This window comes from Pseudomonas sp. MDT2-39-1, from assembly GCF_054898085.1.
Genome location: NZ_CM142716.1, coordinates 2610090 through 2667445, shown reverse-complemented (window position 1 = coordinate 2667445; position 57356 = coordinate 2610090). Strand labels below are relative to the sequence as shown.

Annotated in this window: 51 protein-coding genes (2 of these 51 cut by a window edge); 28 read left to right on the top strand and 23 right to left on the bottom strand. The window is 59.7% G+C overall.

What is annotated here, in order from left to right; genetic code table 11:
* A protein-coding gene (gene gbcA, locus ACYZTM_RS12830; protein WP_461988881.1) for a glycine-betaine demethylase subunit GbcA crosses the window boundary here: on the bottom strand, positions 1-96 show its 5' portion. It extends 1200 nt beyond the left edge of the window; the window shows 96 of its 1296 coding nt (coding positions 1-96); it begins with the start codon at positions 94-96; its stop codon lies beyond the left edge, outside the window.
* A gap of 287 nt (positions 97-383) precedes the next feature.
* Here gbcA and gbcB point away from each other — a divergent pair, with 287 nt between their 5' ends.
* Positions 384-1484 (top strand): glycine-betaine demethylase subunit GbcB, encoded by a 1101-nt coding sequence (gene gbcB, locus ACYZTM_RS12825; protein WP_461988880.1) that lies wholly within the window; start codon positions 384-386, stop codon positions 1482-1484.
* A 44-nt stretch (positions 1485-1528) separates the two neighbouring features.
* On the opposite strand, the gene ACYZTM_RS12820 is transcribed toward gbcB, so the two are convergent.
* The 3 genes from ACYZTM_RS12820 to ACYZTM_RS12810 form a co-directional block, all read right to left on the bottom strand.
* Positions 1529-2353, bottom strand: coding sequence for an SDR family oxidoreductase (locus ACYZTM_RS12820; protein ID WP_461988879.1), 825 nt, complete (start codon positions 2351-2353; stop codon positions 1529-1531).
* A 259-nt stretch (positions 2354-2612) separates the two neighbouring features.
* Positions 2613-3146, bottom strand: a complete 534-nt coding sequence (locus ACYZTM_RS12815) for an REP-associated tyrosine transposase (RefSeq protein ID WP_131060655.1) — start codon at positions 3144-3146, stop codon at positions 2613-2615.
* A 314-nt stretch (positions 3147-3460) separates the two neighbouring features.
* Positions 3461-4501, bottom strand: a complete 1041-nt coding sequence (locus tag ACYZTM_RS12810) for a threonine aldolase family protein (protein ID WP_282380542.1) — start codon at positions 4499-4501, stop codon at positions 3461-3463.
* 132 nt (positions 4502-4633) lie between these two features.
* On the opposite strand from ACYZTM_RS12810, the gene ACYZTM_RS12805 reads away from it, so the two are divergent.
* From ACYZTM_RS12805 to fdhA, 8 genes are all read left to right on the top strand, one after another.
* Positions 4634-5353, top strand: a complete 720-nt coding sequence (locus ACYZTM_RS12805; protein WP_461988878.1) for a TraX family protein — start codon at positions 4634-4636, stop codon at positions 5351-5353.
* Between the two features lie 283 nt (positions 5354-5636).
* On the top strand, positions 5637-6890 hold the full coding sequence (glyA, locus tag ACYZTM_RS12800; protein ID WP_131060658.1) for a serine hydroxymethyltransferase: 1254 nt from the start codon (positions 5637-5639) through the stop codon (positions 6888-6890).
* A gap of 23 nt (positions 6891-6913) precedes the next feature.
* Positions 6914-8164 carry a sarcosine oxidase subunit beta gene (locus ACYZTM_RS12795; protein WP_038981138.1) on the top strand — a complete coding sequence of 417 codons (1251 nt, stop codon included), beginning with the start codon at positions 6914-6916 and terminating at the stop codon, positions 8162-8164.
* A gap of 14 nt (positions 8165-8178) precedes the next feature.
* Positions 8179-8508, top strand: a complete 330-nt coding sequence (locus ACYZTM_RS12790; RefSeq protein ID WP_109635425.1) for a sarcosine oxidase subunit delta — start codon at positions 8179-8181, stop codon at positions 8506-8508.
* A complete protein-coding gene (locus tag ACYZTM_RS12785) occupies positions 8505-11522 on the top strand; it encodes a sarcosine oxidase subunit alpha (RefSeq protein ID WP_461988877.1) in 3018 nt (1005 codons plus the stop codon). The genes ACYZTM_RS12790 and ACYZTM_RS12785 overlap by 4 nt, the downstream gene beginning before the upstream one ends.
* A 169-nt stretch (positions 11523-11691) precedes the next feature.
* Positions 11692-12324, top strand: a complete 633-nt coding sequence (locus tag ACYZTM_RS12780; RefSeq protein WP_461988876.1) for a sarcosine oxidase subunit gamma — start codon at positions 11692-11694, stop codon at positions 12322-12324.
* Positions 12325-12451: 127 nt separating this feature from the next.
* Positions 12452-13309, top strand: coding sequence for a formyltetrahydrofolate deformylase (purU, locus tag ACYZTM_RS12775; RefSeq protein ID WP_461988875.1), 858 nt, complete (start codon positions 12452-12454; stop codon positions 13307-13309).
* A gap of 210 nt (positions 13310-13519) precedes the next feature.
* Entirely contained in the window at positions 13520-14719 is a 1200-nt protein-coding gene (gene fdhA, locus ACYZTM_RS12770; RefSeq protein ID WP_461988874.1) for a formaldehyde dehydrogenase, glutathione-independent, read from the top strand.
* 44 nt (positions 14720-14763) lie between these two features.
* On the opposite strand, the gene ACYZTM_RS12765 is transcribed toward fdhA, so the two are convergent.
* Both ACYZTM_RS12765 and ACYZTM_RS12760 read right to left on the bottom strand, forming a co-directional pair.
* Complete coding sequence (locus ACYZTM_RS12765) at positions 14764-15177, bottom strand: hypothetical protein (RefSeq protein ID WP_461988873.1); 414 nt, start codon at positions 15175-15177, stop codon at positions 14764-14766.
* 239 nt (positions 15178-15416) lie between these two features.
* On the bottom strand, positions 15417-15629 hold the full coding sequence (locus ACYZTM_RS12760) for a cold-shock protein (RefSeq protein ID WP_131060672.1): 213 nt from the start codon (positions 15627-15629) through the stop codon (positions 15417-15419).
* A 299-nt stretch (positions 15630-15928) separates the two neighbouring features.
* On the opposite strand from ACYZTM_RS12760, the gene ACYZTM_RS12755 reads away from it, so the two are divergent.
* Positions 15929-16486, top strand: coding sequence for a DUF2780 domain-containing protein (locus tag ACYZTM_RS12755; protein WP_131060664.1), 558 nt, complete (start codon positions 15929-15931; stop codon positions 16484-16486).
* 1 nt (position 16487) lies between these two features.
* Here the strand turns inward: ACYZTM_RS12755 and ACYZTM_RS12750 are convergent, their stop codons facing one another.
* Entirely contained in the window at positions 16488-17375 is an 888-nt protein-coding gene (locus tag ACYZTM_RS12750) for an acyltransferase (protein ID WP_131060665.1), read from the bottom strand.
* Between the two features lie 291 nt (positions 17376-17666).
* Between ACYZTM_RS12750 and rloA2 the strand changes: the two genes are divergently transcribed.
* From rloA2 to creD, 4 genes are all read left to right on the top strand, one after another.
* Positions 17667-18173, top strand: coding sequence for a retropepsin-like aspartic peptidase RloA2 (gene rloA2, locus ACYZTM_RS12745; protein WP_165557454.1), 507 nt, complete (start codon positions 17667-17669; stop codon positions 18171-18173).
* Between the two features lie 59 nt (positions 18174-18232).
* Positions 18233-18913 (top strand): two-component system response regulator CreB, encoded by a 681-nt coding sequence (creB, locus tag ACYZTM_RS12740; protein ID WP_131060667.1) that lies wholly within the window; start codon positions 18233-18235, stop codon positions 18911-18913.
* Complete coding sequence (gene creC / locus ACYZTM_RS12735) at positions 18913-20331, top strand: two-component system sensor histidine kinase CreC (protein WP_461988872.1); 1419 nt, start codon at positions 18913-18915, stop codon at positions 20329-20331. The genes creB and creC overlap by 1 nt, the downstream gene beginning before the upstream one ends.
* Positions 20332-20533: 202 nt before the next feature.
* Positions 20534-21904 (top strand): cell envelope integrity protein CreD, encoded by a 1371-nt coding sequence (gene creD / locus ACYZTM_RS12730; RefSeq protein WP_131060944.1) that lies wholly within the window; start codon positions 20534-20536, stop codon positions 21902-21904.
* A gap of 210 nt (positions 21905-22114) precedes the next feature.
* Here creD and ACYZTM_RS12725 read toward each other — a convergent pair whose 3' ends face one another.
* The 8 genes from ACYZTM_RS12725 to ACYZTM_RS12690 all read right to left on the bottom strand — a co-directional run bounded on the left by ACYZTM_RS12725 (position 22115) and on the right by ACYZTM_RS12690 (position 31431).
* On the bottom strand, positions 22115-22744 hold the full coding sequence (locus ACYZTM_RS12725) for a glutathione S-transferase (protein ID WP_131060945.1): 630 nt from the start codon (positions 22742-22744) through the stop codon (positions 22115-22117).
* Positions 22745-22992: 248 nt separating this feature from the next.
* The gene (locus ACYZTM_RS12720; protein WP_010467072.1) at positions 22993-23172 is read right to left on the bottom strand and encodes a hypothetical protein; all 180 of its coding nucleotides are present in this window, start codon (positions 23170-23172) and stop codon (positions 22993-22995) included.
* On the bottom strand, positions 23169-24299 hold the full coding sequence (locus tag ACYZTM_RS12715) for a PepSY-associated TM helix domain-containing protein (RefSeq protein ID WP_131060946.1): 1131 nt from the start codon (positions 24297-24299) through the stop codon (positions 23169-23171). The genes ACYZTM_RS12720 and ACYZTM_RS12715 overlap by 4 nt, the downstream gene beginning before the upstream one ends.
* Before the next feature lie 73 nt (positions 24300-24372).
* The gene (locus tag ACYZTM_RS12710; RefSeq protein ID WP_131060947.1) at positions 24373-26799 is read right to left on the bottom strand and encodes a TonB-dependent siderophore receptor; all 2427 of its coding nucleotides are present in this window, start codon (positions 26797-26799) and stop codon (positions 24373-24375) included.
* A 262-nt stretch (positions 26800-27061) separates the two neighbouring features.
* Positions 27062-28033, bottom strand: coding sequence for a FecR domain-containing protein (locus tag ACYZTM_RS12705; RefSeq protein WP_461988871.1), 972 nt, complete (start codon positions 28031-28033; stop codon positions 27062-27064).
* Positions 28030-28548 carry an RNA polymerase sigma factor gene (locus ACYZTM_RS12700; protein WP_131060949.1) on the bottom strand — a complete coding sequence of 173 codons (519 nt, stop codon included), beginning with the start codon at positions 28546-28548 and terminating at the stop codon, positions 28030-28032. The genes ACYZTM_RS12705 and ACYZTM_RS12700 overlap by 4 nt, the downstream gene beginning before the upstream one ends.
* A 238-nt stretch (positions 28549-28786) precedes the next feature.
* Complete coding sequence (locus tag ACYZTM_RS12695; RefSeq protein WP_131060950.1) at positions 28787-29494, bottom strand: 3'-5' exonuclease; 708 nt, start codon at positions 29492-29494, stop codon at positions 28787-28789.
* The gene (locus tag ACYZTM_RS12690; protein ID WP_461989134.1) at positions 29491-31431 is read right to left on the bottom strand and encodes a putative nucleotidyltransferase substrate binding domain-containing protein; all 1941 of its coding nucleotides are present in this window, start codon (positions 31429-31431) and stop codon (positions 29491-29493) included. Before ACYZTM_RS12690 ends, ACYZTM_RS12695 begins: the two co-directional genes overlap by 4 nt.
* A gap of 254 nt (positions 31432-31685) precedes the next feature.
* Here ACYZTM_RS12690 and ACYZTM_RS12685 point away from each other — a divergent pair, with 254 nt between their 5' ends.
* Positions 31686-32135: a response regulator gene (locus ACYZTM_RS12685; RefSeq protein ID WP_131060951.1), complete on the top strand. Its 450-nt coding sequence runs from the start codon at positions 31686-31688 to the stop codon at positions 32133-32135.
* Positions 32136-32202: 67 nt separating this feature from the next.
* Here the strand turns inward: ACYZTM_RS12685 and ACYZTM_RS12680 are convergent, their stop codons facing one another.
* Positions 32203-34380, bottom strand: coding sequence for a malate synthase G (locus ACYZTM_RS12680; RefSeq protein WP_461988870.1), 2178 nt, complete (start codon positions 34378-34380; stop codon positions 32203-32205).
* 537 nt (positions 34381-34917) lie between these two features.
* On the opposite strand from ACYZTM_RS12680, the gene ACYZTM_RS12675 reads away from it, so the two are divergent.
* Positions 34918-35436 (top strand): glycine cleavage system transcriptional repressor, encoded by a 519-nt coding sequence (locus ACYZTM_RS12675; RefSeq protein WP_094470306.1) that lies wholly within the window; start codon positions 34918-34920, stop codon positions 35434-35436.
* Between the two features lie 215 nt (positions 35437-35651).
* On the opposite strand, the gene rarD is transcribed toward ACYZTM_RS12675, so the two are convergent.
* The 5 genes from rarD to ACYZTM_RS12650 all read right to left on the bottom strand — a co-directional run bounded on the left by rarD (position 35652) and on the right by ACYZTM_RS12650 (position 41528).
* On the bottom strand, positions 35652-36539 hold the full coding sequence (rarD, locus tag ACYZTM_RS12670) for an EamA family transporter RarD (RefSeq protein WP_131060953.1): 888 nt from the start codon (positions 36537-36539) through the stop codon (positions 35652-35654).
* A 187-nt stretch (positions 36540-36726) separates the two neighbouring features.
* Positions 36727-37701, bottom strand: a complete 975-nt coding sequence (locus ACYZTM_RS12665; protein WP_109635384.1) for a serine/threonine protein kinase — start codon at positions 37699-37701, stop codon at positions 36727-36729.
* A 182-nt stretch (positions 37702-37883) separates the two neighbouring features.
* Entirely contained in the window at positions 37884-39785 is a 1902-nt protein-coding gene (locus ACYZTM_RS12660; protein WP_461988869.1) for a PhoX family protein, read from the bottom strand.
* A 57-nt stretch (positions 39786-39842) separates the two neighbouring features.
* A complete protein-coding gene (locus ACYZTM_RS12655) occupies positions 39843-40607 on the bottom strand; it encodes a TOBE domain-containing protein (protein ID WP_131060955.1) in 765 nt (254 codons plus the stop codon).
* Positions 40608-40787: 180 nt separating this feature from the next.
* Positions 40788-41528, bottom strand: coding sequence for a ComF family protein (locus ACYZTM_RS12650; protein ID WP_131060956.1), 741 nt, complete (start codon positions 41526-41528; stop codon positions 40788-40790).
* Positions 41529-41620: 92 nt separating this feature from the next.
* Between ACYZTM_RS12650 and bioB the strand changes: the two genes are divergently transcribed.
* From bioB to ACYZTM_RS12600, 10 genes are all read left to right on the top strand, one after another.
* The gene (bioB, locus tag ACYZTM_RS12645) at positions 41621-42676 is read left to right on the top strand and encodes a biotin synthase BioB (protein WP_131060957.1); all 1056 of its coding nucleotides are present in this window, start codon (positions 41621-41623) and stop codon (positions 42674-42676) included.
* 166 nt (positions 42677-42842) lie between these two features.
* Complete coding sequence (gene bioF / locus ACYZTM_RS12640) at positions 42843-44021, top strand: 8-amino-7-oxononanoate synthase (RefSeq protein WP_131060958.1); 1179 nt, start codon at positions 42843-42845, stop codon at positions 44019-44021.
* Positions 44014-44745: an alpha/beta fold hydrolase gene (locus ACYZTM_RS12635; RefSeq protein WP_131060959.1), complete on the top strand. Its 732-nt coding sequence runs from the start codon at positions 44014-44016 to the stop codon at positions 44743-44745. Before bioF ends, ACYZTM_RS12635 begins: the two co-directional genes overlap by 8 nt.
* The gene (gene bioC, locus ACYZTM_RS12630; RefSeq protein WP_131060960.1) at positions 44738-45550 is read left to right on the top strand and encodes a malonyl-ACP O-methyltransferase BioC; all 813 of its coding nucleotides are present in this window, start codon (positions 44738-44740) and stop codon (positions 45548-45550) included. The genes ACYZTM_RS12635 and bioC overlap by 8 nt, the downstream gene beginning before the upstream one ends.
* Positions 45547-46227, top strand: coding sequence for a dethiobiotin synthase (bioD, locus tag ACYZTM_RS12625; RefSeq protein ID WP_131060961.1), 681 nt, complete (start codon positions 45547-45549; stop codon positions 46225-46227). The genes bioC and bioD overlap by 4 nt, the downstream gene beginning before the upstream one ends.
* 108 nt (positions 46228-46335) lie before the next feature.
* Positions 46336-46632 carry a pyrroloquinoline quinone biosynthesis protein PqqE gene (locus tag ACYZTM_RS12620; protein ID WP_131060962.1) on the top strand — a complete coding sequence of 99 codons (297 nt, stop codon included), beginning with the start codon at positions 46336-46338 and terminating at the stop codon, positions 46630-46632.
* Positions 46633-46910: 278 nt separating this feature from the next.
* On the top strand, positions 46911-48716 hold the full coding sequence (locus ACYZTM_RS12615) for a phenylacyl-CoA dehydrogenase (RefSeq protein WP_131060963.1): 1806 nt from the start codon (positions 46911-46913) through the stop codon (positions 48714-48716).
* A 374-nt stretch (positions 48717-49090) separates the two neighbouring features.
* Positions 49091-50380, top strand: coding sequence for a GGDEF domain-containing protein (locus ACYZTM_RS12610; protein WP_131060964.1), 1290 nt, complete (start codon positions 49091-49093; stop codon positions 50378-50380).
* Between the two features lie 90 nt (positions 50381-50470).
* The gene (locus ACYZTM_RS12605; protein ID WP_461988868.1) at positions 50471-52267 is read left to right on the top strand and encodes an acyl-CoA dehydrogenase C-terminal domain-containing protein; all 1797 of its coding nucleotides are present in this window, start codon (positions 50471-50473) and stop codon (positions 52265-52267) included.
* A 261-nt stretch (positions 52268-52528) separates the two neighbouring features.
* A complete protein-coding gene (locus ACYZTM_RS12600; protein ID WP_461988867.1) occupies positions 52529-54307 on the top strand; it encodes an acyl-CoA dehydrogenase C-terminal domain-containing protein in 1779 nt (592 codons plus the stop codon).
* A 227-nt stretch (positions 54308-54534) separates the two neighbouring features.
* Here ACYZTM_RS12600 and ACYZTM_RS12595 read toward each other — a convergent pair whose 3' ends face one another.
* The gene (locus ACYZTM_RS12595) at positions 54535-55464 is read right to left on the bottom strand and encodes a LysR family transcriptional regulator (protein WP_461988866.1); all 930 of its coding nucleotides are present in this window, start codon (positions 55462-55464) and stop codon (positions 54535-54537) included.
* A gap of 169 nt (positions 55465-55633) precedes the next feature.
* Here ACYZTM_RS12595 and ACYZTM_RS12590 point away from each other — a divergent pair, with 169 nt between their 5' ends.
* Both ACYZTM_RS12590 and ACYZTM_RS12585 read left to right on the top strand, forming a co-directional pair.
* Positions 55634-56875 (top strand): aspartate aminotransferase family protein, encoded by a 1242-nt coding sequence (locus ACYZTM_RS12590; protein WP_131060968.1) that lies wholly within the window; start codon positions 55634-55636, stop codon positions 56873-56875.
* A 207-nt stretch (positions 56876-57082) separates the two neighbouring features.
* The gene (locus ACYZTM_RS12585) at positions 57083-57241 is read left to right on the top strand and encodes a YqaE/Pmp3 family membrane protein (protein ID WP_131060969.1); all 159 of its coding nucleotides are present in this window, start codon (positions 57083-57085) and stop codon (positions 57239-57241) included.
* 106 nt (positions 57242-57347) lie between these two features.
* Here the strand turns inward: ACYZTM_RS12585 and ACYZTM_RS12580 are convergent, their stop codons facing one another.
* Positions 57348-57356: the end of a S9 family peptidase gene (locus ACYZTM_RS12580; protein ID WP_461988865.1), read on the bottom strand. Its footprint extends 1818 nt past the window's final position; the window shows 9 of its 1827 coding nt (coding positions 1819-1827); its start codon lies beyond the right edge, outside the window; the stop codon is at positions 57348-57350.

Below are 57356 nucleotides of genomic sequence, written 5' to 3'. Positions count from 1 at the left end.
CGAGAAAGTGCGTTCGCGCTCTTGAAGCATTTGCGCGGTGGCCTTGCGTGCGGGTTCCAGCGGATCGCCCAGACTGATTTTTGCGGTGACGTCCATCGATTTGATCCTCAAGGCCATTCTGTGTGGCCGGCGAAATAGTGGCTGATACGGTTTGCTACGCAAGGGTGTAAAGAAAACGTCTTTGTGTGGGGCCGAGTGTGGGGCCGGCGCACGCCAGAACCTTATCCATGAGCGACATGGCCCAATCTGTTCCCGACGCGCAACCCCCGGTAGTTATGGGCTGGTCGCGATAAGTATGTGAATGTCGCAGATAGGTAAATGGGTGGTTCGCGCGTTACGCAGAATTGCCAACATAAGGCCGAGCATCGGCGGTGGAGAACAGCATGTCCAACAGCTTCCTGAATCCGGTAACCACCCAGACCTGGGCCAATGGTCGGCACATCGTCCGTTGCGTCAAAGTCATCCAGGAAACCTGGGATGTGCGCACCTTCTGCTTTATGGCTGACCAGCCGATTTTGTTCTTCTTTAAACCGGGGCAGTTTGTCACCCTGGAGCTGGAGATCGAAGGCGTGCCGATCATGCGCTCCTACACCATTTCCAGCTCGCCATCGGTGCCGTATAGCTTTTCGGTGACGATCAAGCGCGTACCGGGCGGCAAGGTCTCCAATTGGCTGCACGACACCCTGCATGAAGGCCAGGAGCTGGCCGTGCACGGGCCGGTCGGGCTGTTCAACGCCATGGACTTCACTGCGCCGAAGGTTCTGTACCTCAGCGGTGGCGTCGGTATCACGCCCGTCATGTCGATGGCTCGCTGGTTTTATGACACCAACGGCAACGTCGACATGGTGTTTATCCACAGCGCCCGTTCGCCGAAAGACATCATTTACCACCGCGAACTGGAACACATGGCGTCGCGGATCGATAACTTCAGCCTGCACCTGATCTGCGAGAAGCATGGTTTGGGCGAGCCGTGGGCCGGGTATCGCGGTTACCTGAACCACAAGATGCTCGAATTGATGGCGCCGGACTTCCTTGAGCGCGAAGTTTTCTGCTGCGGCCCGACGCCGTACATGACCGCGGTCAAGCGCATGCTGGAATCGGTCGGCTTTGACATGTCGCGTTATCACGAGGAATCCTTCGGTGCTACACCACCGGAAGCCCGTGCCGATGCGGTGGAGCAAGCCGAAATAGCAGCAGACGCACCGGACATCGACGCGGCGGACCTGCATCAAGTGGAATTCACCGCGTCCGGCAAGAGCATTCGCGTTGCACCGGGTGAAACCGTGCATGCGGCGGCGGCCAAGTTGGGTCTGTTGATTCCGAAGGCTTGCGGGATGGGGATCTGCGGGACGTGCAAGGTGATGAAGCTGGGTGGCGAGGTCGAAATGGATCACAACGGCGGGATCACCGAGGAAGATGAAGCTGAAGGGTTCATTCTTTCGTGCTGCAGCGTGCCGAAGGGTGATGTGCGGATCGAGTTTTAAGCCTTTGTTGTCCCATCCCGATATCGGGATGGGATCGCTTTCGTTTAGTCGACAAACAGATCCGGCATCAGTGTGTCGGTTGTATCCGGTGCAAATCGATACTGTTCAAAATCCGTCTCTCCGTGTTCACCCAAAATCTCCTCATCAATCAGCAACCGCCCGGTAATGCTGCGACCACCACTGTCCAGAATGACATGGGCCGCATCCGCCATGATCGCAGGCGTGCGCGCGTGCTTGAAGGACTCGCGTGACCCGAGTTGAAACTCGATGGCGGCGGTCGCAATCATCGTCTGCGGCCACAATGAATTGACGCTGATGCCGTAGTTCTTGAATTCCTCGCTCATGCCCAAGGTCAGCATGCTCATGCCGTACTTGGTCACGGTGTACGGGCTGTACTGGGCGAACCACTTGGTGGCCAGGTTCAGCGGCGGAGACAGGTTGAGGATGTGGCCGCTGGTTTTTTTCAGGTAGGGCAGGGCGGCCTGACTGCATAGCAGCACGGCGCGGGTGTTGATCTGGTGCATCAGGTCGAAGCGCTTGAGTTCGATGTGCTGGACTCCGGTCAACTTGATTGCCCCGGCGTTGTTGATCAGTGCATCAATGGCGCCGAAATGTTCATGGGCCTGGGCCAGCGCCTCACGCACCGCGACTTCATCACGCACATCTACCTGCAAGGCCAACGCCTTGCCGCCCGCGTCTTCGACTTCCTTAGCCACGCTGAAAATCGTACCCGGCAGTTTGGGATGAGGCTCGGCGCTTTTGGCAGCAATCACAATGTTGGCCCCATCCCGCGCGGCCCGCAGTGCGATCTCACGACCAATTCCGCGACTGGCGCCGGTGATGAACAGGGTTTTGCCTTGTAAGGACATGCGTGCGCTCCTGATTATTATTGTCTGAGCGAATGGAACAGCTCGCCAGACAATGTAGACCAAGAGTTCACTGATCGTTCCCACTCCGCGTGGGAATGCAGCCCGACTGATCGTTCCCACGCTCTGCGTGGGAATGCCTCTCGGGACGCTCCGCGTTCCTGCTTCACCGCCTGCGTGGAGCCGAGCACCGTTGTGACGCAGAGCGTCACGGGCTGCATTCCCAGGCGGAGCGTGGGAACGATCAGTTGGGAGGGGCGCCTCAATACCAGCGCTGAATCTCGATCAGTCCTTCCATGCCCGCGTAATTTCGGGCGCTTGAATACCTCCAGTGCTCCGGCAAATCCACATAACCGCGTTTTACGGGGTTGTAGTGGATGTAATCCAGCTTCTGGCGCATCACCGCTTCGCTGTACACCATTTCCGCATGCGAACCTTCCTGCCATAGCTGATACACCCGGTCCTGCTTGTGCGCGCGTTTGCTGAAACGCAGACGCTGCAACGCGCGTTCGGCGCCTTTGCTTTGCAGGTCGTCGAGGATTTGTCGGGCGGTGAAGGATTTGAATTGGCTGAGGCATTTGCTTAGGTCTGGAGCCTCGGCAACGAAGTGGAGATGGTTCTCCAGGACGACATAGCCATACAGCTTTAGATCTTGATGGATTTGCTGATAGCGCCAGCAATTTAGCAGGTGATCGACGATGTAAGGGCGGATGAACAGCGGGAGCCATTCCATGAGGGTGCAGGTGAGGAAGTGGGGTTTGTCGGGTTCGGTGATGGTGTAGCGGCTTCGACCCATGGGATTCGTCCTTGAATCTTGTAGTGCGGCGGGATGGAACGCGGAGCGTCCCGGGCTGCATTCCCAAGCGGAGCGTGGGAACGATCAGGTTGCGGGGTTTGTTGCAGGGTGGCTAGACGGTAGCTTCCGAGTGAAGCGTAGGAATGATCAGCACCAAGGGCAGGATAAAGATCGTTCCCACGCTCTGCGTGGGAATGCAGCCCGTGACGCTCTGCGTCACAACGGCGCTCGGCATTGCGCCGGTGGTGAAGCTGGAACGCGGAGCGTCCCTGGAGGCATTCCCACGCGGAGCATGGGAACGATCATGTCGGAGGTCAGCGGGACATGACTTCGCGAATATCCGCCGCCAGTTCCCGTACGCGTTCTTCTTCGGTGTCCCACGAGCACATGAAGCGTGCGCCGCCGTTGCCGATGAAGGTGTAGAAGCGCCAGCCCTTGGCCGTCAGTGCGGCGATCGCCGGTTCCGAGAGTTGTAGGAACACGCCGTTGGCCTGCACTGGGAACATCAGTTCCACGCCTGGAATATCGCTCACCAGTTCCGCCAGCAACTGCGCGCAGTGGTTGGCGTGTTTGGCGTATTTGAGCCAGGCGTCGTTTTCCAGAATCCCGACCCAGGGTGCCGAGAGGAAACGCATCTTCGAGGCCAGTTGCCCGGCCTGTTTGCAGCGGTAGTCGAAGTCTTCGGCGAGTGCGTGGTTGAAGAACAGAATCGCTTCCCCGACGGCCATGCCGTTTTTGGTGCCGCCGAAGCACAACACGTCGACACCGGCCTTCCAGGTCAGGTCCGCTGGCGAGCAGCCGAGGAATGCACAAGCATTGGAAAACCGCGCGCCGTCCATGTGCAGGTTCAGGCCCAGCTCTTTGCACGTGGCGCTGATGGCGCGGATTTCTTCCGGGGTGTAGACGCTGCCGACTTCGGTGGCCTGGGTCAGGGTGACTACGCGCGGTTTCGGGTAGTGGATGTCCTGGCGCTTGAGCGCGATTTCGCGGATCGATTCCGGGGTCAGCTTGCCGTTTTCAGTGCGGGCGACGAGCAGCTTGGAACCGTTGGAAAAGAATTCCGGTGCGCCGCATTCGTCGGTTTCGACGTGAGCGGTTTCCGAGCAGATCACGCTGTGGTAACTCTGGCACAGCGACGACAGGGCCAAGGAGTTGGCCGCGGTGCCGTTGAAGGCGAAGAATACTTCGCAGTCGGTTTCGAACAGTTTGCGGAAATCGTCGGACGCGCGTGCGGTCCACTCGTCGTCGCCATAGGCGCGTTGGTGGCCGTGGTTGGCCTGTTCCATGGCAGCCCAGGCTTCAGGGCAGATACCGGAATAGTTGTCGCTGGCGAATTGTTGGCTCTTATCGGTCATGGCCGGCTTCCGTGGTCGAAACTCTTATGGTGAAGAGCATTCGTGGTCAATGATGGTGCGCACTTTACCCAAGATCGTCAGGAGAGCACACGCGATGATGCTGTCAGAAAAATACAAAGACGCCGGGCAATTATGCACATGACGCAAAGGGATGGGGCACTGGACCTGCTCAAGTGGCTGGCGCTGTTGAGTATGGTGCTCGATCACCTGCGATATGTCGGTTATTCCGTCGATATTCTGTATGTTCCGGGCAGGCTGGCCTTTCCGTGGTTCTGTCTGGCGATGGCCGCAAACCTGGCGCGGCCCCGCGCGGTGACGACCGACGGCCAGGGGCGTTATCTGGGCTGGTTGCTGCTGTTTAGCACCATCAGCGAAATTCCCTACCGGATGTACATTCCTGATCCCAACACCTTGAACGTGCTGCCCTCGTTGGCGCTGGGGCTATTGGTAGCGCGTGGCTGGCAGCAGGAAACGCTGCAATCGCGACTACTCGCGGTCGGCGCCCTAACGCTGGCGGCGCTGTTCCCGGAGCGACTGATGTTCGGTTTCTTCGGCGTATTGTTACCGCTGGTGATGTTGCTGGTGATCAAGCGGCCCTGGTACTTCAGTCTGCTGCCCGGACTGGTCTGTCTGGCCGCCAACCAATGGGAGGTGCTGTATTACTCCGCCCGGTTTGGCAACAGTGCAGCCATCTTCGGCATCGCCACTTGTCTGATGGCGCCAATGGTTGGCTTGCTGCTGTTGCGACATGCCGGCCGACTGAAACCGCCACCACCGATGCGTCGCTGGGCGTACGCGCTCTATCCCGCGCATTTCCTGCTGCTGCTGGTCTTGCGCGAAGTTCTCGCATAACCCTGTGGGAGCGGGCTTGCTCGCGAATGCAGTGTGTCATTCAGCATTGTTGTCGACTGGCACACTGCATTCGCGAGCAAGCCCGCTCCCACAGGGTTCTTCGCTGATTAGAGGGCTGTGTCTGAACAGCCATTTCAGCCCATGTCGTAAACGCACCTTTGCGTGGCGTCCATAGGCATTTGACCTGTCTGCGCCGGTCATACCATCGCATCCAAAGGGCACTGCCGAAAGGTACGTGCCTCACCGAGACGAATGGCGCACCGCCGCCGCTGGGAGAGACGCGATGTTCAGCAAGCAAGACCAGATCCAGGGTTACGACGATGCACTGCTGGCGGCGATGAATGCCGAGGAGCAACGCCAGGAAGATCACATCGAGCTGATCGCGTCCGAAAACTACACCAGCAAACGCGTCATGGAAGCGCAAGGCAGCGGCCTGACCAACAAATACGCCGAAGGCTATCCGGGCAAGCGCTACTACGGCGGCTGCGAGCACGTCGACAAGGTTGAAGCGCTGGCCATCGAACGCGCCAAGCAGCTGTTCGGCGCCGATTACGCCAACGTGCAGCCGCACTCCGGCAGCCAGGCCAACGCCGCGGTATTCCTTGCGCTGCTGCAGGCGGGCGACACCGTGTTGGGCATGAGCCTGGCCCACGGCGGTCACTTGACCCACGGCGCCAAGGTCAGCTTCTCCGGCAAGCTCTATAACGCTGTGCAGTACGGCATCGACACCGTCACCGGCCTGATCGATTACGACGAAGTCGAGCGCATGGCGGTCGAGCACAAGCCGAAAATGATCATCGCCGGGTTCTCCGCTTACTCCAAGACCCTGGACTTCCCGCGCTTCCGTCAGATCGCTGACAAAGTCGGCGCTTATCTCTTTGTCGACATGGCTCACGTGGCCGGTCTGGTCGCTGCCGGGCTGTACCCGAACCCGCTGCCGTACGCTGATGTGGTCACTACCACTACTCACAAAACCCTGCGCGGTCCTCGTGGCGGTCTGATCCTGGCCAAGGCCAATGAAGAGCTGGAAAAGAAATTCAACGCTGCCGTATTCCCCGGTGGTCAGGGCGGCCCGCTGATGCACGTGATCGCCGGTAAGGCGGTGTGCTTCAAGGAAGCGTTGGAGCCTGGTTTCAAGGCCTATCAGCAACAAGTGATCGACAACGCCCAGGCCATGGCCAGCATCTTTATAAAACGCGGCTACGATGTAGTGTCCGGCGGCACCGATAACCACCTGTTCCTGGTCAGCCTGATTCGTCAGGGCCTCACCGGCAAAGAGGCGGATGCAGCACTCGGTCGCGCCCACATCACCGTGAACAAGAACGCTGTGCCGAACGATCCACAGTCGCCGTTCGTCACCTCTGGTCTGCGCATCGGCACCCCGGCGGTGACCACTCGCGGCTTCAAGGTTACCCAGTGCGTCACGCTGGCCGGCTGGATCTGCGACATCCTCGACAACCTCGGCGACGCCGATGTCGAGGCCAATGTCGCGCAGCAAGTTTCGGCCCTGTGCGCGGACTTCCCGGTTTATCGCTGAGCGCGGTTTTGGAGTAAATGACTATGCAACGCTACTCGGGCTTCGGCCTCTTCAAACACTCCCTCAGCCATCACGAAAACTGGCAGAAAATGTGGCGCACGCCGACCCCTAAAAAGGTCTATGACGTGGTCATCGTCGGCGGTGGCGGGCATGGTCTGGCGACCGCCTACTACCTGGCCAAAGAGCACGGCATCACCAACGTGGCCGTGGTCGAGAAAGGCTGGCTGGGCGGCGGTAACACCGCGCGCAACACCACCATCGTTCGCTCCAACTACCTGTGGGACGAGTCGGCGCACCTGTACGAACACGCGATGAAATTGTGGGAAGGCCTGTCCCAGGACCTGAACTACAACGTGATGTTCTCCCAGCGCGGCGTTTACAACCTGTGCCACACCCTGCAGGACATTCGTGATTCCGAGCGTCGGGTCAGCGCCAACCGCCTCAACGGTGTGGACGGTGAACTGCTCGACGCCAAACAAGTGGCCGACGAGATTCCGTACCTCGACTGCTCGAAGAACACGCGCTACCCGGTGATGGGCGCAACCGTCCAGCGTCGCGGCGGCGTGGCCCGTCACGATGCCGTGGCGTGGGGCTTTGCCCGTGCCGCCGACGCCTTGGGCGTGGACCTGATTCAACAGACCGAAGTGATCGGTTTCCGCAAGGAAAACGGCGTGTGCATCGGCGTGGAAACCAACAAAGGCTTCATCGGCGCCAAACGCGTCGGTGTCGTGACCGCCGGTAACTCCGGGCACATGGCCAAACTCGCCGGTTTCCGTCTGCCGATCGAATCCCATCCGCTGCAAGCGCTGGTGTCCGAGCCGATCAAACCGATTATCGACAGCGTGATCATGTCCAACGCCGTACACGGTTACATCAGCCAGTCCGACAAGGGCGACCTGGTGATCGGCGCCGGTATCGACGGCTACAACGGCTACGGCCAGCGTGGTTCGTACCCGGTGATCGAGCACACCGTTCAGGCCATCGTCGAGATGTTCCCGGTCTTGTCCCGCGTACGCATGAACCGTCAGTGGGGCGGCATCGTCGACACCACGCCGGATGCATGCCCGATCATTTCGAAAACACCTGTGCCGAACATGTTCTTCAACTGCGGTTGGGGCACCGGCGGCTTCAAGGCAACACCTGGCTCGGGCAACGTGTTTGCCGCGAGTCTGGCCAAGGGTGAAATGCACCCATTGGCTGCACCTTTCTCCATCGACCGTTTCCACAACGGTGCGTTGATCGACGAACACGGCGCTGCTGCGGTTGCCCACTAACAGGAGAAATCCCCATGTTGCATATCTTCTGTCCTCACTGCGGCGAACTGCGCTCCGAAGAGGAATTCCACGCATCCGGCCAGGCGCACATCCCGCGTCCACTGGATCCGACCAACTGCACCGACGAGGAGTGGGGTGACTACATGTTCTTCCGCGATAACCCTCGTGGTCTGCACCACGAGCTGTGGGATCACGTCGCCGGTTGCCGTCAGTACTTCAACGCCACTCGTGACACCGTGACCTACGAGATTCTCGAAACCTACAAGATCGGCGCCAAGCCGCAGTTCACCGACAAGACCGATAGCCCGAAAGCGGCCACGACGGCTCTGGGAGAGAAGGTATGAGCCAGATCAATCGCCTGTCCAACGGCGGACGGATCGACCGCAACAAAGTGCTGAGCTTCACCTTCAACGGCCAGACCTACAAAGGCTTTGAAGGCGATTCTCTGGCCGCCGCCTTGCTGGCCAACGGTGTCGATATCATCGGTCGCAGCTTCAAGTATTCCCGCCCGCGCGGCATCTTTGCCGCCGGTGCTGAAGAGCCGAACGCCGTGCTGCAGATCGGCGCGACCGAAGCCACGCAGATCCCGAACGTACGCGCCACACAACAAGCGCTGTATCAAGGTTTGGTCGCCACCAGCACCAACGGCTGGCCGAGCGTGAACAACGACATGATGGGGATTCTCGGCAAGGTCGGCGGCAAGCTGATGCCGCCGGGCTTCTACTACAAAACCTTCATGTACCCGCAATCGTTCTGGATGACTTACGAGAAGTACATTCGTAAGGCAGCCGGTCTTGGCCGTTCGCCGACCGAGAACGATCCGGACACCTACGACTACATGAACCAGCACTGCGACGTGCTGATCGTCGGCGGTGGCCCGGCTGGCCTTGCTGCTGCACTGGCAGCAGCGCGCAGCGGTGCTCGCGTAATCCTCGCCGATGAACAGGAAGAGTTTGGCGGCAGCCTGCTCGACTCCCGCGAAAGCCTCGACGGCAAGCCTGCTACCGAATGGGTCGCCAGCGTCATCGCCGAACTCAAAGACACCCCGGACGTGCTGCTGTTGCCGCGCGCCACGGTTAACGGCTACCACGACCATAACTTCCTGACCATTCACGAGCGCCTCACCGATCACCTCGGCGACCGCGCCCCGATTGGCCAGGTGCGTCAGCGCATCCACCGTGTTCGCGCCAAGCGTGTGGTGCTGGCGACCGGCGCTCACGAGCGTCCACTGGTTTACGGCAACAACGACGTGCCGGGCAACATGCTCGCCGGCGCTGTCTCGACTTACGTGCGTCGCTACGGCGTGGCACCAGGCAAGAAGCTTGTCCTGAGCACCAACAACGATCACGCCTACCGCGTTGCTCTGGATTGGCTCGACGCCAGCCTGCAAGTCGTGGCCATCGCCGATGCCCGCAGCAACCCGCGCGGTGCGCTGGTTGAAGAAGCGCGCGCCAAAGGCATCCGCATCCTGACCGGTAGCGCTGTGATCGAGGCACGTGGCAGCAAGCACGTGACCGCCGCTCGCGTTGCCGCGATTGATGTAAAAGCGCACACCGTGACCAGTCCTGGTGAGTGGCTTGAATGCGACCTGGTTGCCAGCTCCGGCGGTTACAGCCCGGTGGTTCACCTGGCTTCGCACTTGGGCGGCAAGCCGATCTGGCGTGAAGACATCCTCGGTTTCGTACCGGGCGAAGCACCGCAGAAACGCGTGTGCGTCGGCGGCATCAATGGCGTCTACGGTCTCGGCGATTCCCTGGCCGATGGTTTTGAAGGCGGCGCTCGCGCGGCCAGCGAAGCCGGTTTCAGCGGGGTCGAAGGCACTTTGCCGAAAGCCCTGAGCCGTTTGGAAGAACCGACTCTGGCGCTGTTCCAGGTGCCGCACGAAAAAGGCACGACACGCGGACCGAAGCAATTCGTTGATCTGCAGAACGACGTCACTGCGGCCGGCATCGAACTGGCGACCCGCGAAGGCTTCGAGTCGGTCGAACACGTCAAACGCTACACCGCACTGGGCTTTGGTACTGACCAGGGCAAACTCGGCAACGTCAACGGCCTGGCCATCGCCGCCCGTTCGCTGAACGTGACCATCCCGCAGATGGGCACCACCATGTTCCGTCCGAACTACACGCCGGTGACCTTCGGCGCCGTGGCCGGCCGTCACTGTGGGCACATCTTCGAGCCGGTTCGTTTCACCGCGCTGCATCACTGGCACGTGAAGAACGGCGCCGAGTTCGAAGACGTCGGTCAGTGGAAACGTCCTTGGTACTTCCCGAAAACCGGTGAAGACCTGCATACCGCCGTGAAACGCGAATGCAAAGCCGTGCGCGACAGCGTCGGCCTGCTGGACGCTTCGACCCTGGGCAAGATCGACATTCAAGGCCCGGATGCGCGTGAGTTCCTCAACCGCATCTACACCAACGCCTGGACCAAGCTTGACGTGGGCAAGGCCCGCTACGGCCTGATGTGCAAAGAAGACGGCATGGTCTTCGATGACGGCGTCACCGCCTGCCTCGCCGACAACCACTTCGTGATGACCACCACCACGGGCGGCGCGGCACGCGTGCTGCAATGGCTGGAAATCTACTCCCAGACCGAATGGCCAGACCTGAAGGTGTACTTCACTTCCGTGACGGATCACTGGGCAACCATGACCTTGTCCGGGCCGAACAGCCGCAAGCTGCTCAGCGCAGTCACCGACATCGATCTGACCAACGAAGCGTTCCCGTTCATGACCTGGAAAGAAGGTCTGGTTGGCGGTGTGCCGGCGCGGGTGTTCCGGATTTCGTTTACCGGTGAGCTGTCGTACGAAGTCAACGTGCAAGCCGACTATGCGATGGGCGTGCTGGAAAAAATTGTTGATGCTGGCAAGCAGTACAACCTGACGCCATATGGCACTGAAACCATGCACGTTCTGCGGGCCGAGAAGGGCTTCATCATCGTCGGTCAGGACACTGACAGCTCGATGACTCCGGACGACCTGAACATGGGCTGGTGCGTCGGTCGCACTAAACCTTTCTCATGGATCGGCCAGCGTGGCATGAACCGTGAAGACTGCGTGCGTGATCAGCGCAAACAGTTGGTCGGCTTGAAGCCGATCGATCCGACCAAATGGCTGCCGGAAGGCGCGCAATTGGTGTTCAACACCAAGCAGACGATCCCGATGACGATGGTCGGTCACGTCACCTCCAGCTACCTGCACAACTCCCTCGGCTATTCGTTTGCCATGGGCGTGGTGAAGGGTGGTTTGAAGCGCATCGGTGAGCGTGTGTTCGCACCGCTGGCGGATGGCAGCGTGATCGAGGCGGAAATCGTTTCTTCGGTGTTCTTCGATCCAAAGGGTGATCGCCAGAACATCTAGTGGCCTCGGGCCCTCTGGGCGGGCAGTTGCACCGAGTCGTCTGAGCGATTCGCGAGCAAGCCCGCTCCCACAGGGGAACGCGGTCGAATGTGGGAGCGGGCTTGCTCGCGAAAGCGTCAGCCCGGCCACCACAAGGGCCGGAACCAACAGAATTCAGGACAGGTGCTTTATGACCACAGCCAATGTTTACCAACAACGCCCAACCACTGGGGCCAAGGCCGAGTCGTCGCTGCATCATGCCGACCTCGCCAGCCTGGTGGGCAAGGGCCGAAAAAGCGCCGGCGTGATCGTGCGTGAGAAAAAACTCCTCGGCCACCTGACCATTCGTGGCGATGGCCACGATGCCGCCTTCGCCGCTGGCGTGCACAAGGCCCTCGGCATCGAATTGCCGGGTGCGCTGACCGTCGTCGTCAAAGGCGAAACCAGCCTGCAATGGATGGGGCCGGATGAATGGCTGCTGATCGTGCCGACCGGTGAAGAATTCGCCGCCGAGCAAAAGCTGCGTGAAGCGCTGGGCGATCTGCACATCGCGATCACCAACGTCAGCGGCGGCCAGCAGATCCTCGAACTGAGCGGCCCGAACGTGCGCCAGGTGCTGATGAAGTCCACCAGCTACGACGTGCACCCCAACAGCTTCCCGGTGGGCAAGGCCGTGGGCACCGTGTTTGCCAAGTCGCAACTGGTGATCCGCCATACCGCCGAAGACACCTGGGAACTGCTGATTCGCCGCAGCTTCTCGGATTATTGGTGGTTGTGGTTGCAGGATGCTTCTGCCGAATACGGCCTAAGCGTTCAGGCGTAATGATCGTTCCCACGCTCCGCGTGGGAATGCATCCCGTGACGCTCCGCGTCACATAAAGGCGGACGCAGAGCGTCCATGGCGGCATTCCCACGCAGAGCGTGGGAACGATCAGAGGAGAAACACGACTATGAGCCGCGCCCCAGACACATGGATTCTGACCGCCGACTGCCCAAGCGTTCTCGGCACCGTGGACGCGGTGACCCGCTTTTTGTTCGAGCAGGGCTGCTACGTCACCGAGCACCATTCCTTCGATGACCGGCTCTCGGGCCGTTTCTTCATTCGTGTGGAATTCCGTCAGCCTGATGGCTTCGACGAACAAGCCTTCCGCGCAGGCCTGGGAGAGCGTGGCCAAGCCTTCGGCATGATCTTCGAACTGACCCCGCCGAATTACCGGCCAAAAGTGGTGATCATGGTTTCCAAAGCCGATCACTGCCTCAACGATTTGCTCTACCGCCAGCGCATCGGCCAGTTGTCCATGGATGTGGCCGCCGTGGTTTCCAACCACCCGGACCTCAAGCCGTTGGCGGAATGGCACCAGATTCCGTACTACCACTTCCCGCTGGACCCGAACGACAAACCGTCGCAGGAGCGTCAGGTCTGGCAGGTGATTGAAGAGTCCGGCGCCGAACTGGTGATCCTTGCCCGTTACATGCAAGTCCTGTCGCCAGAGCTGTGCCGCAAACTCGACGGCAAGGCGATCAACATCCATCACTCCCTGCTGCCGGGTTTCAAGGGCGCCAAGCCCTATCATCAAGCCTACAACAAGGGCGTGAAACTGGTCGGCGCGACGGCGCATTACATCAATAACGACCTGGACGAAGGCCCAATCATCGCCCAGGGTGTCGAGGCCGTGGACCACAGTCATTACCCCGAAGACCTGATCGCCAAGGGGCGGGATATTGAAGGGCTGACGCTGGCACGGGCTGTTGGTTATCACATTGAAAGACGAGTGTTTTTGAACGCGAACAGAACAGTCGTTCTTTAGATCGCTTTCGCGAGCAAGCCCGCTCCCACATAGGAAATTGTGCCGTACACAAATCCCGGTTACACCTCAAAACCAATGTGGGAGCGGGCTTGCTCGCGAAGAGGCCCTGACAAACAACGCAAAAAGACACAGGCAATAACCCGAGCAATCAACGCGCCGCCGCTGTCTGGCGACGCGACCGCTACATAAAAACAACAGCGAGGTGAAAGCATGTCTGGCAATCGTGGTGTGGTGTATCTCGGCAATGGCAAGGTCGAAATACAGAAAATCGACTATCCCAAAATGCAGGACCCGCGCGGCAGGAAGATTAACCATGCTGTCATCCTGCGCGTGGTTTCCACCAACATCTGTGGTTCGGACCAGCACATGGTGCGCGGTCGTACCACCGCCCAGACCGGCCTGGTACTGGGTCACGAAATTACCGGTGAAGTGATCGAGAAGGGCAGCGACGTCGAAAACCTGCAAATCGGCGACCTGGTTTCCGTACCGTTCAACGTGGCTTGCGGGCGCTGCCGTTCCTGCAAGGAAATGCACACCGGTGTGTGCCTGAGCGTTAACCCGGCGCGTCCCGGCGGTGCTTACGGTTACGTCGACATGGGCGACTGGACCGGCGGCCAGGCTGAATACGCGATGGTGCCGTACGCCGACTTCAACCTGCTGAAACTCCCTGACCGTGATAAGGCCATGGAAAAAATCCGTGACCTGACCTGCCTCTCCGACATCCTGCCGACCGGTTACCACGGCGCAGTGACGGCCGGCGTTGGTCCAGGCAGCACCGTCTACATCGCCGGTGCCGGCCCGGTCGGTCTGGCGGCTGCCGCTTCCGCTCGCCTGTTGGGCGCGGCAGTGGTGATCATCGGTGACGTCAACACCATCCGCCTGGCGCACGCCAAGGCTCAGGGTTTCGAAATCGCCGACCTGTCCCTGGATACCCCGCTGCACGAACAGATCGCTGCACTGCTGGGCGAGCCTGAAGTGGATTGCGCCGTCGACGCCGTAGGCTTCGAAGCGCGCGGTCACGGCCATGACGGCGTGAAACACGAGGCTCCGGCCACTGTGCTCAACTCACTGATGGGCGTGGTTCGGGTGGCCGGCAAGATCGGTATCCCGGGCCTGTACGTGACGGAAGATCCAGGTGCAGTCGATGCCGCCGCAAAAATGGGCAGCTTGAGCATCCGCTTCGGTCTGGGCTGGGCCAAATCCCACAGCTTCCACACCGGCCAGACGCCAGTGATGAAGTACAACCGCCAGCTGATGCAGGCGATCATGTGGGACCGTATCCACATTGCCGACATCGTCGGTGTGGAAGTCATCAGCCTGGATGACGCGCCACGTGGTTATGGCGAGTTCGATGCGGGCGTGCCGAAGAAGTTTGTAATTGATCCGCATAAGTTGTTTAGTGCGGCGTAAAAATCACTGGTGAAAAAAAGGCAACCCTTTGGGGTTGCCTTTTTTCATTGAACATCAGGGCATTCAGATGTTATTTGAATGCGCACTTGGTCTCCGGCCTTGGGATCACAGTCATCGCCCTTCCAGTTACCACCATCAGGTTGGGTGGGCTTGCCTGTTGCCAAGACTAGCGATGCGCTTGTATCTGCCTTAGATAGAGTACTTAAATATTGGCAGACGACTCTAGCATTGCTGTTGTCCTTGTCTTTGAGACGCGCGCCGCTAAATATCAGTTTTTTAATATCATCTCCACTAACACTGGTTGGATCAACGTCAACTGTCAGCAGGCCATTCGGTCCCGCCACTTTGAATTCGCCATTTTCTTTATAAAACGACGCGGCGGACGGGCAGGTATCAGCATAGGCAGTGCTCGTCAGAGCCAAGGTGGTAAGAACGCCGAAAGCTAGTTTCTTAAACATTGGGTTGTACTCCGTTACATGGTTGGAGTGCTAATGCTTTGGAGATATAAATCTGTCGCCAACTGTCAGATCTGACAGTTCTTTAGATCGTTTTTTATTTCATTATTTGTTTTTTAGAGGATATTTGAATAACTGTGCTTGGGCTAATAGCAATGCGCGGCGATCATTGGATCGCCGCGTCCATGTTTGCGAATGAAGTGGAACGATAGAAATGAGCCGAAACGGAGTTGATAGAGTATTTACTCAGCGCGTACCTGCACAGCCTGCATTCCCGTTCTCCCCTTTTCCGCAACAAAACTTACGGTTTGTCCCTCATTGAAACTGTTGTAACCGCCTGATTCTATCGCTTTGAAATGTACGAAAAGATCATCGCCTCCGTCTTTTGGTGTGATGAATCCAAAGCCCTCTGTATCACTGAACCATTTAACCGTGCCTATTTGTCTGTTCGATATATTAATGCTTCCTACGTGTTCGAAACGAGGAGGTGTTAGCGGCTATGTAGCGGCCAATACCCAGTTACCGTTGTCACGAATTAAGCTTAAGTTGCGCTGCGGATGAGTCGCAACTGTCAGATCTGACAGGTATTTAGATAAGTTCGATGTAATGAGAATATTTTTAATAGCGCACATGTACTTCGATTCGGTGGTAAAAATGCCTACGGCTATAAGGAACGACGCCCCCAAACCCCGGTCAAACCGGCAGTTTTCCCGTCCGCTCACGGGCGGTTTTCATGGCGCAAGAGGATGTCTGGATGAAGATTTCACGCGGTTTTGCACTGGCTTCGCTGATGACCCTCGCGGCCAGCCCGGTCTTCGCCGGTTTCAGCCTGGAAGATGTGACCAAAGCGGCCTCGAGCATGCAGGGCGGTAACGCAGCCACTGCCGCCGCACCGACGCAGGAAACTGCCGGTCTGCTCGGCGCCCTGACGTCGCAGTTGAATGTAAAACCCGAGCAAGCCGTCGGTGGCACTGCGGCGATGTTGGGGCTGGCCAAGAATCAGTTGAGCTCGACTGACTATTCGGAATTGGCGAAAAGCGTACCGGGTATCGACAAGCTGTCCGGCGGCGGTCAACTGGGTGCCCTCGCTGGATTGCTCGGATCGTCCGGTAAATCGGCCGGTCTGGAAAACGCGTTGGGCGCCGTAAAGAACACTAACGATCTGAACAATGCTTTCAGCGCATTGGGGATGGACAGCGGCATGATCGGCCAGTTTGCCCCGGTGCTTCTGCAGTACCTCGGTCAGCAGGGCGTTGGCGGTTCGCTGCTGGAAAGCCTGGGCGGGATCTGGGGCGCCGGCACCGGTAGTTGATCTAGCGATACCCGGCGCGTAAAGCGTCGATGCGTTGATCCTTCTCGATCCAGAGCTGGTTGACCCAGTTCTGGATCGTTTCGCGAAACACCGGATCGTTTTCGTAATCGCCTTGCCACAGCGCCGGGTCGAGTTCGCGGGTCTTGATATCGATAATAACCTTCGGCACGTTGCCGCTGATCAAGTCCCAAAACCCCGGAATCTTCTGCTGCGGATACACCACCGTCACATCGAGCACGGCGTCCAGCTGTTCGCCCATTGCCGCCAATACAAACGCCACGCCGCCGGCCTTGGGCTTGAGCAGGTGAGTGAACGGTGACTGCTGCTGAGCGCTTTTCGCCGCGGTGTATCGGGTGCCTTCCAGGTAATTGACCACGGTCACCGGCTGACGCTTGTACAGCTCGCACGCCGCTTTGGTGATGTCCAGATCCTTCCCGGCCAACTCAGGGTGTTTCGCCAGGAATGCCTTGGTGTAGCGCTTCATGAACGGATAGTCCAAGGCCCACCATGCCAGGCCCAGAAACGGTACCCAGATCAGTTCTTTCTTGAGGAAGAACTTGAAGAACGGTGTACGGCGGTTGAGTGTCTGGATCAGCGCCGGGATATCGACCCAGGATTGATGGTTGCTGATCACCAGGTACGCCGTGTCGCGGCGCAAGTCATCGCCGCCACGGATGTCCCATTGGGTGGGGATGCACAACCGGAAAATCAGCTTGTCGATTTCGGCCCAGGTTTCGGCGATCCACATCACCACCCACGAGTCGTAGTCGCGAAAGCGTCCGGGCAGGATCAGTTTGAGCAGGGCAAACACCATCAGCGGCCCGAACAGGACCAAGGTGTTGAGCAACAGCAGCAGGGTAACGAAACAGCCGGTGAGCAGGCGGCGCATAAGTAACTCTTGAAAGCATTTGGGCGCGCAATGATAAGCAGCTTCGGGCGACAGGCCAAATCGGCGGTGACGAATGTTTCACCTTCGCGTGGGTATGCTGGTCCTGCCGTGATCATGCCGGCCCCATCGCGAGCAGGCTCGCACCTACAGGATTTGTGTGTTGAACCTATTATCTGTGAACGACAGAGATCCCTGTGGGAGCGAGCCTGCTCGCGAAAGATTTCAAGAACGAACGAATTGCTCACTGACGGTCTAAAATCTCGCTGCCCACTCCTTATGGATGCCCATTACGTGAAATCCCTCCTTGCACTGCTTTCCCTCGTGGCCCTGCCGGTCCTGGCCGCTGAGCCGACGCTGTACGGGCGTTACGAATACATTGCGCTGCCGGAAATCGGCGGCGAAGTCCTTAAAGCCAAAATGGACACCGGCGCCCTGACGGCGTCGCTGTCGGCCAAGGACATCGAAACTTTCACCCGTGACGGCGACGAGTGGGTGCGTTTCCGCCTCGCCACCAAAGATGCGAGCAACAAGGTCTACGAGCACAAGGTCGCGCGGATCAGCAAGATCAAGACCCGCTCCGAAGAAGACGAGGATGACAAGGAGGCCATCGAGCCCACCAAGCGTCCGGTGGTCGATCTGGAACTGTGCCTGGGCAACGTCAAGCGCACCGTGGAGGTCAACCTCACCGACCGCAGCAGCTTCAATTACCCGTTGTTGATCGGTGCCAAGGCCTTGCGTGAATTCAACGCGGCGGTAAACCCGGCGCGGCGTTTCACGGCCGACAAACCCGACTGCTGATTGACGGAATGTGAGGCTTGGGGCACCGTTCGCCCACTTAACTGCCGGGCTCGGACGCCATGCCTCATATCCTGATAGTCGAAGACGAAGCGGCGATTGCCGACACCCTGATATTCGCGTTGCAGGGCGAGGGGTTCACCACCACTTGGTTGAGCCTCGGCGCGGCGGCGCTGGAGCACCAGCGCCAGACCCCGGCCGACCTGATCATTCTCGACATTGGCCTGCCGGACATCAGCGGCTTTGAGACCTGCAAGCAGCTGCGGCGTTTCAGTGAAGTGCCGGTGATCTTCCTCAGCGCCCGTGATGCGGAAATCGACCGCGTGGTGGGCCTGGAAATCGGCGCCGACGACTACGTGGTCAAGCCGTTCAGCCCGCGGGAAGTCGCGGCGCGGGTCCGGGCGATTCTCAAGCGCATGGCGCCGCGACCGGTGGCCGAAGTCTCATCGACGTTGTTTCGGATCGACAGCGAACGCGTGCAGATCAGCTACCGCAATCAGCCATTGAGCCTCACGCGGCACGAATTCCGTCTGCTGCAATGTCTGCTGGAACAACCCGAACGGGTCTTCAGTCGCGAGCAGTTGCTTGATGCGCTGGGTGTCGCCGCCGATGCCGGTTACGAGCGCAGCATCGACAGCCACATCAAAAGCGTGCGCGCCAAATTGCGTCTGGTGAAGGCCGACGCCGAGCCAATCCAGACCCATCGCGGCCTCGGCTACAGCTACAGCCCGGGGCACAACTGATGCCGTTGGGGATCCGGATCTTCCTGGTCTACGTGCTGTTCATCGGCCTGACCGGTTACTTCGTGCTCAACACCGTGATGGAAGAAATCCGCCCTGGGGTGCGTCAGTCCACTGAAGAAACTCTGGTCGACACCGCCAACCTGATGGCCGAGATCCTGCGCGACGACTTCAAGGCCGGCACCCTCAACCAGAACCGCTGGCCCGAACTGCTCAAGGCTTACGGCGAGCGGCAGCCAAAGGCGAGTATCTGGGGCTTGCCGAAGAACCAGGTCAACCACCGCATCTACGTCACCGACGCCAAAGGCACCGTGGCGCTGGACTCCAGTGGCGCAGCGGTGGGGCAGGATTACTCGCGCTGGAACGACGTCTACCTGACGTTGCGCGGTGAATACGGCGCGCGTTCCACCCGCAGCGATCCGAACGATGCGAGCTCCTCAGTGATGCACGTCGGCGCGCCGATTCGCGACAACGGCCAAATTATCGGCGTGGTCACCGTGGCCAAGCCCAACAGTTCGTTGCAGCCTTACGTTGATCGCACCGAACGTCGATTGCTCGCCTATGGCGCGGGGCTGATCGGCTTGGGTCTGCTGTTCGGCGCGTTGTTGTCGTGGTGGTTGAGCGCGGCGCTACGGCGGTTGACGGCTTATGCGCAGGCGGTGAGTGAAGGCCGGCGCGTCGAGGTGCCGCATTATCGTGGCGGGGAGCTGGAGCAACTGGCGACGGCGGTGGAACAGATGCGAACGCAGCTGGAAGGCAAAGCCTACGTCGAGCGTTATGTGCACACCCTGACCCATGAATTGAAAAGCCCACTGGCGGCGATTCGTGGTGCGGCGGAGTTGCTGCAAGGTGAAATGCCGTTGGCTCAGCAACAACGTTTCGTCAGCAACATCGACAGCGAAAGTGTGCGGATGCAGCAGTTGATTGAACGGTTGCTGAACCTCGCCCAGGTTGAACAGCGCCAAGGGCTGGAAGAGCGGGTGGCGGTGCCGTTGGCAGGTCTGGTGAATGAGTTGCTGAACGCCCAGGCCGCGCGGATCGAAGGAAAAAAGTTGCGCGTGGAACAGCGGATTGCACCAGACATGAATCTGCATGGCGAGCCGTTTCTGTTGCGTCAGGCAGTGGGGAATCTGCTGGAGAATGCTTTGGATTTCACACCTGCCAAGGGTGTGCTGCGATTCAGCGCCGAGCGTGTCGGGGAGCAGATCGAGTTCAGACTGTTCAACCAGGCCGAAGCGATTCCGGACTATGCGTTGCCGCGTTTAAGTGAGCGTTTTTATTCGCTGCCGCGTCCGGACAGTGGGCGCAAGAGCACCGGGCTGGGGCTTAACTTCGTGGAAGAGGTGGTCAAGTTGCATGGCGGGTCGTTGAGCATTGGCAATGTCGAGGGTGGTGTTGAAGTCAGGTTGCGCCTGGCTTAGGACCGAGTTGCGGCCTTCGCGAGCAAGCCCGCTCCCACAGTTGATCTGTGGGGGGGCTCAGGTTTTGTATTCACGGTAGAACCCATGTGGGAGCGAGCTTGCTCGATGGGGCCGGCCCAGTCTCCACATAATCTCCATATTCCCCCCATAAATCCCCCACACACCCATTCCAGACTCTGCCCATCCAAACAGGGAGAGTCCCATGAACCGCAGCCTGACCATAAAACTCGGGGCCATTGCCCTTCTTATTCTGTTATTGCTCATCCCGTTGCTGATGATCAACGGCGTCATCCAGGACCGCCAGCAACTGCGCGACGGTGTGCTCGAAGACATTGCCCGCAGTTCCAGCTACAGCCAACAACTGAGCGGACCGCTGATGGTGGTGCCGTATCGCAAAGTGGTGCGCACCTGGAAACTCAACGAGAAAACCAACGAGCGCTACCAGGAAGTCGGTGAAGAACGCGGTCGCCTGTATTTCCTCCCGGAACGCTTCGAACTCGACGGCCTAGTACAGACCGAACTGCGATCCCGAGGTATTTATGAGGCGCGACTGTTCCACGCCGACAACCGCATCAGCGGGCATTTCTCGGTCCCGGCACAACTGGGCATCAAGGAAGACTTCGCCGATTACCAGTTCGATCAGCCGTTTTTGGCCGTCGGCATCAGCGACATTCGCGGTATCGAAAACGCCCTGAAACTCGAACTCAACGACCAGCGTCTGGACTTTGTACCGGGCACTCAGGTGGGCTGGTTAGGTGAGGGTGTACACGTGACGCTGCCGGCGCTGGATGCCAGACAAGCGACGGAATTGACCTTCGGTTTTGACCTGCGGCTGCAAGGCACCGGTCAGTTGCAGATCCTTCCAGTGGGCAAGACCAGCAAAGTGTCGTTGAGCGCCAACTGGCCGCATCCAAGCTTCATAGGCAACTACCTGCCGGCCCAGCGTGAAGTCACCGATCAGGGTTTTACCGCTAACTGGCAGACCTCGTTTTTCTCCACCAACCTGCAAGAAGCGCTGAGCAGTTGCGTGTCCGGTGGTGGTTGTGAGGCGTACAACGGTCGCAGCTTTGGCGTGAGTTTCATCGACCCGGTGGACCAGTACCTGAAGAGTGATCGGGCGATCAAATACGCGTTGCTGTTCATCGTCCTGACCTTCGCTGGCTTCTTCCTCTTCGAAGTGCTGAAAAGCCTCGCGGTGCACCCGGTGCAATATGCATTGGTAGGCGTGGCGCTGGCGTTCTTCTACCTGTTGCTGCTGTCGCTGTCGGAGCACATCGGATTTGCCCTGGCCTATCTGTTATCGGCGGGCGGCTGTGTATTGCTGATCGGCTTCTATGTCTGCCATGTGCTGCGCAGCGTGCGCCACGGCTTGAGCTTTTCGGCGGGGTTGGCGGCGCTGTATGGCTTGCTCTACGGCTTGTTGAGTGCCGAGGATTACGCGTTGTTGATGGGCTCGTTGTTGCTGTTCGGCTTGCTCGGCGTGTTCATGGTGCTGACCCGCAAGCTGGATTGGTACGGGATCGGGCAGAAGTCGGCCAAGCCGCTGGCGTTTGATATTGGAGCGGTGGAATGAGCCGGTCGCTGGGGTTGCGCGAGGATCAGCGGGAAGGGGAGGTGTTGGCGACGCTGATTCATGGGTTGTTTCCGTTAGATTCCGTGTGGTGCATTCGCGAGCAAGCCCGCTCCCACACTAGATCTCCAGTGGACACAAAGTCTTCGAACACAGCAGATCAAAGGTGGGAGCGGGCTTGCTCGCGAAGAGGCCCTGACAACCAGCGAAGATCTAAACCTTCGGCATCGTCGCCAACATCGAAGGCCGCTGACTCACCTCGAAATACCACGCCGCCAACTGCGGATTCGCCTCGCGCCATCCCAGATCCGGATGGCGCAAGTCGAGGTAACCCAACGCACACGCCACGCTGATCGCCGCCACATCAAAATGGCTGGTCAGCTCGGCAATCGCGTCCTTCTCCAACAGCGCCAGCGCGCGACGAATCTTGTCGCGCTGGCCATCGAGCCATGCGTCCCAGTGTTTCTCCGGGGCGCGCAGGGCCACTTCGTACCGAACCATTACCGAAGCATCCATGATGCCGTCGGCCAGGGAGGCCAGGGTAAGGCGCCGCCAGCGTGCCGAGCCATCGCGAGGGATCAGCGGGTTGCCGACGTGTTGGTGATCGAGGTAATCGAGGATCACCCGGCTGTCATGGATGACGTTGCCGTCGGCCAGGCGCAGGGCCGGGATCTTGCCCAGCGGGTTGTCTTCGTTGAGGGTCTGGTCCGGGCTTACCGGCGTGAGCACGCAGTCTTGCAGCGCCACGCGGTCGGTCTGACCGGTTTCGTGCAGCAGCACCATGACTTTGCGAACGAAGGGCGATAACGAATTGTGGAACAGGGTCATGCTGGGGGCGGACATGGCAGCGTCTCGGTATTGGGCAGTGCTGGGCAGCATAGCGCGTTGAAGCAATAGCTCAAGATGACCAACGCACGCATATCCCCTGTGAGAGCGAGCTTGCTCCGGGCGGCGTTCCGACGATGAGGTCCTTACATTCAGCGATCGCGACCGAACGCTCCTTGGCCGCAAACGCAGGTTGAGGCGACGGGCGGGGGAGGGCGTCACCATATGACTGTCGTCTCGACAGCTGCTACAAAAAACCCGTCAGATCATCGGCGTTGCAGCAGGCCGCGCAAGGCAAGCACGGCAGGGACGCCCAGGCCGAGCCAGCTCAAGGCGTCCCACACGCCATCGCCCAGCAATGCGGCGAATAACCCTGCGGCGCTGAGCAGGGCGATCACGGTAGGCGTGGCGAAGACTTTCCAGAAGTTCGACTGTCGCGGCCTCATGCTTGAACCTCAGCTTGTTCGAGTACAGGTTTCGCTGCCTTGCGCCGCACCACCCACAGATAAACCCCACTACCGAGCACGATGATGGTCAGCACATCCAGGGTCGCCCAGAGGATTTTCATCGGCATGCCGCCGTAATCACCAAAGTGCAGGGGTTGTGACACGCCCATGGCGTCCATGTACCACGGTCGTTCGGCCACCGCCGTGACGTGCAGGGTACTGGCGTCGATCAGCACAGGGGTCAGCAAGTGCGAAGTCAGGTGGGTGCTGCCCTTCATGAACACGGCGTAATGGTGTTCGCTGGAAAACCGTGTGCCGGGGAAGGCAATGAAATCGGTTTGCATGCCCGGCGCGACTTCTTTGGCGATGTCGAGCAAACGGGTCGCGGGCGCCAATTGCGTCAGCGGTGGTGCATCGCGGTACGGCGCGATCATCGCGCTCAGGGCGTCATTGCGCCATGCGGCGATCAGCAGGTCGGCGCAGGCACTGATCACGCCAGTGACGCCGACCACCAGCGCCCAGGTCAGGGTGACCACGCCGATCAGGTTATGCAGATCCAGCCAGCGCAGGCGGGTGGATTTGTCCTGGCGCACGGTGGCGAATTTCAAGCGACGCATGAACGGCAGGTACATCACCGTCCCGGAAACAATCGCCACGACAAACATCAGCCCCATAAACGCCAGCAGTAACTTACCCGGCAGACCGGCAAACATGTCCACGTGCAGACGCAGCATCACCATCATGAAACCGCCGTTGGCCGACGGCATCTCCAGCGCTTCACCGGTGCGGGCATCGAGCATGAAAGTGTGCGACGAGTTCGGCTCGGTACCGGCGGTGGCCGCCATGATGGCGATCGCCGCGTTGGGTTCTTCCTCGTCAAAGCCGAAATACTGCATGACTTCGCCCGGGCGATGTTTTTCAGCCGCCTGCACCAACTGCTGCAAATTCAGATGCGGGGTGTCCGCCGGCATTTGCTTCAACTCGGCGGCATCGCCCAGCAGATGGTCGATCTCGTGGTGAAAGATCAACGGCAGGCCGGTCAGCGCCAGCATCAGCAGAAACACCGTGCAGATCAGACTGGTCCAGGTGTGGACGAACGACCAGCGGCGAATTGTTTTACTTTTCATTTCATGGCCTTTAGAAATACCAAAGCCGTCCTCGAAGGACGGCTTGGGTTTTGGAGCGTTTCAGCTCAGGCAATTACCACTTGTACGTTGCACTGGCGACGACGCTGCGCTGGTCGCCGTAGTAGCAGTAGAAACTGTCACACGTGGAAATGTAATCCTTGTCCAGCAGGTTGGTGGCGTTAAGCGCCAACGACGCGCCTTTCAGGCTGTTGTCCAGCCGGCCGAGGTCGTAATGGACGGCGGCGTCGAACACGGTATAGGCATCGGCCTTGCCCAAAAAGGTATTGGCCTGGTCGCCGTAGGTGTTGCCGGTATAGCGAGCGCCGGCACCAATGCCGAAGCCGTCCAGCACGCCGTTGTGCCAGGTGTAATCGGCCCACAGCGAAGCCTGTTGGTTAGGCATCAGTTGCAGACGGTTGCCCTTGTTGTCGCCTTTCTGCACTTCGGACTTGGCCAAGGTGTAGGCAGCGATGATCTTCAAGTTTTCGGTGACGTCGGACACCGCTTCCAGCTCCAGGCCCTTGACCTTCACTTCGCCGGTCTGGCTGGTGATTGGCGTGGCACCAACGGTGGTGGTGACCGAGACGTTTTTCTGGGTCAGGTCATACACCGCCGCGCTGAGCAGGGTGTTGCTGCCCGGTGGCTGGTACTTGATGCCCAATTCCCACTGTTTGCCTTCGGTAGGCTTGAACGACTCGGTGCTGGAAGCCGATGCGCCGGTGGTGGGCTGGAAGGATTCGGCGTACGACAGGTACGGCACGAAGCCTGAGTCAAACACATAGCTGATCGCCGCGTTGCCGCTGAAAGCCTTGTCGCGTTCGGTGTTGGTGGCATCGCCCTTGTTGAAGAACTCGGTGCTGGTGTGGACCCAGTCCTCACGTCCGCCGACGGTCAGACGCCATTGGTCGAGGGCCATTTGATCCTGCACGTAAAGGCCGGTCTGGTAGGTCTTCTGGTTGTAGTCGTAGAACGCGGTGGAGCGCGGTGGACGAACGATTGGCTGGCCATAAATCGGGTTGTTGATGTTGGTGGTCAACCCGTCGCCGAAAATCGAGGTGTAGTTGGTGTTGCTGCGCTGGTGGTCCAGGCCCAGCAACAGGGTGTGGCGGATATCGCCGGTGGCGAAGTCGGCCTGGAAATTGTTATCCACGGCGAACTGGCTGATGTCCTCATCGACTGTGGTGCTGGTGCGACCGACGTTGCCTTCGTTATCCACTTGGGTGAACGGATACGAGCCGACAGTGAGTCCCTGGAACGACAGATCCGATTTGGTGTAACGCAGGTTCTGCTTGAACTGCCAGACGTCGTTCAAGCGATGTTCGAACGCGTAGCCCAGCGCGTAGTAGGTGCGGTCGTAGTATTCCCAATCCGGGTCGCCGAGGTTCTTGTGATGAGAAACCTTGCCGAACGGCATGTCGATCTTGGTGCCTTGCACCGGCAGGAACTGGCTGGTGATGCCCGTATCGTCACGGGTGAATTGCGTGAGCAAGGTGAACCTGGTGTCTTCGTCGATGTTCCAGGTCAGGCTCGGCGCGATGTTGTAGCGCTTGTTGTCGACGTGGTCGATCTGCGTGCCACTGTCGCGTACCACGCCGCTGAGGCTGTAGAGGAACTGGCCTTTGTCATCGATCTTGCCGGTGCTGGCGAAGTTGATCTGGCGCTGATTGTCGCTGCCGTATTGCAGCTGAATCTCATGGCTGTCTTCGGCGGTGGGACGGCGGCTGACCATGTCGAGCAGGCCGCCCGGCGGCGTCTGGCCGTAGACCGACGACGCCGGGCCGCGCAGCAGGGCGAGGCGATCGAGGTTCCAGGTTTCCTGTTTCGGGTTGGCGTACGTGCCTTTTGGCAGAGGCAGGCCATCGAGGAACTGGGTCGGTTCGAAACCCCGTACGCGCAGCCAGTCGGCGCGGGTGTCGCTGCCGTAGCTGCTGGCGACGATGCCGGGCATGTAGCGCACGGCGTCATCGAGGTTCTGCACATTGCGATCTTCCATTTGCTGGCGAGTGGCGACCGAAATCGAGCGCGGCGCTTCGACCAGTGCGGTATCGGTCTTGGTGCCGGCGGCGGTGCGCGTGGCGACGTAGCCTTCCACCGGGCCCCAGGCGCTTTCAGTATTTTCGACACCGATGACGGCGGTTTCCGGCAGGGCCAGCGTGCCCTCGGGAATGGCGACCAGGCTATAGGTGCCGGCGCTGCTTTGTTCCAGTTGCAGACCGGTGCCGCGCAGGGCTTCCCGCAGGGCGCCGGTCGCGTCGAACTGACCCTTGACCGGAGCGGAGGTCTTGCCTGCTGCCAGCGATGGATTCAACGACAGTGCCAGGCCCGCCTGGCTGGCGATCTGGTTCAGGGTGCTGGCCAATGGCGCGGCCGGCAGGTTGTAGGCGCGAACGCTGGACGCCTGTTCGGCGGCCATCAGCTGACTGCTGGCCAGCGGGGCGCAAAGGGCAATGGCGACTGCCAGCAAGCTGGGGCGCAACAAGGTGTCTAGCGAACGGGACATACAGCGGTTCCTGAATGGAAATATTTCTCAATTGCCTAGGTGCCGAACGAGAATCCAAAAGTGATAGGGCTGGATGAAAATAATTTAGATTCAGTAAGTGAGTGGGCTGATTCGAGAGATGTGCTGATGTTGAGGGCCTCTTCGCGGGCAAGCCTCGCTCCTACAGGATGTCGCCGTTCCACAGATCGACACAAAACTTGTAGGAGCGAGCGGGCGGCGTTCCGACTTGCCCGCGAAGGCGCCCGCTCAGACAACAAACATCTCAGGGCTTGGTCTCAGCCTTCGCCACCGTCACCCACCACGGCGTGTGCTGTTCGATCTGCACCGGCAGGGTCGGCAGCAACGCGCTCAGGGCCTTGTCGGTGTCGTGCAGCGGGAAGCTGCCGGTGATCCGCAGGTCAGCAACCTCCGGTGCAACACCCAAGTGCCCGCGCCGATAACGGCCGAGTTCGTGCACCAGATCTTCCAGTCGTGCGTTGTCCACCACCAGCATGCCGCGGGTCCAGGCATCGGCGCCGAGGTTCAGCGCGACGATGGGACCCAGGCCATTGCTGCGCATCAGCACTTGTTGGCCTTCACGCAGGATCTGCTCTTCAGGACTCGACTCCGGATGGGCGGCCACCGCGGACTGCAACACGCTCAGTCGCGTGCCGTCATCCTCGCGCTTGACCAGAAACCGCGTGCCCAGCGCGCGCAGGCTGCCTTCACGGGTTTCGACGATAAACGGCCGGGCATCGCCGTGACCGGTTTCGACGAGAATTTCCCCTTCCTGAAGGATGATCAGCCGCTGCTTCTCATCGAAGCGCACGTCCACGGCGCTGTGGGTGTTGAGGTTGATCAGCGTGCCGTCAGTCAGGCGCAGGGTGCGCTGCTCGCCAGTGGCGGTGCGCTGATCGGCCAGCCAATAGTCGATGGGCAGATAACGATCACCGGCGAACAGCGCCAACCCGATCACCGCGACGATGCTTGCCAGGCCACTGCCGAGCTTGCGTACCCGTCGGCGGATGCTTTCACGCGATTGCAGTAACGCCGTGCGAGCCGGGCCGCTGGCGACGCTGAAACGTTGGTCGAGCATGCCCAGCTGGCGCCAGGCCCGGGCGTGTTCTTCGTGGGCGGCGTGCCATTTGGCGAACTCTTCGCGCTCCACCGGGGTGCCGGAATCCAGGGACAATTGCCAGGCAATCGCGGCATCCAGCACTTGAGCTGAAACCGGTTTGGAGCTGACCGAGCTCATACCGGCTCACCGTACAGCGCGATGTAGCACTGACGAATGCCTTGGGCCAGGTATTGGCGAACCCGAGGCACCGACACGCCCAGACGCTCGGCAATTTCCGCGTGGCCGAGGCCGTCGAGACGGTTATAGAGAAACGCTGCCCGGGCCTTGTTTGAAAGCTTGCCGAGCAGGCGGTCGATGTTTTTCAGGTCTTCGAGGATCAGCTGCTGTTCTTCCACCGACGGTTGTTCGCCTTCGGGGATCAGCATCAGCTCGGTGAGGTAGGCCTGTTCCAGCGCTGCGCGACGGAAATAGTCGAACAGCAAGCCCTTGGCGATCGCCACCAGAAACGCCCGCGGTTCGCGAGGCTCCTTCAGCTCATCACGGCCCAGCAGCCGCACGAAGGTGTCCTGACTGAGGTCTTCGGCCCGTTGCGGACAGGCCACATTGCGTCGCAGCCAAGCCAATAGCCAACCGCGATGGTCGCGATACAACGCACCAACGAGCTCACTTTGAGGGCTTTGGACTGACGACACGCAACATCACCGATTGGGAAGTGTTAACTAACGAGAATTGTTCGCGATTGTGGCAGAGGCGGGAGAGGTAAGCAATTGGCCACTGGTCAGGTGGTTTTAGCGAGACCGTGCCATCGTTCTTCGCGGGCAAGTCGGAACGCCGCCCGCTCGCTCCACAGGTTATGCGCAATTCCAGAATTGACGATGACCCGTAGGAGCGAGGCTTGCCCGCGAAGGGGCCGGAACAGTCGCCGGAGATTTAGAAGGACGGCGCCCGCTGCCGCCGTTTCCACTGACTCAACCGCTGTTGCAGATTCAACGGGCTATGAATCTGCTGCTGCCGCGCCCGGCTGAACAGAATCAGCGCCAGTTCCGCCGTCGCCAGCGCATCAGCGCTGGCATTGTGGCGTTCAAAGACTTCCAGCTTGAACCAGTCGATCCACTCATCCAGCCCGGCATCGCGAATGTGCGCCTGAGGACACAGCAGCGGTGCGATGTCCGCTACATCAAGAAACGGATGCTGCAATTTGTAGCCCAAATGGTCTTTCAGCGAGCGCCCAAGCATGTGTTGATCGAATGGCGCATGAAACGCCAGCACCGGACTGTCTCCTACGAACTCCATAAGCTCGAGCAGCGCCAGCCCCGGATCGCTGCCGGCGGCAATCGCACTCGGTCCCAGACCATGAATCAACACGCTGGGCCCCACCTTCATATCGACGCATTGCAGCGTACGTTCGAACTGCTGGCTGAAATCAATCGCGCCGTCCTCGATCACCACCGCACCGATGGACAACACCCGGTCCTTGTTCAGGTTCAGCCCGGTGGTTTCCAGGTCGAGCACCACCCAGCGCTGCTCGCGCAGGCTGCATTCGCTCAACTCGGCTACTACAGGCAAGCGTTCCAGGCGTTGTTGCAGTTCGCCGGGCAGGATTGGAATGGCCGGGCGCAGCCAGGAAAACAGGCTCATAGCTGATACCGCAGGGCCAGGCTGCTTTGCAGGCGTTGAGCCTGGCGCAGGGATTCACGCAGGATCCGTCGGTCAAGATGATTGAGGCTGTCCGGATCGACCCGGTTGGAGTAGGGCAAATTCTCTCGGGTCTGTAGCTGATGCTGCTGCATGCGGGTTTGCTGGATGAAGTGGTAGGCCTCTTCATACGCGGCGCCGTCCAGCCGTTCAATGACCTCTTTGGCCACCAATTCACGGAAGCGCTCCAGGGTATTGTTGGTGTCTATGCCGTGGGCCAAGGCCAGCAAGCGCGCGCCGTCGACGAACGGCGTCAGCCCCTGAACCTTTAGATCCAGCGTGGCTTTCTCGCCATTCTTGCGAGCCAGTACGAACTCACGGAAACGTCCTACGGGCGGACGATTGCGCAGGGCGTTCTCGGCCATCATCCGCTGGAACAGCCGATTGTCATTCACCTGATCGAGAATTCCCTGACGCAGCTGCTCGCAGCCTTGCTCGTCGCCCCAGACCACGCGCAAGTCGAAATAGATGCTCGAACCCAGCAGGTTTTCCGGCGTCGCCTCACGAATAAACGCCGCAAAGCGCCGCGCCCATTCGGCCCGGGACAAACACAATTCGGGGTTGCCGGCCATGATGTTGCCCTTGCACAGCGTGAAGCCGCAGAGCGCCAGGCTCTGGTTGATCTGCTGGGCAATGGGCAGTAATTTGCCGCGAATTTCAGCGGCATGCGCCGCGTCCCGGGCTTCGAACAGAATGCCGTTGTCCTGATCGGTGTGCAGCGTCTGTTCGCGGCGGCCTTCGCTACCAAAGCACAGCCAGCTGAATGGAATGCCGGGGTCACCTTTCTCGGCGAGGGTCAGTTCGATCACCCTGCACACGGTGTGATCGTTGAGCAGCGTGATGATGTGAGTGATCTGGGTCGAAGAGGCACCGTGCGCCAGCATGCGCTCGACCAGTTGGCCGATCTCGCCACGCATCGCCACCAGATTTTCCAGTTTCTGCGCGCTGCGAATGGTCCGCGCCAGGTGCACCAGGTCGACCCGCTGCAGGGAAAACAGATCCCGCTCGGACACCACGCCACACAGACGACGGTCTTTCACCAGGCAGACGTGGGCGATGTGTCGCTCGGTCATGGCGATTGCCGCATCGAAGGCGCTGTGGTCCGGCGACAGGAAAAACGGCGCCTGGGTCATGTGACGCTCAATCGCTTCGTTGAAGTCGTTAGTGCCCTCGGCCACCACATGGCGCAGGTCGCGCAGGGTGAAAATGCCCAGCGGGGCTTTCTGCTCGTCGACAATCACGATGCTGCCGACCTGCTGCTCGTGCATCTGGGTCACGGCCTCACGCAACGGCGTGGCGGGGCTGCACGTCACCGGATGGCGCATGGCCAATTCGCCCAGTCGCGTATTCAGCGAGTATTGAGTGCCGAGGGTTTCCACGGCTTTTTGCTGGACTTGCTGATTGACCTGATCCAGCAGGCTGCTGACACCGCGTAGGGCAAAGTCGCGAAACGTTGTGGAAAGTGCGAACAGTTTGATGAACGCCAGCTTGTTCAGCTGTAGGCAAAAGGTGTCTTCGGCGGCCAGGTGTTCGGTGCGGGTCGCGCGCTCGCCCAGCAGCGCGGCGAGGGGGAAACACTCGCCGGTGGTGATTTCGAAGGTGGTTTCGGTACCGCCCTTGGCCGTGTGGGGACGTTCACCCACGACCCGGCCTTGTTTGACGATGTAGAAATGTTCAACCGGCCCATCGGCAGGTTTGATGATGCTCTCGCCAGGGGCGTAGAAACGCATCTGACATTGTTCGACCAGGTACGCCAGGTGAGCGTGTTCCATTTGATTGAAGGGCGGGAAGCGCTGGAGGAATTGCAAAGTGCCCTGGATGTTCTGCAACACCGCGGTTTTCCCTGCCTGTGTGAAGGCGTCCGCTTTACTCATAACCATGACCGCAGTCTTTTTTGAATTGTTGTTGTCGGATGACTTAGCCATGGTCGGCCCCTGCGGGCAGGGTGCCCATTGGACGTAAGTCTAGGTCGGGCGTTGCAGGCGTCGGAAGTTAGGAAATGTCTGACGCAAATGCGGGAAAAACCCCCTACATTGGCTATAGGAAAACTTTCCGACGAAGGGCACATTGTAGGTCTGCTTAGCGATGTCTGACGGATGTGCTAGGGAACTGAAATGAAAACGTAGAGAAAGCCATGTCCGACCACGATATTTTGAGTGACGCCGAGCGCGAGGCGCTGATTGCGGTCATGCAGGAACCTGACCTGCCGCCGCAGCGGGTGCTGATCGTCGATGACGATAAAGACGCGCGTGAGCTGCTGTCGGCGATTCTTGCGTTGGACGGTATTCGTTGCATGACCGCCGCCAGTGGTGAAACTGCACTCAAGATGTTGGACGAGAAGCCATCGATTGGCCTGGTGATTACCGATCTGCGGATGGGAACTGTCGATGGTCTGGAGCTGATTCGCCAGGTGCGTGAGTCGGTTCGGGCGGCAATGCCGATCATCATTGTTTCCGGTGACGCCGATGTGAAAGATGCAATCGCTGCGATGCATTTGAGCGTGGTCGACTTCCTGCTCAAGCCTGTCGATACCGGCAAGCTGTTGGCGCTGGTCAAGCATGAGTTGGGAATGGATGTGCAGTAATCGAATTGAAACAAAAAAGCCCTGATCTCTCGATCAGGGCTTTTTTTTATCCGGCGTCAGCGCTCAGTTACAAGCTATTGGCAGCCTTGAACTCGCGGCGACGACGGTGCAGGACCGGCTCGGTGTAGCCGTTTGGCTGCTTGGTGCCTTCGACCACCAGTTCGACCGCCGCCTGAAAGGCGATGTTGCTGTCGAAGTTGGGAGCCAGTGGACGGTACAGCGCGTCGTTGGCGTTCTGACGGTCAACCACCGGTGCCATGCGCTTGAGGCTTTCCATGACCTGATCTTCGGTGACGATGCCGTGACGCAGCCAGTTGGCGATGTGCTGGCTGGAAATCCGCAGCGTCGCACGGTCTTCCATCAGGCCCACGTCATTGATGTCCGGCACCTTCGAGCAACCCACGCCCTGGTCGATCCAGCGCACCACGTAACCGAGAATGCCCTGGGCGTTGTTGTCCAGTTCGTTCTTGATCTGTTCGGCAGTCCAGCTCGGGTTTACTGCCAACGGGATGGTCAGGATGTCGTCCACCGAAGCGCGGGCACGTTTGGCCAGCTCGGCCTGACGGGCGAACACGTCGACCTTGTGGTAATGCAGCGCGTGCAACGCGGCGGCGGTCGGCGATGGAACCCAGGCGGTGTTGGCGCCGGCCAGCGGGTGAGCGATTTTCTGTTCGAGCATCGCCGCCATCAGGTCGGGCATTGCCCACATGCCTTTACCGATCTGGGCGCGACCTTGCAGGCCGGTGCTCAAGCCGATATCGACGTTCCAGTTTTCGTAGGCGCCAATCCACTTCTCGGCCTTCATATCGGCCTTGCGCACCATCGGGCCGGCTTCCATGGAGGTGTGGATTTCATCGCCCGTGCGGTCGAGGAAACCGGTGTTGATGAACACCACGCGCTCGCTGGCCGCCTTGATGCAGGCCTTGAGGTTGACCGTGGTACGGCGTTCCTCGTCCATGATCCCGACTTTCAGCGTGTTGCGCGGCAGACCGAGTACTTCTTCGATGCGACCGAACAGCTCGTTGGTGAACGCGGCTTCTTCCGGGCCGTGCATTTTCGGCTTCACGATGTAGACCGAACCGGTGCGGCTGTTCTTGCGCGAGCTGGTGCCATTGAGGCTGTGGATCGCCGCGAGGCTGGTCACAAGACCGTCGAGAATGCCTTCCGGCACTTCGTTGCCATCTTTGTCGAGGATTGCATCGATGGTCATCAGGTGACCAACGTTACGCACGAACAACAACGAACGACCGTGCAGGCTCAGTTCTTTACCATCGACACCGGTGTAAGTGCGGTCGGCGTTCATGGTGCGAGTAAAAGTCTGACCGCCCTTGGAGACTTCTTCCGACAAGTCGCCCTTCATCAGGCCGAGCCAGTTGCGGTAGATCACCACTTTGTCATCGGCATCGACGGCGGCGACGGAGTCTTCGCAGTCCATAATGGTGGTCAGCGCGGCTTCCATCAGAATGTCTTTGATACCGGCAGCGTCGGTCTGACCGACCGGGGTGCTGGCGTCGACCTGGATTTCGAAGTGCAGGCCGTTGTTTTTCAGCAGGATCGCGGTCGGTGCAGCGGCATCGCCGTGGAAACCGATCAGCTGAGCGTCGTTGCGCAGGCCGGTATTGCTGCCGCCTTTAAGGGCGACCACCAGTTTGCCGTCAGCGATCTTGTAGCCGGTGGAGTCGACGTGGGAGCCGGCCGCCAAGGGCGCGGCTTCGTCGAGGAAGGCGCGGGCGAAGGCAATCACCTTGTCGCCACGGACCTTGTTGTAGCCTTTGCCTTTTTCCGCGCCGTCGGCTTCGCTGATGGCGTCGGTGCCGTAGAGCGCGTCGTACAGCGAACCCCAGCGGGCGTTCGAGGCGTTGAGCGCGAAGCGGGCATTCATCACCGGCACCACGAGCTGTGGACCGGCCATGCGGGCGATTTCGTCATCGACGTTTTGCGTCGTTGCCTGGAAATCGGCCGCTTCTGGCAGCAGATAACCGATGTCTTGCAAGAAGGCTTTATAAGCCACGGCATCGTGCGTCTGGCCGGCACGGGATTGGTGCCAGCCATCGATACGAGCCTGGAAATCATCGCGTTTGGCGAGTAGGGCTTTGTTCTTCGGCGCCAGGTCATGAATGACCTTGTCGGCACCGGCCCAGAACTTATCGGCGGTGAGGCCGGTACCGGGAATGGCTTCGTTGTTCACGAAGTCGAACAGGACTTTGGCGACCTGCAGGCCACCGACTTGAACGTGTTCAGTCATTGCTTGCCTCACTCTGCTCAGCTATTTCGCTTTTCAGCTCTTCAAATTAACAATGAAGCCTCTGGCTATTTAAACCACAAACCCCTTCCACCAGTACATGCCATTTCGGGCGGCTGGAATGGAACCGATCAACGGCGTTGAGGCCTTGCTGATAGGGCTTTCAGGGCTGCGACTGTGCCGGTGGCAGACATCGATCCAACGTTATGTAGTGCGCGCTGCGGCATACTACATGATGAATTGCGCTTGTGAAAATCAGACTAAATACGTCGTTCTGCGACCCCATGTCGCATTGCGGTCACGTCGGGGATGGGGATGTTCTCAAAAAAGTATGAGATTGTTCCAGTTAAATATAGGAAGTTGTACACGATTTGTATTTTTACCGGCTGATTGGTGTCGTCCCGTTCGCGGGCAAGCCTCTCTCCTACAGGGCTGCGTACGACCTGTAGGAGCGAGGCTTGCCCGCGAAGCGCTGGTCCATTCAACACAGGATCGCCCCTTGCCTATACTTCTCTTTCTAAAACAAAAGAGGGCTGCGCCATGGACCACCTCGTACTCACTGTTTTCGCTCCGGACAAGCCAGGGCAGGTTGAGCGCATTGCCCAATGCATTGCCGAGCACGGCGGCAACTGGCTGGAGAGCCGCATGTCGCGGATGGCTGGCCAGTTCGCCGGGATTCTTCGGGTGGGCGTGCCGGCCGAGGCCTACGATGAGCTGGTCGATGCCCTGAAAGCGCTGTCCGCCCACGGTATTCGTGTGCTGATCGCTGAAAGCGGCATCGAGCAATCCTGCACCTGGAAACCGATTGCCATGGAATTGGTGGGTAACGACCGCCCGGGGATCGTTCGGGACATCACTCGGTTGCTGAGTGAGCAAGGGGTGAATCTGGAGCGACTCGTGACCGAAGTGCGTCCGGCGCCGATGAGCAGTGAACCGCTGTTCCATGCCGAGGCGATTCTGGCGGTGCCGCTCACCTTGTCTCTGGACGTGCTGCAATCACGGCTGGAAACCCTGGCCGACGATTTGATGGTGGAATTGGTACTGCGCAGCGAACCCTGACAGGGTTATCCAAGTTATACGTGCACCTGCCTGTGGATAACCTGTAGAGACAGCCCGCCAGCCCACGCCGGCCGGGCTTCTTCAGGATCTGATCAAAAAACCAGCAGTTTCAACAAGTTGCGCACAAACGGCGGGGATCACGCTGTGGATAACCTTGGGAAGGATCAATGCAGGCCACGAGGGACGTGGCCTATAGAGTTTTGTGCGTTTTTTGATCAGCTGCGGCGGCGCAGGCTTATCCACGCATCAACGCTGTAAACCGCCAAACCTGCCCAGATAAAGATAAATGCGACCAGCGTGCTGGAAGACAGATGCTCGCCAAACAGCAGAACGGCTTGCAACAGCACCAGCGTCGGCGCCAGGTATTGGAGGAATCCCAGTGTCGTGTAGGGCAAATGCCGTGCGGCGGCGTTGAAACACACCAGCGGCACCAGCGTCACCGGCCCGGCCGCCACCAGCCACCAGGCTTCGGATGTGGTCCAGAACTCTGGCTGAGCGCTTGTGGCCGTCTGATTGAAAAGCAGCCATGCAATGGCAATCGGCACTAGCATCCAGGTTTCCACCACCAGGCCGGGCAGCGCTTTGACGGGCGCTTGCTTGCGGATCAGGCCGTAGAAACCGAACGTCAGCGCCAGCACCAGCGATACCCACGGCAGACTGCCGACCTGCCAAACCTGCTGCGCCACACCGACCGCTGCCAGAACCACCGCCAGCCACTGCATGCGCCGTAGCCGTTCGCCGAGGATCAGCATGCCCAGCAGCACGTTCACCAATGGGTTGATGTAGTAACCGAGGCTAGCCTCGAGCATGCGCCCGTTGTTCACCGACCAGACGTAGGTCAGCCAGTTGGCCGCAATCAGCGTGCCGCTCAGGGCCAGAATCGCCAGCCGGCGCGGGTTCTCCCGCAGCTCGCGCCACCAGCCCGGATGTTTCCACACCATCAGCAGCAAGGCACCGAACAGCGCCGACCAGAGCACACGGTGGATGATGATCTCCACGGCGGGCACGCTGGCGATGGCTTTGAAGTAGAGCGGGAAAAGTCCCCAGATGATGTAGGCACTCAGGCCCAGAATGTACCCGCGACGCGGGTTGGCAGCTTGCATGCAGAATCCTTGCTTAGGCAGCTAACAAAGAGGGGATTGTAAGGAGATTTTGCAGGTTGTGTTGCTCCCTGTAGGAGCGAGGCTTGCCCGCGAAGAACGATTACTCGGTACTACAGACAAACTGCGTTTTCGTTCTTCGCGGGCAAGTCGGATCGCCGCATCGCTCGCTCCTACAGGTCTGTGTAAATCAAAAAAGTTTGAGGGGTTCTTCGTTGAGCGCAGCCAATTGCTCGCGCAACGCCAACACCTGATCACCCCAATACCGTTCACTGCCGAACCACGGAAAACTGTGCGGGAACGCCGGGTCGTCCCAGCGGCGGGCGAGCCAGGCGCTGTAGTGCATCAGGCGCAAGGCACGCAGCGGTTCGATCAGGGCCAATTCCCGCGGGTCGAAGTCGTGGAATTCGTTGTAGCCGTCCATCAATTCCGACAACTGACCGAGACATTCCTGACGATCGCCTGCCAGCATCATCCAGATGTCCTGCACTGCCGGGCCCATGCGGCAGTCGTCGAGGTCGACGATGTGGAACATCTCATCGCGACACATCATGTTGCCGGGGTGGCAATCGCCGTGCATGCGGATGTTCTGGTGCGGCGTGGCCTTGTAGACCTCTTCCACCCGTTTGAGCAGGTCGCGGGCCACGGATTCGTAGGCTGGCAGCAGGCTTTTGGGCACGAAATTGCCTTCAAGCAAGGTGGTCAGCGAGTCATGACCGAAATTCTTCACGCCCAGTGCTTCACGGTGTTCGAACGGCTTGGTTGCGCCGACCGCGTGCAGGCGGCCGAGCAATTGGCCCAGTCGATACAACTGGTCGAGATTGCCTGGCTCCGGCGCACGGCCGCCACGGCGAGGAAACAGGGTGAAACGGAAACCGGCGTGTTCGTGCAGGCTGGCGCCGTTGTGAATCATCGGCGCGACCACGGGGACGTCGCACTCGGCGAGCTCGAAGGTGAACTGGTGTTCTTCGAGAATCGCTTCGTTGGTCCAGCGCTGCGGACGGTAGAACTTGGCGATCAGCGGCTCGGAGTCTTCGATGCCGACCTGATAGACACGGTTCTCGTAGCTGTTGAGCGCCAGAATGCGCGCGTCGCTGAGAAAGCCGATGCTTTCGACGGCATCGAGTACGAGGTCTGGGGTGAGGGTTGCAAACGGGTGGGCCATGCTGACTCCTGCGCGCAGCAGGCTGCCGCGTCCGGCCAAGCATGGTAGCGCAGACGGGGCATCTTTAGTGTTAAGGCTTGAGATGAGTGGTGTTGCCATCGCTAGCAGGCTAGCTCCCACAGGGGATTTGCGGTGTGTCCCAGATCCAGTGTGGGAGCTAGCCTGCTAGCGATGGGGCCCGATCAGGCGCCGACGATCCCGCCGTCTTCTCGGGAAATCGCCATCACCGAAGACCGCGGCTTGCCATTCAACAGATGCTCAGGGAACGTCGATCCACCGTTTTCCCCCGGATGCTGAATCCCGACAAACAAGGTCTTCTGATCCGGCGAAAAGCTGATCCCCGTCACCTCGCAGCCCACTGGCCCAACCATGAATCGGCGAATCTCTCCGCTCACCGGATCGGCACACAGCATCTGGTTATTACCCATGCCGGCAAAATCACCGGCGTTGCTCGAATCGCCATCGGTGAGAATCCACAACCGCCCAGCGTTGTCGAAGCCCAAGCCATCCGGGCTGTTAAACATGTTCTGCGGCGTGATGTTCGACGAGCCGCCCTTCGGCGTGCCGGCGTGGACGCCCGGGTTGCCGGCGACCACAAACAGATCCCAGGCAAAGCTTTTCGAGCCGTGATCGTCACGGTCGGTGCGCCAGCGCAGAATTTGCCCGTAGAGGTTCTTCTCGCGCGGGTTCGGCCCGCCTACGGGTTGGCCGTCTTCACCGCGCTTGGCGTTGTTGGTCAGCGTGCAATAAACCTGGCCGTCCATTGGGCTGACGACGATCCATTCCGGCCGGTCCATGCGAGTGGCCTTCACCACACTGGCCGCGAGGCGCGCGTGGATCAGTACTTCGGCCTGATCGGCAAAACCGCTGCTGGCGTCGATGCCGTTTTTACCGTGGGTCAGCTCGATCCACTCGCCCTGGCCTTTCGGGTGATCGGCGTTGCTGTCGCCCGCATCGAAGCGCGCCACATACAAGGTGCCATGGTCCAGCAAGTCGCGGTTGGCCTTGGGGCTTTTGTGATTGATCTTGTCGCGGCTGACGAACTTGTAGATGAATTCGCCGCGTTCATCGTCGCCCATGTACACCACGGCGTGACCGTCTTTGGTTTCGGCCAGGGCAGCGTTTTCATGTTTGAAACGACCCAGCGCGGTACGTTTGACGGGCGTCGATTGCGGATCGAACGGGTCGATTTCCACGACCCAGCCGTGACGGTTGAGCTCATTCGGATTCTTCGCCAGGTCGAACCGCTCATCGTGTTGATGCCAGTTGATCTCTTTGCTGGTCGCCACTGCGCCGTAGCGCTTCTGCGCGGCGTCGAACTTCTGCTCGGCATTGCTGCTGCCGAAGCAATCGGTGAAGTTCTCTTCGCAGGTCAGGTAAGTGCCCCACGGCGTCTTGCCGTTGGCGCAGTTCTGAAAGGTGCCGAGGACATTTTTGCCGTGGGGGTCGGCGCTGGTTTTCACCAGGGCGTGACCGGCGGCCGGGCCGCTGAGGCTGATCGGCGCGTTGCCGTGAATGCGACGGTTGTAGCGCGAACCCTGGACGAATTGCCACTGCCCATTCTTGCGTTGCACTTCGATCACCGACACGCCTTCGCAAGCCAAGGCTTTGTGCACGTCATCGGCCGATTGCGGCATGCCACCGTGGGGAAAGAGGTAGCGATAGTTGGTGTATTCGTTGTTGATCGCCATCAGCGCCCGGTCGTTTTCATTCGGAAACTCGAACAGGCTCATGCCGTCATTGTTGTCGCCGAACTGGACTTCCTGCTGCGCGGCGGTGCCGTTGCCACTCGGGTCGAACGCCGGGCCGTTTTTCTGCAGCGGCTGGCCCCAGCTGATCAGCACCGAGGACTTGTAACCCGGCGGTAAGGTAATAGCGTCGCTGGTGGCGGCGGGGATGCTGTCAAAACCCAACAGTTTGCTGGAGCCTGCGCTGACACTCGCGGCCAGCACGCTGCGGCTCAGCAGGTTACCGCCGAGGAACATTGCCGCACCGCAGAGGGCGCCGGCGCTGATGAAGCCACGACGACTGAGGCCGACCATTTTTTCGAGGTCGGTGGACTGGTTTTCTTCTAATAGGCTCACATCAGGCTCCCTGCTGGTTTTGCAGCCACCTTAAAGAGCGTTGATGAAGCTTTTGTTTCAGAGCGGAGTACCGAGCAAAACGTTGGACGGCGCGAACTGCACCAGCACCGGTTTGTCAGCGGCAAGACCCAGGGTTCGCAAGTGCAGCGACTCGGCCAGCGCGCAGAGGGTCTGGCCGTTGGGAAGGCCGATGCGCACTTCGCTGGGGCCGTCTTCGGCGTCGAGAATGGCTTCGATGATGCCCTTCAGGCAGTTGTTGCCGGGTATTGCTTGTTGGTCGATGCCCAGCAACTCCAGCCAACCGGCCTTGATCAGCGCCACGACTTCGGTGCCGGTGTCCAGTTCCAGGCGCAGGGTGCTGTCGTGAGTGATTTGCGCATCGAGGGTCAAGCCTTCGGCCAGCTGAAGACGGACTCGGTCGTTGTGCCCCTGGTTGTCGATCGCCACGACCTTGCCGTGCAATTGATTGCGCGCGCTGGTTCTGAGCATCAGCCGGCCGAGCAGATCCAAATCGCTGGCATCCTCAGCGGCTTCCAGCACCTGGGCCTGCAAGGCTTGCAGCTTTTGATACAGGCGCAGCACGCGCAAGCCTTCTTCGGAGAGCTTGGCGCCACCGCCGCCCTTGCCGCCGACGCTGCGCTCCACCAGCGGTTTCTGCGCGAGGTTGTTCAGCTCATCGATGGCGTCCCACGCCGCCTTGTAACTCAGCCCCGCACTTTTCGCGGCACGGGTGATCGAGCCTTGTTCGGCGATGTGCTGCAGCAACGCGATGCGCTGTGGACGACGGGCAATGTGCTGGGACAACAAAGTAGGCAGGGACATGGCAAGAGGCTTTGGGCTGTGGCGATGGGAGGACGTTGGCGGCTGGAAGCCTGTGAGTCAAGTCAGGCCACGTCCTTGTGGGAGTGAGCCTGCTCGATGGCGATGCATCGGTCACATCAATGTTGCCTGTAATGACCTCATCGCGAGCAGGCTCACTCCCACAGGTTTTGTGTTCTTGAGTCAGACCGTGTCGCCGGGTTTGGGCGTGCGGGCCAGGCAGTAGACGTCGACCCGCGCCGCGCCGGCGTCCATTAACAGCCGGGCCAGGGCCTGAGCTGTGGCACCGGTGGTCAGCACATCGTCCACGATCGCCAGGTGCCGGCCCTTGATGGACGCATCAGGCACCAGGGCAAAGGCATTGCGCAGGTTCTTTTTGCGCGCGTCGGCATTCAGGTCCTGTTGCGCGTTGGTGTCCTGAATCCTCAGCAGGAGTTTTTCATCGCAAGGAATGTCGAGGCTGCTACCGAGCCAGCGGGCAAGCATCGCGGCCTGGTTGAAACCCCGTCGGCGCAGGCGTTTGGCGGCCAGCGGAACAGGGACCAGAGCGTCAGGTCGATCAAGGTCCTCATCGAAGCGATGTTGCAGGAACTGCGCGAGAAGTTCGGCGAGCAGGCGGCCAAACGGCCACTTGGCGCTGTGCTTGAAGCGCGTGATCAACGTGTCCACGGGGAAGCTGTAAGTCCAGGGTACGGCGACCCGTTCGAAGGCCGGAGGGAGCTTCAAACATTGGCCACACGTCAGGCCCGCCGCAGGCAAGGGCAGGGCGCAGGTCTGGCACTGATCGCTCAGCCAGGGCAGGTCGGTTTCGCAGGCCATGCAGAGGGGCCTGACTTCTTCGGTAACTTCGCTGCAGAGTAAGCAGTGTTGGTTATTGTTTAACCAGTTGTAAACCAGTCCTACGTATCGAGGTTGACAGCGCATCGCTCTTCCTTAAATATGCCGAACATCCGTGTCGCGTCTGTGGGTATTCCATTCCCCAGCCGCATGCAAAGCATAAAACAAAGGAAACACCCATGAGCGCCAGCACCTCTGCAACCCTGCGTCATGACTGGTCTTTGGCCGAAGTCAAAGCACTCTTCGTACAGCCATTCAACGACCTGTTGTTCCAGGCGCAGACGGTGCACCGCGCGCATTTCGACGCCAACCGCGTCCAGGTTTCCACCCTGCTGTCGATCAAAACCGGCGCGTGCCCGGAAGATTGCAAATATTGTCCGCAGTCCGGTCACTACAACACCGGCCTGGAAAAAGAAAAGCTGATGGAAGTGCAGAAGGTCCTCGAAGAGGCCGCTCGCGCCAAGGCCATCGGTTCGACCCGTTTCTGTATGGGCGCGGCGTGGAAACACCCGTCGGCCAAAGACATGCCGTACGTGCTGCAGATGGTCAAAGGCGTGAAAGCCATGGGCCTGGAAACCTGCATGACCCTGGGTCGCCTCGATCAGGACCAGACTGAAGCGCTGGCCCAGGCTGGTCTCGATTACTACAACCACAACCTCGACACCTCGCCGGAGTTCTACGGCAGCATCATCACCACCCGCACGTACAGTGAGCGCCTGCAAACCCTGGCCTACGTGCGTGATTCGGGGATGAAGATATGCTCCGGTGGCATCCTCGGCATGGGCGAGTCCCTCGATGACCGCGCCAATCTGCTGATCCAGCTGGCCAACCTGCCGGAGCATCCGGAGTCGGTGCCGATCAACATGCTGGTGAAAGTCGCCGGTACACCGCTGGAAAATGCCGAAGACATCGACCCGTTCGACTTCATCCGCATGCTCGCCGTCGCGCGCATCCTGATGCCGCAATCCCACGTGCGCCTGTCCGCCGGCCGCGAAGCGATGAACGAGCAGATGCAAGCCCTGGCGTTCTTCGCCGGTGCAAACTCGATTTTCTACGGCGACAAACTGCTGACCACCGCCAACCCGCAGGCCGACAAGGACATGCAACTGTTCTCGCGCCTGGGGATCCTGCCGGAAGCGCGCGAAGAGCACGCGGACGAGGTGCATCAGGCCGCGATCGAACAAGCGCTGGTTGAGCAGAAGAGCAGCGAGCAGTTCTATAACGCTGCTGTTTGAGCGTTTCACCGTTCCCGCTGATTGAAATGCAAAACCACTGTAGGAGTGAGACCGACTTGCCGGCGATAGCGGTATGACATCCAATAACGATGCCGACTGACACAATGCCATCGCGAGCAGGCTCACTCCCACAGGGGACATGTGTCATTTGAAAGTCGAGGCCTGCATGTCTTTCGATCTCGCCGCACGCCTTGCTGCCCGTCGTGCCGAAAACCTCTACCGCCAGCGCCCTCTGCTCGAAAGCCCTCAAGGCCCGGAAGTGGTGGTCGACGGCCAGCCGTTGCTGGCGTTCTGCAACAACGACTACCTGGGCCTGGCCAATCACCCGCAAGTGATCGAGGCCTGGCGCGCCGGCGCTGCCCGTTGGGGTGTCGGTGGCGGTGCGTCGCACTTGGTCATCGGCCACAGCACGCCGCATCACGCACTGGAAGAAGCCTTGGCCGACCTGACCGGTCGCCCGCGTGCGCTGCTGTTCACCACCGGTTACATGGCCAACCTCGGCGCGGTCACCGCGTTGATCGGGCAGGGCGATACGGTGCTGGAAGACCGCCTCAATCATGCCTCGTTGCTGGATGCAGGGTTGCTGTCCGGCGCGCGTTTCAATCGCTATCTGCACAACGACGCGGCAAGTCTGGCCAAGCGTCTGGAGAAGGCCACCGGCAATACGCTGGTGGTCACCGACGGCGTGTTCAGCATGGACGGCGATATCGCCGACTTGCCGGCGCTGGCCAGGGAAGCCAAAGCCAAAGGCGCGTGGTTGATGGTCGATGACGCCCATGGCTTCGGTCCGCTGGGCGCGAATGGCGGCGGGATCGTCGAGCATTTCGGCCTGAGCCAGGAAGACGTGCCGGTACTGGTCGGCACCCTCGGCAAAGCGTTTGGCACCGCAGGCGCCTTTGTGGCCGGCAGCGAAGAGCTGATCGAAAGCCTGATCCAGTTTGCCCGCCCCTACATCTACACCACCAGCCAGCCACCGGCCCTGGCCTGCGCGACGCTGAAAAGCCTCGAGCTGCTGCGCACTGAACATTGGCGAAGGGATCATTTGAAGACGCTGATCCGCCAGTTCCGTCATGGCGCCGAACAGCTCGGGATTGAGTTGATGGACAGCTTCACGCCGATCCAGCCGATCATGATCGGCGATGCCGGGCGTGCCGTTCGACTGTCGCAGATGCTGCGCGAGCGCGGGCTGATGGTCACGGCGATTCGTCCGCCGACCGTGCCCGCGGGCAGCGCCCGTCTGCGCGTAACCCTGACCGCCGCCCACAGCGAGGCGCAGGTGCAGCTATTGTTGAATGGACTGGCCGATTGTTTCCAACAACTTGGACCGGAGCCAAGCCATGCGTGATCGACTGATTCTGCTACCCGGGTGGGGCCTCGGAATTTCACCGCTGGAGCCTTTGGCGGCCGCCTTGCAGGGGCTGGATGAGCATCTGCGGGTCGAGATCGAGCCGTTGCCGGAACTGGAATCAAGCGATCTTGAAGAATGGCTCGATGAGCTGGATTCGACGATCCCGCAAGACGCCTGGCTCGGTGGCTGGTCCCTCGGCGGCATGCTGGCGTCTAAGCTGGCGGCGCGTCGTGGTGATCGTTGTTGCGGCTTGCTGACTCTGGCGAGTAATCCCAGTTTCGTGGCTTGGGCTGGTTGGGCCAATGCCATGCACGAAGAGGATTTCAATGCCTTCCTCAACGGCTGTCGTGTTGATCAAGGCGCGACCTTGAAGCGCTTCAGTCTGCTTTGCTCGCAGGGCTCTGCCGACCCACGGTCCTTGGCGCGGCTCTTATTGGCGGGCGCCCCCAAAACGTCGGCCCCAGTGTTGCTCAGTGGCCTGGAGCTGTTGGGTGGGTTGAGCACACGCCAGGCTTTGCTGGATTTTCAGGGCCCACAGCTACATTTGTTCGCCGGCCTTGACGGGCTGGTCCCGGCTGAAGCGGCGGGCGAGTTGCTGACCTTGCTGCCGGATGTCGAAATCGGCCTGATTGAACAGGCCAGCCATGCGTTTCTTCTGGAAGACCCCCACGGTGTGGCGGGGGCGATTCAGGCCTTTTTGCACGAGTTCGGTGATGACTGATTTATCCCTTCCCGATTTACCCGGCGGTTTGCCAGACAAGCGCCAGGTGGCGGCCTCCTTTTCCCGCGCGGCGGCGAGCTACGACAGCGTGGCTGAGTTGCAGCGCGATGTTGGCAGTCAGTTGTTGAGCCATTTGCCGGGTGACTTTGTGCCGGGTGTCTGGCTGGACCTGGGGTGCGGCACCGGGCATTTCAGTCGGGCATTGGGTGAGCGATTTTCTGCGAGTAACGGTCTGGCAATGGACATCGCCGAAGGCATGCTCAATCACGCTAGGCCATTGGGCGGCGCCAGCCATTTCATTGCCGGGGACGCGGAGCGTTTGCCGCTGCAGGATTCGACCTGTGATCTGATCTTTTCCAGTCTGGCGGTGCAGTGGTGCGCGGATTTCGAATCGGTGCTCAGTGAGGCGTTTCGGGCACTGAAACCGGGCGGGATTTTCGCGTTTGCTAGTCTTTGTGTAGGGACGTTGTTTGAGTTGCGTGACAGCTGGCGTCAGGTGGATGGCATGGTGCACGTCAATCGCTTCCGCGAGTTGGGTGTTTATCAACAGCTGTGCGCATCCAGCGGCTTGAAGGTTGTCAGCCTGCAAACTCGTCCGCATGTGTTGCATTACCCGGACGTGCGCAGCCTGACGCATGAACTCAAAGCGTTGGGCGCGCACAACTTGAACCCTGGTCGGCCAGGTGGTTTGACCGGTCGGGCGCGGATCCTCGGCTTGATCGAGGCTTATGAGCAGTTTCGTCAGGCCGAAGGATTGCCGGCGACTTATCAGGTGGTCTACGCCGTGTTGGAGAAACCCGTATGAGCGCAGCCTATTTCATCACCGGCACTGACACTGATGTCGGCAAGACCACCATTGCCGCGGGCTTGTTGCATGCCGCGCGGTCGGCGGGCATGAGTACGGCGGCGGGCAAGCCGGTCGCTTCCGGCTGTGATGTGACGCCCAAGGGCTTGCGCAATTCCGATGCGCTGGCGCTGCTGGCCGAATGCTCGGTGCCTTTGACTTATGCACAGGTCAACCCGGTGGCGTTCGAACCGCCAATCGCTCCGCACCTGGCCGCGCGTGAAGCCGGCGTGGTGCTGACGGTGCAATCACTGTTGGCGCCGATGCGCGATATTCTCGACATGCAGGCGGACTTCACCTTGATCGAAGGCGCCGGCGGCTGGCGCGTACCGTTGGCGGATCAGGACAATCTGTCAGATTTGGCGATGGCTTTGGATCTGCCAGTGATTCTGGTGGTTGGTGTGCGGTTGGGTTGCATCAATCATGCGTTGCTGACCGCCGAAGCGATTGCTCAGGACGGTTTGCAGCTAGCGGGGTGGGTGGCCAATATCATCGATCCGAAGACCTCGCGTCTGGAAGAGAACCTCGCGACCCTCGCCGAGCGGATTCCCGCGCCTTGTCTTGGGCGAGTGCCGAAACTGAAGTTGGTGAGCGCAGAAGCGGTGGCGGAACATTTGCAACTGGATTTGCTGGATTGAGATTTCGCCTATGACAAGGCACTGTGCCATTAGTGTTTTTGTCGGGCGTTTTGCCATCAGGTCTGGTTCAATGGCTGCCATTGATCCCTTGTAGGACGAGTTCCCCCTATGGAAATCTCAGGAAACACCGCTTTCTATGCCGGTCTGAGCACTATTCAGACCGGGCAGAACCGTGTCGATCAATCTTCAAGCCAGATAGCCAGCAGCACTATCGAGCGTTCGGTAACCAGCCAGTCTTCCGAATTTCAGGTGGACCGCTTGCGTTCGGTTGACCGTAGTCAGCAATCGGACCTGTCCAGCAACATGGTCGAGATGGCGCAGGGCAAGTTTCAGGTTGAGGCTGGCGTCAAAGTCGCCAAGGCTTCCGATGAAATGCTTGGCACGTTGATCGATACTTTCGCTTGATCCTTCGCTGAATCCGCCCTGCCAACGCCGCGACTATTCGCGGCGTTTTTGTGCGTAAGTCCTTCTCCCTCAACTAATCTTTCCTGCATGGCCTGTTGCGTTGTCAACGGCGGCTGTGCGACTGCGTGTTCGGTATTTGCGCAGCGTGATGACGAACGGCAAAAGATCGGCGCTTGACAAGATTTGGTCGTAAACGTATGTTTCAAACAACTGTTTGACCGTCACAACAAATCAACACGGTCGTTCATTCCCGGTTACATCAGCAGAGGTTTATCGCTATGCCTGACTACAAGGCCCCCTTGCGTGATATTCGCTTCGTACGTGACGAACTGCTCGGCTACGAAGCGCACTATCAGAGCCTTCCGGCTTGTGCAGACGCAACTCCAGACATGGTTGACGCCATTCTCGAAGAAGGCGCCAAGTTTTGTGAGCAGGTGCTGGCTCCGCTGAACCGCGTGGGTGACACCGAAGGCTGCACCTGGAGCGAGTCCGGCGTTAAAACCCCGACTGGCTTCAAAGAAGCCTACAAGCAATTCGTTGAAGGCGGCTGGCCAAGCCTGGCCCACGACGTAGAGCACGGCGGCCAAGGCCTGCCGGAGTCTTTGGGTCTGGCGGTCAGCGAAATGGTTGGCGAAGCCAACTGGTCGTGGGGCATGTACCCAGGCCTGTCGCATGGCGCGATGAACACCATATCTGAGCACGGCACGCCTGAGCAGCAAGAGGCTTACCTGACCAAACTGGTTTCCGGCGAATGGACCGGCACCATGTGCCTGACCGAACCGCACTGCGGCACCGACCTGGGCATGCTGCGCACCAAGGCCGAACCTCAGGCCGACGGTTCCTACAAAGTCTCCGGCACCAAGATCTTCATCTCGGCCGGTGAACACGACATGGCCGACAACATCGTCCACATCGTGTTGGCACGTCTGCCGGATGCACCGGCTGGCACCAAAGGCATTTCGCTGTTCATCGTTCCCAAGTTCATGCCGAACGCTGACGGTTCGATCGGCCCTCGCAACGCCGTGACCTGTGGCTCCCTGGAACACAAAATGGGCATCCACGGTAACGCCACCTGCGTGATGAACTTCGACGCAGCCACCGGTTTCCTGATCGGCCCGGCGAACAAAGGCCTGAACTGCATGTTCACCTTTATGAACACCGCACGTCTGGGTACCGCGCTGCAAGGTCTGGCCCACGCTGAGATCGGTTTCCAGGGTGGCCTGAAATACGCTCGTGATCGTCTGCAAATGCGTTCGCTGACTGGCCCGAAAGCGCCGGAAAAAGCCGCTGACCCGATCATCGTTCACCCTGACGTACGTCGCATGCTGTTGACCATGAAGGCGTTCGCCGAAGGCAACCGCGCGATGGTTTACTTCACCGCCAAGCAAGTAGACGTCGTCAAATATGGCGTGGACGAAGAAGAGAAGAAGAAAGCCGACGCACTGCTGGCCTTCATGACCCCAATCGCCAAAGCCTTCATGACTGAAGTCGGCTTCGAATCTGCTAACCACGGCGTGCAAATCTACGGCGGTCACGGTTTCATCGCCGAGTGGGGCATGGAGCAGAACGTTCGCGACAGCCGCATTTCGATGCTGTACGAAGGCACCACCGGTATCCAGGCACTCGACCTGCTGGGCCGTAAAGTGCTGATGACTCAAGGCGAAGCCCTGAAAGGCTTCACCAAGATCGTCCACAAGTTCTGCCAGACCAACGAAGGCAACGAAGCGGTCAAAGAGTTCGTCGAGCCATTGGCTGCGCTGAACAAAGAATGGGGCGAACTGACCATGAAGGTCGGTATGGCTGCCATGAAGGATCGCGAAGAAGTCGGCGCGGCGTCCGTGGACTACCTGATGTACTCCGGTTACGCCTGCCTGGCCTACTTCTGGGCTGACATGGCGCGTCTGGCTGCCGAGAAACTGGCTGCCGGCACTTCCGAAGAGGCGTTCTACACCGCCAAGTTGCAGACTGCGCGCTTCTACTTCCAGCGCATCCTGCCGCGTACCCGCACTCACGTTGCAACCATGCTGTCGGGTGCCAACAACTTGATGGACATGAAAGAAGAGAACTTCGCGCTGGGCTACTAAGCTTTAACGCAGCTCTTCATAAAGCCGCTACACCTTCGGGGGTAGCGGTTTTTTTGTTTTGAACAATCAAGACCACGTGGGTGACCAAAACGCCGTGACGTTAAAACCCGTCAGTCCAAAAATAACCACCCGGCAAGCAGCAGACGCGTTGATTACGCTTACACCCATCGATGCAGAAGGCGCAGAGTTGAAGAGGGGCCGTTGCTGCCGTTCTACAACGATTTTTGAGGGGATCAAGTCACTGGTCGCGCGAGTTGCGGCCAGTGACGCAGCCTTTAAAAAAACCTGACAAATCGCTCAGTAAGTCGGCATTTCTGCCGTTACAGTAGGTGGGCACAATGCCATCTATTGTCATGACGGTCGGAGCTTTACCCTTGCCGCGTTCTTCCGCTGTACGTTTCAGCCATTTCCTACCGTCGTTGCTGCTTTTACTTGCGGGGCTTGCGGCCGCCTACATCAAGGATCTCAACGTCTTCTTCACCTCGCTGTTCAACGTGCTGCCAACCCTGGTGCTGTTGCTCGGCGGCGCGTACTGCGCGGTTTACCGACGTCAGCGCGAGTTGTTTCTGATGGTGACGGTGTATATCGCCTACTTTTTGCTCGATACCCAGACCGACTATTACCGCGACAACGGCAAGGTCCGTGATGACGCAGCCGTGGTTTTTCACTTGTGTTGTTTGTTGCTGCCGCTGTTGTTCGGCGTGTTTGCGGCCTGGCCGGAGCGCACGCATTTGTTTCAGGACATGGTGGCGCGCTTCGCGGTGTTGCTGGCCGTCGGCAGTGTCGCGTTGGGGCTGGAGCAAAGTTATCCCCAGGCCTTGCTGATGTGGCTGTCGGAGATCCGTTGGCCGGCGCTGCATGGCGCCTGGATGAGCCTTATCCAGTTGTCCTATCCGGTGTTCATCGCGTCGTTCCTGCTGCTGAGCTGGCAATACTGGCGTAACCCGAGACCTTTGCACGCCGCACAACTGGTGGGTTTGCTCGGGTTGTTCTGGGCGTTGCCGAAAACTTTCATCCTGCCGTTCACGCTGAACATCATGTGCAGCCAGGTGATGTTGATGATTGCCGCAGCGGTCGCCCACGAGGCCTATCAAATGGCCTTCCGCGACGAGCTCACCGGTCTGCCGGGTCGCCGCGCCTTGAACGAGCGGATGCAACGTCTGGGGCGCAATTACGTGCTGGCCATGAGCGACGTCGATCACTTCAAGAAATTCAACGACACCCACGGTCACGATGTAGGTGATCAGGTGCTGCGACTGGTCGCCAGTAAGCTGTCGAAAATCGGCGGAGGCGGTAGGGCATATCGCTACGGCGGTGAGGAATTTGCGCTGGTGTTCGCGGGCAAAACCCTCGAAGAGTGCATGCCGCACCTGGAAGTCATCCGCGAATCCATTGCCACTTACAGTATTCAACTGCGCAACCAAGACGCCCGCCCGCAGGACGACCAACAGGGGCGTCAGCGTCGCGCGGGCTCCGGCGCTTCAAGTGTGTCGGTCACCGTGAGCATCGGCGTGGCCGAACGTGTGGAGCAGCGAACCCCGGAAAAAGTGCTCAAGTCCGCTGACGAAGCGCTCTACAGCGCCAAGGGCGCCGGGAGAAATTGTGTGGTGGCCTTCGGTCAGACTCGCCGTGGCGCAGTGCGCATGGACGGCGCTGCGGGTTGAGTGATGATGGCGCATTCAGCGTCTGGACTGTGATTGTGAGGCAGGGTGGGCGGCAGTAGGTTTGATCGATCTGCTGACGGAGAAACGACCATGCCTGAGTACAAAGCCCCCCTGCGCGACATGCGCTTTCTGATCGACCACGTCTTCGACTTCCACGCCAGCTATGCCGCGCTGGGCGCCACCGATACCAGCCCGGACATGGTCAATGCGATCCTCGAAGAGGGCGCGAAGTTCTGTGAGAACGTTCTGGCGCCGTTGAATCGCAGCGGCGACGAAGAAGGCTGCCATTTCGACAATGGCGTGGTGACAACGCCTACAGGTTTCAAGCAGGCCTTCGCACAATACGTGGAAGGCGGCTGGCATGGTCTGGCCGCTGATCCGGCTTACGGCGGCCAGGGGTTGCCAAGTTCCCTGGGCTTGGTCATCGGTGAAATGGTCGGCTCCAGCAATACCTCGTGGGGCATGTACCCCGGCCTGACCCACGGCGCGATGTCGGCCATCCACGCCCACGGCACCGAAGCGCAGAAGAACACCTACCTGAGCAAACTGACGGCGGGCCAATGGACCGGCACCATGTGCCTGACCGAGGCTCATTGCGGCACTGACCTGGGCATCATCAAAACCCGCGCTGTGCCTTCAGCCGATGGCAGCTACGCGATTTCCGGTAGCAAGATCTTCATCTCGGCCGGCGAACACGACATGAGCGACAACATCATTCATTTGGTGTTGGCGAAACTGCCGGACGCTCCGGCAGGCACCCGGGGCATTTCCCTGTTCATCGTTCCCAAGTTCCTGCCCGATACCCAGGGTGAAGCCGGCGAGCGCAACGGCGTTTCCTGCGGCTCGATCGAACACAAAATGGGCATCAAGGCCTCGGCCACCTGCGTGTTGAACTTCGATGCGGCCAAGGGATTTTTGATCGGCGAGGCGAACAAGGGCTTGAACTGCATGTTCACCATGATGAACCACGCACGGCTCGGTACCGGCATGCAGGGTTTGTGTCTGGGTGAGGCGAGTTTCCAGGGGGCGATCAAATACGCCAACGATCGCCTGCAAATGCGCTCGCTCACCGGCCCGAAAGCGCCGGAAAAAGCCGCCGACCCGATCATCGTGCATCCTGATGTGCGCCGGATGTTGCTGACCATGAAAGCCTTCAACGAAGGCAACCGTGCGCTGACGTATTTCACCGCGCAGCTGCTGGACGTGGCGCATCTGAGCCCGGATGAAACGGCGCGCCAGGACGCCGAAGACCTGCTGGCGTTCCTGACGCCGATCTGCAAAGCCTTCATGACCGACACCGGTCTGGAAGTCACCAACCACGGGATGCAGGTGTTTGGCGGTCACGGATTCATCCGTGAATGGGGCATGGAGCAGCTGGTTCGCGACTGCCGGATCGCGCCGATCTACGAAGGCACCAATGGCATTCAGGCGCTGGATTTGCTCGGGCGCAAAGTGCTTGGCAGTCAGGGCAAACTGCTGCGTGGCTTCACCAAAATCGTCCACAAGTTCTGCGCGGCGAATGCCGAGCACCCACAACTTGCCAGCTATGTGGCGCAACTTAATGGCCTGAATCAGCAGTGGAGCGAGTTGACCGCCAAGGTCGGCATGGCCGCGATGAAAAATCCAGACGAAGTCGGTGCTGCGTCGGTGGATTACTTGATGTACAGCGGCTACATCATCCTCGGCTATCTGTGGCTGCGCATGGCGCTCGTGGCCCAGGCGCAACTCGACGCGGGCAGCGGCGATGCTGATTACTGCCGGGGCAAACTGGCAACAAGCGAGTTTTACTTCAAGCGGTTGCTGCCGCGCACTGCCGCTCATCGGTCGGCTATTGAAGCGGGGAGTGATTGCTTGATGCAGCTGCCGGCGGAGCTGTTTGCGCTCTGACAATTGTTAAAAGCTTCGCGGGCAAGCCTCGCTCCAGGTTGGAGTCGTTCACGGATATGAGTGACCCCGACCTGTAGGAGCGAGGCTTGCCCGCGAATGCGTTCTGGCAGGCGAGAACTATCTCAGCTGAAATTCTGATGACTAAAAATTACAAAATGGTCATGAGCTGACCCTATGTGTCGTAAAAGTTGTTGGGTTACACTCGGACCCAACGAAAACACCATTCCTACGAATCACCTGTTTAGATCTGCGAGGTTTGCCATGGCTGACTACAAAGCGCCCCTGCGCGATATGCGCTTCGTCCTCAATGAAGTGTTCGAGGTCGCCAAACTCTGGGCCGAGCTGCCAGCGCTGGCTGAGACCGTCGATGCGGAAACGGTAGAAGCCATTCTCGAAGAGGCCGGCAAAGTCACCAGCAAAAGCATCGCGCCCCTGAGCCGTGCGGCTGACGAAGAAGGTTGCCATTGGGCGGACGGTGCCGTCACCACGCCGGCAGGTTTCCCACAGGCTTATCAGACTTATGCCGAAGGCGGTTGGGTCGGTGTCGGTGGCGATCCGACTTACGGCGGCATGGGCATGCCCAAGGCTGTTTCGGCGCAAGTCGAAGAAATGGTCAACTCCGCCAGCCTGTCATTCGGTCTGTACCCGATGCTGACCGCCGGCGCCTGCCTGTCGATCAACGCCCACGCCAGCGAAGAACTAAAAGCCGCTTACCTGCCGAACATGTACGCCGGGATCTGGGCCGGTTCCATGTGCCTGACCGAGCCGCACGCCGGCACCGACCTGGGGATCATCCGCACCAAGGCCGACCCTCAGGCCGACGGTTCCTACAAGGTCAGCGGCACCAAGATCTTCATCACCGGCGGCGAACACGACCTGACCGAGAACATCATTCACCTGGTACTGGCCAAACTGCCGGACGCGCCGGCGGGGCCGAAAGGCATTTCGTTGTTCCTGGTGCCGAAGTTCATGGTCAATGCCGATGGCAGCCTGGGCGCACGTAACCCTGCGAACTGCGGTTCGATCGAACACAAAATGGGCATCCAGGCCTCTGCGACCTGCGTGATGAACTTCGACGAAGCCGTGGGTTACCTGGTCGGTGAGCCGAACAAAGGCCTGGCGGCAATGTTCACCATGATGAACTACGAGCGTCTGGGCGTCGGTATCCAAGGCCTGGCCACCGGCGAGCGCTCGTACCAGAACGCCGTCGAATACGCCCGTGATCGTCTGCAAAGCCGTTCGCCAACTGGCGCGCAGAACAAGGACAAGGTCGCCGACCCGATCATCGTTCACCCGGACGTGCGTCGCATGCTGCTGACCATGAAGGCCTCGAACGAAGGCGGCCGTGCGTTCTCCACTTACGTGGCGATGCAACTGGACACCGCCAAGTTCAGCGAAGACGCGACCACCCGCAAACGTGCGGAAGATCTGGTTGCACTGCTGACGCCAGTGGCCAAGGCGTTCCTGACCGACCTCGGTCTGGAAACCACCGTTCACGGCCAGCAGGTTTTCGGCGGCCACGGTTACATTCGTGAGTGGGGCCAAGAGCAACTGGTTCGCGACGTGCGCATCACCCAGATCTACGAAGGCACCAACGGCATTCAGGCGCTGGACCTTGTAGGACGCAAGATCGTCGGCACCGGCGGGGCGTTCTATAACCTGTTTGCTGACGAGATCCGTCATTTCACCGCGACCGCCAGCGATGATCTGGCTGAGTTCACCAAGCCGCTGAACGATGCCGTCACCACCCTCGACGAACTGACCTCGTGGCTGCTGGACCGGGCAAAAAACAACCCGAACGAAATCGGCGCTGCCTCGGTCGAGTATCTGCAAGCATTCGGTTACGTGGCGTACGCCTACATGTGGGCACTGATGGCCAAGGCAGCGTTCGGCAAAGAAGCGCAGGACGATTTCTACGCGAGCAAGTTGGGCACGGCGCGGTTCTATTTCGCACGTCTGCTGCCGCGTATTCACTCATTGAGTGCGTCGGTGAAGGCGGGTAGCGAGTCACTGTTTCTGCTGGACGCTGCACAGTTCTGACGAAGTCGCGTCATGTAAGCATTCTCTTACATGACGTGCTGCTGTTCTCCCATAGGCGTCGATTGGATCCAGAGCTAATCTACTTCACATGGACGTCGCGCAGGAAGCGCAAAGCAACAACAGGGACACGTAGGATTCTGCCAGGACGGCGGAGTGAAATGGATGTCAGGGAAACAGTCTGCAAAGCCCCGCTTCGGCGGGGTTTTCTTTCGCCTGCAGAAAAGTCGTCAGCTCAGCCCGTCGAGCGTAGTCGAGCTGTTCAAGCGCTCGTCCGGCCCGTTCATCACTTCCTCCAACAGCGTGCGCAATAAGGCCAGCGAGGCTTGTTGCCGTTGCACATCCCGACACACCAATCCGACTTTCAGCGGTACTCGCGGCTCGGTCAGCGGTTTCCAGAGTAGTTCGTTATTGCCGAGCGCCTTTTGTGAGCGCCCGGGCAGGACGGTGGCCAGCCGGGTGTGGGGCAGGCTGTCGAGAATGCCCGCCATGTTGTTCAGTTCCGCCTGCACCTGCGGGCGTCGTCCCAGATTGGCCAGTTGCGTCTGCCAGATCTGCCGCACCTGGAATTCCTCTCCCAGCAACAGCATGGGCAACTCGGCCGCCTGACTCATCGAGACTTTCTTGAATTCGCGCAGCGGGTGGTCCGCCGGGATTACAAGGGTCAGTTCATCTTCGTACAGCAGGACGCCATGCAAACCCGGCTGACGGGGCGGCAGGTAGCTGATGCCGATGTCGAGGGAGCCATTGAGCAGCCGTCGCTCGATTTCCAGGCCCGTCAGTTCATAGATCTGCACCACCAGATGCGGCTGCGCCTTGCGCACGCGTTCGAGCATCTGCGGCACCAGACTGGTGTGAACCGTCTGCAACACGCCGATGGCCAAGGTGCGTAATGCCTGGCCCTTGAAGTTGCCCAGCGCCTCACGTGCCCGTTGTAGGCCATCGAGCAAGGGCAGGGCGTGGTTGTACAAAGTGTGGGCGGCCAGGGTGGGCAGCAGACGCTTGCTGCTGCGTTCGAACAGGCTCACATCGAGGTTTTGTTCGAGCTGGCGGATCTGCTGGGACAGTGCCGGTTGGGAGATTGAAAGTCGCTCGGCCGCCCGGCCTACGTGGCCCTCTTCGTAGACCGCGACTAAATAACGCAGTTGCTTGAAATCCATAAGGTGCGCTTATCGAAAATGCTGGGAAATCGAAATGGCTCGACGCCTTGCCTGAGCCTAGTCTAACCGCATTCACAAGGCTTACAGGGCCAGAGCGCACGATGAATACGGTTTACGTCGATGGTGTTTACATAGGTAAGGCAAAAAACCTCAAACGAGGTTTGTCCCGATGAATCTGTTCAACTTGCGTCGCAATCCACCGAGCCTCGATGACTTGGTCGCAGATACTTTCCAGTCGTCCAGAAGCGACAACCTGTTCAGCGAGTGCCTGATGCCCAGTGTCGAGCGGCCGAAACAGATTTTCGTCCGTGGCCAAGGCTCATGGTTGTGGGACAGCGATGACCGCGCTTATCTGGATTTCTCGCAGGGTGGCGGCGCCAATAGCCTGGGCCACAGCCCTTCGGTGCTGGTCAACGCGATCTCGGAACAGGCTCAATCGGTGATCAACCCCGGTTTTGGTCTGCATAACCGCGGCATGCTCAACCTTGCCGGGCGGCTCGGCACCAGCACCGGCAGTGATCAGGCGTACCTGCTCAACAGCGGCACCGAAGCCTGTGAAGCAGCGGTCAAACTGGCACGTAAATGGGGTCAATTGCATCGCAGCGGGGCTTCGCGGATCATCGTTGCGAGTAACGGCTGCCATGGCCGTAGTCCCGGGACGATTTCCGTGTCGGACTTCCACCACGTTCCCTTCAATGATCTTGCAGCGATGCACGCAGCGGTCGATGCCCGGACTGTGGCAATCATGCTCGAACCGATCCAGAGCGAAGCCGGGGTGATTCCGGCCACCGAGTCCTACCTCAAGGGTGTCGAACGCCTGTGCCGGGAACTGGGGATTCTGTTGATCCTTGACGAAGTGCAAACCGGTATCGGTCGCTGCGGCACCTTGCTTGCCGAACAGTCCTGTGGCGTTCGAGCAGATATCGTCGTCCTCGGCGAAGGGCTTGGCGGTGGCGTGCCATTGGCCGCGTTGCTGGCGCGAGGCAAGGCCTGCTGTTTCGAGGTGGGCGAACTGACGGGCACTCATCATGGCAATGCGCTGATGACGGCTGCCGGTCTTGCTGTGCTCAACACTATTCAGGACAAGGGTTTTCTCGACCATGTGGGCGAAACCGGCCAGCACCTGCGCGAAGGCCTGAGTCGTTTGGCCCATCGCTATGGGCACGGCGAGTTGCGCGGTCAAGGGCTGCTCTGGGGACTGACCCTGTCCGACGATTCGGCTGATGCCGTGGTCAAGTCAGCGTTGTACGAAGGCTTGTTACTTAACGCCCCGCAACCCGATTGCCTGCGCTTTACCCCGGCCCTCACCGTCAGCAACGCCAACATCGACGAAATGCTCCTGCGCCTGTCCCGCGCCTTTTCCCGCGTACGCACCGCACAAATGCAGTGCCGCAAAGGGATTGCGGTCTGATCAGACCTTTCCCGCACGAATTTCCGAACCGTCTCGCGGTAATAACGCATCGCCCCACGTTTGATTCTTTTCGCGTGGGGCGTTTTTTTGTCTGCGAATTCATTGGGTTCCGGAGTGAGGTCAGGTTTCCAAATGAACCCTGACGAACGGCGCGGGTCGATTAGCTGTAGGGCTCACACGAGTCCACTTCAAATCAGGAGCTGCCCCATGGATTTAATTCGCATCATCATTGCCATTCTGTTGCCGCCACTGGGTGTGTTTCTGCAGGTCGGTTTCGCGGGCGCGTTCTGGCTGAATATTCTGCTGACACTGTGCGGGTACATTCCGGGGATCGTGCATGCGGTGTACATCATTGCCAAGCGCTGAATTCTACGGCGTCAGATAGATCGCCTTCGCGGGCAAGCCTCGCTCCTACAGAAATAACCCCGTACCTGTAGGAGCGAGGCTTGCCCGCGAAGGGCGCGATGCGGTTTCAGCTTGC

Excerpts from the sequence above, each read along its gene's own strand:
- ACYZTM_RS12790 (WP_109635425.1), top strand. The coding sequence starts at position 8,179 with ATGTTGCATATCTTCTGTCCTCACTGCGGCGAACTGCGCTCCGAAGAG.
- ACYZTM_RS12695 (WP_131060950.1), bottom strand. The coding sequence starts at position 29,494 with ATGAGCCTGTTTTCCTGGCTGCGCCCGGCCATTCCAATCCTGCCCGGC.
- glyA (WP_131060658.1), top strand. The coding sequence starts at position 5,637 with ATGTTCAGCAAGCAAGACCAGATCCAGGGTTACGACGATGCACTGCTG.
- ACYZTM_RS12765 (WP_461988873.1), bottom strand. The coding sequence starts at position 15,177 with ATGTTTAAGAAACTAGCTTTCGGCGTTCTTACCACCTTGGCTCTGACG.
- ACYZTM_RS12595 (WP_461988866.1), bottom strand. The coding sequence starts at position 55,464 with ATGGATTTCAAGCAACTGCGTTATTTAGTCGCGGTCTACGAAGAGGGC.
- ACYZTM_RS12785 (WP_461988877.1), top strand. The coding sequence starts at position 8,505 with ATGAGCCAGATCAATCGCCTGTCCAACGGCGGACGGATCGACCGCAAC.
- ACYZTM_RS12725 (WP_131060945.1), bottom strand. The coding sequence starts at position 22,744 with ATGTCCGCCCCCAGCATGACCCTGTTCCACAATTCGTTATCGCCCTTC.
- bioF (WP_131060958.1), top strand. The coding sequence starts at position 42,843 with ATGTCTTTCGATCTCGCCGCACGCCTTGCTGCCCGTCGTGCCGAAAAC.
- ACYZTM_RS12805 (WP_461988878.1), top strand. The coding sequence starts at position 4,634 with ATGCACATGACGCAAAGGGATGGGGCACTGGACCTGCTCAAGTGGCTG.
- ACYZTM_RS12690 (WP_461989134.1), bottom strand. The coding sequence starts at position 31,431 with ATGGTTATGAGTAAAGCGGACGCCTTCACACAGGCAGGGAAAACCGCG.
- ACYZTM_RS12815 (WP_131060655.1), bottom strand. The coding sequence starts at position 3,146 with ATGGGTCGAAGCCGCTACACCATCACCGAACCCGACAAACCCCACTTC.
- ACYZTM_RS12750 (WP_131060665.1), bottom strand. The coding sequence starts at position 17,375 with ATGCGCCGCCTGCTCACCGGCTGTTTCGTTACCCTGCTGCTGTTGCTC.
- ACYZTM_RS12675 (WP_094470306.1), top strand. The coding sequence starts at position 34,918 with ATGGACCACCTCGTACTCACTGTTTTCGCTCCGGACAAGCCAGGGCAG.
- ACYZTM_RS12590 (WP_131060968.1), top strand. The coding sequence starts at position 55,634 with ATGAATCTGTTCAACTTGCGTCGCAATCCACCGAGCCTCGATGACTTG.
- rarD (WP_131060953.1), bottom strand. The coding sequence starts at position 36,539 with ATGCAAGCTGCCAACCCGCGTCGCGGGTACATTCTGGGCCTGAGTGCC.
- ACYZTM_RS12810 (WP_282380542.1), bottom strand. The coding sequence starts at position 4,501 with ATGACCGATAAGAGCCAACAATTCGCCAGCGACAACTATTCCGGTATC.
- ACYZTM_RS12710 (WP_131060947.1), bottom strand. The coding sequence starts at position 26,799 with ATGTCCCGTTCGCTAGACACCTTGTTGCGCCCCAGCTTGCTGGCAGTC.
- ACYZTM_RS12705 (WP_461988871.1), bottom strand. The coding sequence starts at position 28,033 with ATGAGCTCGGTCAGCTCCAAACCGGTTTCAGCTCAAGTGCTGGATGCC.
- ACYZTM_RS12680 (WP_461988870.1), bottom strand. The coding sequence starts at position 34,380 with ATGACTGAACACGTTCAAGTCGGTGGCCTGCAGGTCGCCAAAGTCCTG.
- ACYZTM_RS12715 (WP_131060946.1), bottom strand. The coding sequence starts at position 24,299 with ATGAAAAGTAAAACAATTCGCCGCTGGTCGTTCGTCCACACCTGGACC.
- ACYZTM_RS12665 (WP_109635384.1), bottom strand. The coding sequence starts at position 37,701 with ATGGCCCACCCGTTTGCAACCCTCACCCCAGACCTCGTACTCGATGCC.
- creC (WP_461988872.1), top strand. The coding sequence starts at position 18,913 with ATGCCGTTGGGGATCCGGATCTTCCTGGTCTACGTGCTGTTCATCGGC.
- creD (WP_131060944.1), top strand. The coding sequence starts at position 20,534 with ATGAACCGCAGCCTGACCATAAAACTCGGGGCCATTGCCCTTCTTATT.
- ACYZTM_RS12620 (WP_131060962.1), top strand. The coding sequence starts at position 46,336 with ATGGAAATCTCAGGAAACACCGCTTTCTATGCCGGTCTGAGCACTATT.
- ACYZTM_RS12605 (WP_461988868.1), top strand. The coding sequence starts at position 50,471 with ATGCCTGAGTACAAAGCCCCCCTGCGCGACATGCGCTTTCTGATCGAC.
- bioB (WP_131060957.1), top strand. The coding sequence starts at position 41,621 with ATGAGCGCCAGCACCTCTGCAACCCTGCGTCATGACTGGTCTTTGGCC.
- creB (WP_131060667.1), top strand. The coding sequence starts at position 18,233 with ATGCCTCATATCCTGATAGTCGAAGACGAAGCGGCGATTGCCGACACC.
- purU (WP_461988875.1), top strand. The coding sequence starts at position 12,452 with ATGAGCCGCGCCCCAGACACATGGATTCTGACCGCCGACTGCCCAAGC.
- ACYZTM_RS12795 (WP_038981138.1), top strand. The coding sequence starts at position 6,914 with ATGCAACGCTACTCGGGCTTCGGCCTCTTCAAACACTCCCTCAGCCAT.
- ACYZTM_RS12635 (WP_131060959.1), top strand. The coding sequence starts at position 44,014 with ATGCGTGATCGACTGATTCTGCTACCCGGGTGGGGCCTCGGAATTTCA.
- ACYZTM_RS12755 (WP_131060664.1), top strand. The coding sequence starts at position 15,929 with ATGAAGATTTCACGCGGTTTTGCACTGGCTTCGCTGATGACCCTCGCG.
- ACYZTM_RS12685 (WP_131060951.1), top strand. The coding sequence starts at position 31,686 with ATGTCCGACCACGATATTTTGAGTGACGCCGAGCGCGAGGCGCTGATT.
- ACYZTM_RS12720 (WP_010467072.1), bottom strand. The coding sequence starts at position 23,172 with ATGAGGCCGCGACAGTCGAACTTCTGGAAAGTCTTCGCCACGCCTACC.
- bioD (WP_131060961.1), top strand. The coding sequence starts at position 45,547 with ATGAGCGCAGCCTATTTCATCACCGGCACTGACACTGATGTCGGCAAG.
- ACYZTM_RS12780 (WP_461988876.1), top strand. The coding sequence starts at position 11,692 with ATGACCACAGCCAATGTTTACCAACAACGCCCAACCACTGGGGCCAAG.
- ACYZTM_RS12585 (WP_131060969.1), top strand. The coding sequence starts at position 57,083 with ATGGATTTAATTCGCATCATCATTGCCATTCTGTTGCCGCCACTGGGT.
- ACYZTM_RS12655 (WP_131060955.1), bottom strand. The coding sequence starts at position 40,607 with ATGTCCCTGCCTACTTTGTTGTCCCAGCACATTGCCCGTCGTCCACAG.
- ACYZTM_RS12650 (WP_131060956.1), bottom strand. The coding sequence starts at position 41,528 with ATGCGCTGTCAACCTCGATACGTAGGACTGGTTTACAACTGGTTAAAC.
- ACYZTM_RS12600 (WP_461988867.1), top strand. The coding sequence starts at position 52,529 with ATGGCTGACTACAAAGCGCCCCTGCGCGATATGCGCTTCGTCCTCAAT.
- ACYZTM_RS12820 (WP_461988879.1), bottom strand. The coding sequence starts at position 2,353 with ATGTCCTTACAAGGCAAAACCCTGTTCATCACCGGCGCCAGTCGCGGA.
- gbcB (WP_461988880.1), top strand. The coding sequence starts at position 384 with ATGTCCAACAGCTTCCTGAATCCGGTAACCACCCAGACCTGGGCCAAT.
- fdhA (WP_461988874.1), top strand. The coding sequence starts at position 13,520 with ATGTCTGGCAATCGTGGTGTGGTGTATCTCGGCAATGGCAAGGTCGAA.
- ACYZTM_RS12615 (WP_131060963.1), top strand. The coding sequence starts at position 46,911 with ATGCCTGACTACAAGGCCCCCTTGCGTGATATTCGCTTCGTACGTGAC.
- bioC (WP_131060960.1), top strand. The coding sequence starts at position 44,738 with ATGACTGATTTATCCCTTCCCGATTTACCCGGCGGTTTGCCAGACAAG.